This window comes from Streptomyces sp. NPDC028289, assembly GCF_055565975.1.
Window position 1 is genome coordinate 1,063,372 of sequence record NZ_JBVHTI010000003.1, and the last position, 57,671, is coordinate 1,121,042.

A 57,671-nucleotide genomic window follows, 5' to 3' on the forward strand; every position below is an offset into this window, starting at 1 on the left:
CGCCTCCCCGCTGCGCGCGCCAACCCCTGTCAAAGGTAGCGGGGTTCTTGCCCCTGGAGCACCCCGCCTGTTCCCATGGTCGAGGGGTGATGACGCAATGAGCGGACTGCGCGTCGTGCCGGCCTGGCGGCACGGCCAGGAGCGACTGTACGTATGCCTCACGGACGGAAGGAACATCGCCTGGTACGACCGGGAGGCGGGCCGGGTCAACCTGCTCAGCGAGGAGCGGCGGGACGACGTGCTGGAGACTCTCAGGCCGTTCCTGACCGGGCCGGTCACGATCGGCCCGCCACCCGTGCCGACCCCCGCCGAACTGGCCCGGCTGAGCCTGCATCCCGACGACGACCTCGCCCCCAACCGCCCCGGCGAGGCGCTGCTGGTCGCCATCGACCGGGACCCCGGCCCGGCCCACCGCCTGCGCCCCGACCCGCGCCGCCGCGCCCTGACCGCGGAACAGACCGTCGGCGACGCCCTGGACCGCCTGGACGGCGCCGGCTGGCACGCCCTGCACTCCGTCCCGCTGCCCGGCGGCGACCGCCTGCACCACCTGCTGATCGGGCCGGGCGGCCTGTTCTGCGTGCACTCCCTCTACGCCCGGAAGCAGAAGGTTCTGGTCGCCGACCCGATGATCACACTGGGTCGGCGTGACCCCCGGCCGCTCCTGCGCCGCCTGCGGGCGGACGCCGACCGGGCCTCGTACGCCCTCACGGCCGAGGTCCGCCCGGTCCTGGCCCTGACCGAACCGGCGGACGTCACGCTGACCGCCCCGCCGCGCGAGGTCCACATCCTCCGCGACCGGGACCTGGACACCCTCTCCCGCCTGGGCGGCGTCCTCAAGCCGGCGGACGTGGAGGCCCTGCACGCGATGGCGCGGGACCGGAACACGTGGGGGAGGGTGTAGGCCCCTCGGGGGCCCTCAGGGCAGCGTCGCCGCGCGCCCCGCGTCCAGCAGCGGGGCCAGCAGGTCCCCGTGGTCCTGGACGCGCGGCGCGATGTCCCCCGCCCGGAACACCAGCTGGCCCGCCGCCCGGCACTGTTCGACCTCCTCCCACGTGACCGGCGCCGACACCGTCGGCTCCCGCCGCGCCCGCACCGTGTACGGCGTGGCCGTCGTCTTCCGCCCCGCGTTCTGGCTCCAGTCCACGAACACCTTCCCCGGGCGCAGACTCCGCGTCATCCGGTGCACCACCAGCCGCGGCAGCGCCCGCTCCGCGGCCACGGCCAGTTCCTTCGCGTACTCGCTCACCCGCTCGCTGGACGCCCCCCGCACCGCCGCCAGCAGATGCAGCCCCTTCGACCCGGCCGTCTTGGCGTACGCCTCGATCCCGTCCGCCGCCAGCCGCTCCCGCAGCCACAGCGCGACCTCACAGCACTGCACCACCGTCGCCGGCGCACCGGGGTCCAGGTCGAAGACGATCCGGTCGGCCTCGTCCGGCGTCCCCACCAGCCACTGGTGCGTGTGGAACTCGGCGACCAGGTTCGCCGCCCACATCAGACTCGCGAGGTCCTGCACCAGCACCATCCGGGCCGCCCCCTCCGACCGGCGCACCTCGGCGGTCGTGACCCACTCGGGCGTACCCGGCGGCACGTTCTTGGCGAAGAACACCTGCCCGTCGGGGCCGTCCGGGTACCGGAGGAACGAGACCGGCCGGTCCCGCAGGTGCGGCAGCAGGACCCCGGACGCCGTCGCGTAGTAGTGCAGCAGCTCGCCCTTGGTGAACCCGGTCGCCGGATACAGCACCTTGTCCAGGTTGCTGAGCGCGACCCTCCGCCCGTCCACCTCTGTGATCGGCGTCATACGATGACAATCTCATACAAATCCCGGTCATCGGACGGAGGGAAGCCGCACGTGCGATCCATCTGGAACGGCGCGATCTCCTTCGGGCTCGTCAGCATCCCGATCAAGCTGGTGAACGCCACGGAGAGCCACTCGATCTCCTTCCGCCAGGTCCACACCGAGGACAACGGCCGCATCCGCTACCGCAAGTTCTGCGAGCTGGAGGACCGCGAGGTCACCCAGTCGGAGATCGGCAAGGGGTACGAGGACGCCGACGGCACGATCGTCCCGATCACCGACGAGGACCTGTCCCACCTGCCCATTCCCACCGCCCGCACCATCGACATCGTCGCGTTCGTCCCGGCCGACCGGATCGACCCGCTCCAGATGGAGGCGGCGTACTACCTGGCGGCCTCGGGGGCTCCGGCCGCCAAGCCGTACACCCTGCTGCGCGAAGCCCTCAAACGCAGCAACAAGGTGGCCATCGCGAAGTACGCGCTGCGCGGCCGCGAGCGCCTCGGCATGCTCCGGGTGGTCGGCGAGGCCATCGCCATGCACGGCCTGCTCTGGCCGGACGAGGTCCGCGCGCCGGAGGGGGTCGCCCCCGACGCCGACGTCACCGTCCGCGACAAGGAACTCGACCTCGCGGACGCCCTGATGGCCACCCTCGGCGAGGTCGACCTGGAGGACCTGCACGACGAGTACCGGGAGGCGCTGGAGGAGGTCATCGCCGCCAAGGCGGCCGGCGAGACCCCGCCCGAGGCCCCCGAACCGGCGAAGGGCGGCAAGGTCCTCGACCTGATGGCGGCCCTGGAGAAGAGCGTGCGGGCGGCGAAGGAGTCCAGAGGGGAGGGGGCCGAGGAGGCGGAGGTCACCTCGCTGCAGGGCAAGAAGTCCGCGTCCGGGGCGAAGAGCACGACGGCGAGGCGGTCCACGGCGAAGAAGACGGCGGCGAAGAAGACGGCGGAGGGCAAGGCGGCGGAGGGCAAGACGGCGGAGGGCAGGGCGGCGACGAAGAAGGCGGCGGCCACGAAGAAGGCGGCGGCCACGAAGTCCGCGTCCGCCAAGTCCGCGGCCAAGAAGACACCGGCGAAGAAGACGGCTGCCAAGAAGACGGCTTCATCCCGCAGACGCTCCGCATGAAAAAGGGGCAGTCACCGCGCGTCTCCATGGTGCCGCTCAAGAAGAAGCGCCTGCTGGAGCGCCCCGTCAGGGGCGCTGGGGGTACCCCCGGCCGAAAGTGGGGGGAGGAACTGCGCGACCAGCCCCCACCGGCCCGCGTCGGTCGCCGATACGTGCCAAGACCCGCTGGGTGTGCGGCCACGGGCCGTCGCCCGGCCGGTTATCGCCATCCGCAATAGTACATATTCCGGCATTTTCGTAGATATATCGCAAGCCCGGCACCATGCTGGATGACGGGGGGGAGGCCCGCCGCACGGCGGGCAGACAGGTTGTCCCCGCTCGTGAAGGCATTGTCATGCGTGCACTGCATTTCCACCCCCCCGGCCGAACCCACGCCCTGTCACTCACCCAGGTACGCGCCCCCGCGGAGGCCCGCAGGCCCACCGATACGGCGGCAAGGGGCACCTCGGGCCCGCCGGGTGAGACGCGTGCCGCCGGTCCGGTGCCCGGGCTGTCCGCCGCGGAGTGCGGACTGCTGCTGATCAGGCTGACCTTCGGCCTGCTGCTGGCCGGCCACGGTGCGCAGAAGCTGTTCGGCATCTTCGGGGGGCAGGGCCTGGCGGCCACCGGCAGAGGCTTCGACGCCCTCGGCTACCACCCGGGCAAGGTCTTCGCCGTCATCGGCGGTCTCTCCGAACTCTGCGGCGGCCTCGGTCTGGCGGTCGGCCTGCTCACCCCGCTCGCGGCCGCGGCCGTCGTCGGCGTGATGATCAACGCCATGGCGACCGTGAGCGGCGCCCACGGCCTGTGGATCCAGAACGGCGGAGTCGAGTACAGCGTCTCCATCTGTGTCGTCGCCCTCGCCCTCACCGCCATCGGCCCTGGCCGGTTCTCCCTCGACCGGTTCTTCCCCTGGCGCTCGGGCGGCTGGCTCCCGGCCGCCGTCGCGCTCGGCCTGGGCGGCATCGGTGCCGCGATCGCGCTGAGCATCTGACACCCGGGCCCCGGAAATCCGGGCGGCGGGGCCGCTGCCGCCATTCGTGCGGAAGCCCCGCTGCCCGGAGTGGTCCTGCCGCCGCTTCGTGCGCGTGGCACGCCGAGCGGCGGAGTCCCCCCTCCTGCATTCCTCCTACATTCCGGCTGAGCTCGGTTTCCCTGGGAGAGACGTGACCCGGTCCCGCATCCGTTCCTCGCTCGCGCTCCGCGGGGACTCGCCCGGCAAGTGATCCAGCACGCGGGGCTGTCGGCCGGCCTCGAGCAAGGGGCCGCCCAGGAGCAGGCATGTACATGGACAGCGTGCCCCTGGTCCGCCATGCTGTCCTGGCGCTTCGACGGGCCGGCGGCGCAGGCCGCATGGTGTGATGAGGGGGCGGGGACCGGTGGAGCAGTCGCAGGTTGCAGCTGTGCCCCAGGAGCGCGTCCGCTACCGGTTGACGACCAGCCAGCGCCTGCTGCCCGTACTGCCCGGATTCACTGTCGCCCTGACCTCCCAGGTCCCGCTCTTGCTGGACAGGCAATCGTTTGATCCCGTAATCATCCCGGGCTTGGTCATATGGGGTGTTCTGTTGCCCCTGGTGCTGCTCGCCTCGCGCTCGTTCGGCGTCACTCTCACACCGTCGGAGGCCATCGCGCACAACCTTCGCCGCCGGACCATCCGGTGGTCGAACGTCCAGGCCGTCCAGATCGAGTCGCTCCTCGGTAGCCGGACCGTCGTGATCTACGAGGCGGGCGGCCGCCGAACCCGCCTGCGGGCGCCGACGACCGGGTTCCTCAGCTGGGACCGCAGCTTCGAGGAGAAGTTCCACACCATCGGCAGGTGGTGGCTGGACCACCGCGGCCCGGACTGGGTTCCCGTCCCGCCGCCAGGGGTGTGGTGGGGCGGCCCGCCGACGTCCCACGGGAACCCCTACGCCCCTCCCGCGTAGTCGGCAGTGAGTGAGCCTCTTCCAACCTCAGGAGAGGGGTATGCGCAGGTGGCGTCGGTGGGGCGGGCTTCAGGGCTCGTCCGTGAAGTCGGTCAGTCCCGCCATCTGCGCTTGCGATTCCACGTCGGCCAGGCGTTCCGAGAGGGCGGCGTGCAGGAAGCGGTAGGCGTCGCTGCCGAGCACGAGGCGTTCGGGGGCAGGTGACTGCTCGGCGCCGGCGATGATGCGGGCGGCCATCTTCGCGGGGTCGCCGAGCGACGGTCGGCTGCGGTCGCCCGCGCCGCGGGTCATCGCGGCCGGGGTGTTGTCGTAGGCGGGCATCGGGGTAGCGGTCTGCAGGCTGTCGTAGCGGAATTCGGTACGGGCGCCACCCGGCTCCACGATGGTGACCTCGATGCCGAACGGGGCGACCTCCTTGGCCACGGACTCCATGAACCCCTCGATGCCCCACTTGCTGGCGTGGTACAGCGACGCGCCCGGGTTGGTGGCCTGGCCGCCGTAGGTGGACAGCTGGACGAGCCGCCCGCCGCCCTGGGTGCGCAGATGTGGCAGCGCGGCGCGGGTGACCTGGATGGACCCCACCAGGTTCGTGGCCAGGATGTGCGTGATCTGCTCGTCGGTGACCTCCTCGGCCGCGCCGAACAGGCCGTAGCCGGCGTTGTTCACCACGACGTCGATCCGGCCCAGCTCGCCGAACGCCCGGTCCACGACCTGCCGCACGGCCGGGGTGTGCGTGACGTCCAGACGCGCCACCCAGAACCGGTCGCCGTACTTGTCCTGCAGATCCCGCACCGATCCCGCCCGGCGCACCGTGCCGGCGACCCGGTCGCCGCGGTGGAGCAACTGTTCGGTCAGCTGTCGGCCGAATCCGCTGTTGACGCCGGTGATGAACCATGTGTGAGTCATCGCTCCCACTCCTTGTGTCGACTCCTGCCCTCGAGCCTGCGGCGGAACGTTGCCGCGTGGCAGTGCCGAGAAGTTCCTGGGAGAAGCAGGACCACCCACATCCGGGCGGCAGCGGTTACCGTCAGCGGTATGGGCACATCCGAGACGGGCAACATGCTCGGCGAATTCCTCCGGGCCCGAAGGCACCTGGTGCATCCGCAGGACGTCGGCGTACGGACGACCGGCATCCGCCGCGTCCCCGGGTTGCGGCGGGAGGAAGTCGCCATGCTGGCCGGCATCAGCGCGGACTACTACCTGCGCCTGGAACAGGGACGGGACCGCACGCCCTCGACACAGGTGCTCGACGCGCTGGCCGACGCGCTCGGCCTGGACGAGGACGGCGCCGCACACCTTCGACAGCTCGCGCGCCCGAAGTCCCGGCGCCGCACCCGGCCCCGAACCGGAAAGGTGCCGGCCAGCATCCGGCAACTGGTCCAGACCCTCACCGTGCCGGCGTTCGTGCAGAACAAGTACATGGACGTGCTGGCCGCCAATCCGATGGCCGTCGCGCTCTCCCCGCACCTGGCGCCGGGCTCCAACCGGCTGCTCACGTTGTTCACCGATCCCGAATCCCGCCGCCTGCACCCGGACTGGGAAGAAGGCACCGCCGATGTCGTGGCCCAGCTCAGGGCCTTGATCGGCGGCGACACCGACGACCGCCGGCTCGCCGAGCTGGTGGGCGAGCTGTCCCTGAGCAGCGACCGGTTCCGCCGGCTGTGGGCTCGGCACGACATCCGTGGCCGGCGCAGCGCGACGACCCGGCTGAACCATCCACAGGTCGGCGAGTTGACCCTGCACCGCGACAAGCTCGCGGTGACCGGGACCGATGACCTGGTCATGGTCGTCTACCACGCCGAGCCCGGCACGCCCTCCGCCCACGCACTGGCGCTGCTCGGCTCCATGACCACAACAGAGCACCACCGCACGGCTCCGCACAGCGCAGCCGGCAGCCCCCGTCCGACCGGGCCGGCACGCCGCGTCGAGAACGAGCACCGGCCGCACGACTGACGGCCCTGGGCCTGCGTCATCACCTACGCCTTGGCCCGCGCCACCCCCACCGCGTCGGGGCGCGGCGGGCGAGCCCCACCCAGAACACTTTCCAGCCGCGCCCCGGATACCGGGCCGATGCCGTGACGGACCCGTACAACCCGCGAAGCTGCCCTGGACCGGTCCCCCTGATCGGTCGATCGGTCTTCGGATGGCGTGCCTCTCGGCCTGGCGCGCACCCCAGCGTGATCCAATAGGGCATGGCATCGTCCTGGACCGGTGATCGGGTACGCCTGCGCGCTGTCGAGCCCGACGACTGGACGGCGTTCATGCGCTTCGCCGACGACGACGGGCGGCGAGGGAGCCGCCCGGATCTGCCGCGGTCCGCCGAGAGTTACCGTGCCTGGGCGAAGGAGCAGGCCGTTGCCAGGGGCGATGACGACCGCTTCCGGTTGGCGGTCGAAGCGACGGCGACGGGAGAGCTGGTCGGCACGGTCGGCTCGCATCGCACGGGCCGTCGTTCAGGCTGGTTCGAGTGTGACGTCACGATCGGCGCCGACCACCGGCGCAACGGCTACGCGACAGAAGCCTTGGGGCTGCTGCTGCGCTTCATGTTCGCCGAGCGGCGCTATCACAAATGCCTGGCAGCGGTCTTCGCCCACAACGAGGCCTCGCTGGCACTCTTCCGTCGGCTCGGCTTCACCGAGGAGGGGCGCCTGCGGGAGCACGTCTTCCTCGCCGGCCGGCACCGCGACCTCGTCATGATGGGCATCCTCGCCGACGAGTTCGACCAGCGGCACACGACGAGCCGCCCATGAGCCGGCCGCCCATGAGCCGGCCGCCCATGAGCCGGCCGCCCATGAGCCGGCCGCCCAGGAGCCGGCCGCCCATGACCCGGCCGGCCAGGAGGCCTGGCCCCGGAAGCGTGACCGCCCTCAGCCGCGCGAGGAGGCGCGCAGCCGCAGGCCGACGGTTGCGAGACCTTCGAGGGTCCTGACCTGGTAGCTGGGTTCCGGCCCCGGCGGCTCGCTCAGGTGGTAGCTGCGGGCGGTCTGCGCTGTCAGGAGCGTCAGCATCGCCATGGCCAGAGCGGCTCCCTCGCAGCCATGGGGCCCGGTGCCGAAAGAGAGGAAGACCCCGGGTTTCGCCGACGAGCCCGAATCGTCGAGCCAGCGCTCGGGCCGGAACCGGTCCGGCTCGGAGAACTCCCGTGCGTCGCGGTGGGCGGTGTAAGGGCAGACGAGCACGGTGGATCCGGCGTCGATGGTGTAGTCGGCGAGCTGAGTCCGTCGTGGGGCGCGCCGGGTCAGCAGCCAGCTCGGGGGGTACAGCCGGAGCACCTCACTCACCAGTGCCTGGGTGTATCGCAGGCCACCGACGTGGGCGCTGGTCGTCGCGGCCGGGTCCGCGGGCAGCGCGGCGGCTTCGGCCGCGACGCGGGCCGCCGCCTCGGGGTGCCGGGCCAGGTGGAGCAGAATCCATCCGGCCGCCCGGGAAGGGGTCTCGAAGGTGGCGACGGTGATCCCGGGGAGAGTGTCGAGGACGGCCTCTTCCGGCAGCAGGCCGTAGTGGGGGGAGGGCCGGAGCATCTGCCCCAGCATGTCGTCACCGAGCCGCCCCGATGAACGGCGCCGGCGGACGATGGGCCGCAAGGCCTCGGTGAAGGCGACCTGCTGCCGTGTCCGGAACCGACGTGCCGGTGTGGGGATCCAGCGTGGCCACACCCACCGCGAGGGGCGTACGAGTACCTCGCGGGCCAGGAAAAGCTGTGAGGCGTGGGGCAGCAGGGTGGGAGCGTCTTCGGAGAAGACGTAGTTCATGCCGACCTCTGCCAGGACACGCCGGACCCGGGGCAGGATCTCGACGTCCTGGCCCGTGGGCAACTGGTCGGCGAACCGGGCGGTCAGGGGCGCGATCTCACCGATCCGGGCTGCAACCGCCTGCGCCCGCAGTCCGCGCATGCGGGCGGTGTGCGCGTACGCACGCTCCTCGGGCGTCGGTGCTCCGCTCGACCGCTTCAGCGGTGGGAAGAGAGGCGAGGGTGCCTTGGGGAAATCCTGCGCGCGACGCAGGACTGCTTCGCACGGCCCGGCCGCAGCGGCTACGTAGACGCCCGGCTCCAGCTGCCAGACGTCCCCGCACTCTTCAGCGCCACGCCGCGCCAACGCCAGCCGGTCGCGGCTCCAGGCCGCGAAGCTGCCTCCGGGCAACCTCGGCGGCTCACGCGGCGGCTCATTCGCTCGGCCCATGCGATCGTCCCCGGCTCTCGTACCTGTCCAGGCCGATGTCGTCGGCAGCGGGGCTGGGAACTGGCGGGTGCCCGGAGGCGCCCGCCAGCTGTGCGGTGGTCCTAGTCGCCGGCGTACGCATCCCACTCGTGGGAGCCGTACGCACCGTAGTGGCGGGTGAAGGACAGTTTGCCGAGCAGCTTGGCGATCATGGTGCACTCCTCTCAGCTGTCTTCAGCACCAAAAGCCACACATGGAATAGTGTCTCATATCAGGCATCTCGTATGTAGAGCACATTTCCCCCACCGGCCGCATGTGTTCACTCCGCGTCGGAGCCTCCGAGTTGGAAGTGCCAGACGACAGCGACGGGGGATTCGTCCAGGGCGGCGGCCGACGCTTCGGGGCACCAGTGCAGAAGGTCCCAGGACATGTGGGTCGGGAGCGGCTCCGGGGCGGTGCCGGGGACTAGGGAGTGAAGCGGTCGGCGGGGTTCCTCGCAGCGCCGGACCTGGAAGCCGAGGGGGAGAGCCGCCGAGAGGTACGTGCTCAGCGGCCGGTGGTGTTCGGTGAGGAGGGAGGGACGACCGTCCGGACCGGGGCGGCGGGGGAGCGTGGGCCTGAGATAGGACACGATCAGGTGTGGGTCCGAGATCACGAGATGACCGCCTGGGCGCAGCACGCGCGCGAACTCCGCCAGCACGGCCGCCAGGTCGGGGACGTGCGCCAGTGCGAGCGCGCAGACCACCACGTCGACCGCATCGTCGGGAAGCGGCAGTTGGTGCAGGTCGGCCTCGAGGAAGGTGACGTCCGGCAGGCGCTCGCGTGCGTGCGCGAGCATGTCCGCCGAGGCGTCGACGCCGATCACGTGGTGGCCGAGGCGGTGCAGGTAGGCGGTGTGCCGGCCGGTTCCGCAGGCGGCGTCCAGTGCGCTGCCGACCGGCAGGCTGTCCAGGATGCGCCGGACGATGGGCTGCTCGATGTCGATCATCTGGTTGCCGGGGGCGTCGTAGTGCGATGCCCAGGACTGGTAGACCTCGGCCGTGCTGATCGTGCCGGGAGCCGCTGTGACGTTCTCGGCCTGAACAAGGGCGGGGGTGTCCAGGAGCCGGCGGATCTCGGCGATCCGGGCCTCGACGAAAGCCTGGTCGGCGCTTCCCTCCTTGAAGCCGCGCAACAGGGCGGCACCCTCCAGTCCGAGCAGATAGCCGAGGGGGCTCAGATAGGTCATTCCGGGGACAGTACCGATGTGTGCTACGACGGCTCCAGAGGTTTTCGCCGTGCCCGATCCCCCGGGCCCTCTTCGGAATGTCCTGTCTCTCGGACGGCCACGATGCGTCGCGGAGTCGAGTGGCATGAGAGGCGGCGGCGGTCCAGGATTGGCGGCAACTGGAGGCTGCCGTCGGCGTCACCGGGGCCGGGCTCGTAGCGCGAAGGGGCTGTCGTCACAGTGATCGACACGGACGAGCTGACCAGGCGGAACGCCGGGTTCGCCGACGGCGGATCGTTCGCCGGCCTGGGACTCATGCCCAGCGGAAGCCTGACGGTCATCGGATGCGTCGACCCGCGAGTCGACCCGTCCGACGTGCTCGGGCTCAAGCTCGGTGAGGCAGCGGTGATCCGCAACGTGGGAGGCCGGGTCACGCCCGCGACACTCCGGACGCTGGGGATGCTCTCGAAGGTCGTCCAGGCCCGCACGGGCGGCCCTCGCCGGGGCGACGTCCACTATGCGGTCCTGCACCACACCGACTGCGGGATCACGGACCTGGCACCGTTCCCCGACCTGCTGGCCGACTACTTCGAGGTTCCGGCCGAAGACCTGGGCGCCAGGGCGGTCACGGACCCGGTCGCGGCCGTCCGCGTCGACGCCGAGGTCCTCAGGCGGAAGCTTCCGGCCGGAGTCTTCGTCTCAGGGCTCGTGTACGACGTGGCCACCGGGCTCGTCGACGTCGTCGTCCCGCCCGCGCGAGTGGAAGCATGACACCGCGCGGCGCCCGCGCCCCGTCCGCCCGGCGCGCCCGCCAAGGGCCTGAGGCCTGCACCGGGATCTGCTCCCCTGGCCGGTTGCCCGGCAGGTTGTCCGGCCGGTTGTCAGGCTGCTTATCTGGCTGCTTATCTGGCTGCTTGTCCGGCTCCGGCCGCTGGTCCGGCTGCCGGTGCGGCTGCTATGCCGGCTGCACGTCTGGCCGCTTCGCTGGTCGGTCACATCCTCGGGGAGGCGCTTTCTAGCATGTGCGAAGACCACGGGCACTCGGCGGCCGAGCCGGCACGGTCGGCGCCCCGCGTCGCGGAGGGACCGGCTGTCGACCCGGTGACGCTGCCCGAGGTCGACGAGGTCAGGGTCACGACGATGGTCGACAACACCTTCGACGCCCTGCTGGCCTCCGCCGAAGGCGTCACCCGCGCGTCGATGGGGGCCGGGCGGACCGCAGCGCGGCAGTTCGCGGGCGGCGAGACCCTCGCGGGGCTGCGCGCCGAGCACGGCTTCTCCGCCCTGGTCACCGTCCAGAGCGGGAACGCGAGCAGCACGCTGCTGTTCGACACCGGCGCGTCCCCGGACGCGCTGGCGGTGAACGCCGAGCGCCTCGGCATCGACGTTGGCGGCCTACAGGGCGTCGTCCTCAGCCACGGCCACTTCGACCACGCGGGCGGCTTCGACGGCCTGGCCCGGCTGCGCGGGCGCTCCGGCCTGCCGCTGACCGTCCACCCCGCGGTCTGGACCCGCCGACGCCTGCAACTTCCCGCGGACCAAGGCTTGGAGCTGCCCACGCTGTCACGGGGTGCCCTGGAACGCGAAGGGTTCGAGGTGATCGAGCGACGGCAGCCGTCGCTGCTGGCCGGCGGCATCCTGATCACCGGCGAGGTGGACCGCGTCACCGAGTTCGAGCACGGCATGCCGCCGGCCCACCAGGCCTGGGACGGAAACGGCTGGCGACACGACCCCGCCGTCATCGACGACCAGGCACTCGTCATCAACGTGCGCGGCCGGGGGCTGGTCGTCGTCACCGGGTGCGGCCACGCCGGAGTGGTCAACATCGTCCGCCACGCCATGAGACTGACCGGCGTCACCGAACTGCTGGCCCTCATCGGCGGCTTCCACCTGAGCGGCCCCGCCTTCGAGCCGGTCATCGCCCCGACGGTGACCGCCCTCACCGAACTCGCCCCCGCCCTCATCGTCCCCGGCCACTGCACCGGCTGGCGCGCCCAGCACACCCTCGCCGCGGCCCTCCCGGACGCGTGGGTGCAGACCAGCGTCGGGACCACCTACACACTCAGCGCCACCCAGGCGGCGGGTACCTGACTCCGGCGCAACGGGTCCAGCGTGCTGCCGGAGGCACCTCGGACGGCACCCGGGGCGGTGGAGGCCGCCGCCCGAGGCGCGCAGCGAGTGGCCAAGGCCCCCGTCGGCCGTGCGACCGACTGCACGCCTGTCGGCGCAGCTGTGCTTCAGCAGTCGTAGCGGTGGGCGTAGGGGAGTTCGGGGCACTGGCGGCAGAGGAATACGTAGATGCCGCCGAGGTCGCCCATGACCATGTCCAGGTCGTCCTCAGGGGTGACGCTGAGCAGATGTTCCATGCGGTGGCCGCGCTCGCAGGATGGCCAGTCGGGCGGCTGGTTCCAGGCCGGATACCCACCGATGGTCGTACGGCGGACCAGCAAAGCTCTGCGCCACGGACAGGGCCTCCTCGGATCAACAACGCGAACTTGAGGGCAACTTACCTGTGTCGCTCGAGCCGGCCACCAAACGGACACCTGCTCCGAAGCCCCTTCTGCCCTGGTTCTTGTCGGGGATCTCGGTGACCTGCGTTGCCGTGCGAGGAGGCCCGGAGCTTCGACCCGGGGGCTCTTGAAGGGTGCTCATCGGGGTATTCGCTGCCTGGTGAGAATCACGTCCTGGCTGGTGGCCCGGACGGCCCAGGTCTCGAACCCTGCTGAGTACGGTGGGAGTTAGGGAAGAACAGGAGCCCGACCCGGGGACCTGATCATAGGATCCATGCATGCCGAGAGGGGTTGGAAGTTCGACAGGGGCACAAGGTGGGGCGCGCCCGGTTCGCTTGGGGCCCTTGGACGGCAGGTGGGAGCGGCCTGCGGCCGGAGTGGCCGGGAGTCTGTTCGCCGGAGCCGGAGTGGTAGCGGTCTTCATCTCGAAGAATCAGGCTGGCAGCGCCACCTTGGTCGTGATCGGCGCCCTGTTTCTGCTGATGGCTGTTAGTGGCCGCACCATCGAAAGCGTGCGAATCGGCGACTGGGAGTTCACGATGTCGGAATTGCGCAGGCAGGCGGCCGAACAAGCCCATTCCGGGCTTACCGACCAGGCCCAGGCCACGTTGAACATTCTCAAGAAACTCGACCCGGCGGCAGACCGGGACCCAGCGGTTCACGCTGTGGAGATCACTGTCTTCGAGAACCGGGTCATCGACGCTGTCGAGGCCGCACGCTCCGAAGGTGAGCAGGTGGAACGCCACCCCAACAGCGGGCTGGGCGAGCCACTCGCCGTCCTCGTGGCGCAGCCCGATGGCGTCAGAATCGGCGTCTTCGCCGCGTACGCCCTGGACGACTCCGGCCACATTTCGGCGACATCTTCGGACAGCTTCGTACGACGCGCGCGAGAGGTGGACTGCGCCGCCTCCCTTTTCGTCAATGGCACACTCCACCAGGAGGACCTTGCTCGCCTGGTCGAGGGTATTCAGCGGGACGGTGGCCGGCCCGTGGGTGTCGAGAACTGGGTGTCCATCGCGCAATCCGCGCCCCTCCGCCCCGCCATTGACCGTCTGCTCGCCCGGGTCCGCGGTCCGCAGGACGACAGGGTGACGATCCCCGGGCAGTGATCGAGGGACGGTCGGGCAGCACAGTCACCACCTGGCGAGGCCAGTGCAGGGAGCCACGGGGCGGGTCTGCTGCACGGCCGTGTCGCTCCTCAGCTCACCACGATCGCCGTCTTTCCGTATCCTCCGTGCTCCGTTGCCACGCAGTGCCCGCGGCTCGCGCACGACACATTGAACAGATTCATGTCGTCGCTCGACGGGAAGCCGGAGACCGTGGTGCGCGACCAGTGGGTGCCGCTGTCGCGGGTAGCCGTGACGGTCTGGGCGTCGCCGCCCAGGGCGCAGTACGCGCTGGAGGAGACACAACTCGTGTCCCACGCGATCTGCGTGAGCCCGCCACCGTCGACCGTATGCCAGCTCCTGCCGAAGTCCGTGCTGCGCAGGGCTTTGCCCTGGGGGCCGATGCCCGCCGCGTAGCACAAGGAGCGACTCGCGCAGGACACTCCAGTGATCGCGTCCCAGCCGCTGGGGATGCTGCCTGTGGTCGTGGATGCCCAGCCGTCGGTGGTGGAGACGGCGACCCGTGGCAACTGTCGGCCGATCTCCACGTAGGGGCCAAGAGCCACGCATGCCGAGGCCGTCACGCACGCCATCGCGGCGAGGGAGCCGTTGTTGAGCGTCAGATAGTTCCAGGTGCGCCCCTGGTCGGGCGAGCCGTAGACGAGAGTGCCGGAGTAGCGGGTCATCGCCGCCAGCGCGTAGCAGGTGCCGCCCGGCACGCAGGTGACCCAGTAGACCGACCCCAGTGACGAGTAGACCTCCGGCAGCGCGACCTGCGACCACGTCGCCCCGCCGTCCGCCGTGACCGACACCTTGCCGCCCCAGCCGCCCGCCACACAATGCGTGCCGTCGGCGCAGGAGACGCTCATGAAGCCCTCCTGCGCGGTGACGGTTTTGCCTGTCCACGTGTTGCCGCCGTCGGCGGTGCGCAGCACGTAGCCGTGGCTTGAGTTGCCGCCCACGGCGACGCAGCGGGACTCCGTCGGGCAGGACAGGTCGGAGATCCCGTTCGCGGTGGACTGCCAGGCGACGTGCCAGCCCTGGCCGGTGCAGCTCTCGATGCCGCCGAGGTCGAGTTCCACGGTGAACGCCTGGAGCTTCCACTCCTTCACCCACGCGTTGAGATAGGCGTACAGCGTGCCCTGGAGGTACGGGGTGAGGTTCAGGCACAGCCGCGGTGGCCAGTCCGCCGAGGCGTCGCCCTTGAGGCCGCCGCCGATCGACATGCCGACTCCGACCACGTCCAGCTCGCCGACCTGTATCTGCGCACCTGCGTACGCCTTGGCCTCCAGCTCGGCGGAGACGGTTGCCTTCGCTGGGTCGGAGGACTTGCCGTCGAGGCGACGCAGCGAGCCGTCGGGGTTGGACTGGAAGCCGAGCATCCGGTAGCTGTGCTGCTGGAAGGTGAGTGTGCCCTTGGCGCTGACGCTGAACGACGCGTCCGGTGCGATCGCGATGGTGGCGCCCGTGTCGCCGAGCACGAACAGTTTGCGGTGGGTGTTTTGCCAGGCGGCGGGCAGCGAGCAGGTGGCCTCGGCGGAGGCGGACAGGCTGAGGGAGAGAGTCGGCTCGTAGCTGAGCCAGACAGACACGTACGGTTTGCTGACCACGCTGCCCGCGCGGACCTCGACGTGCGCCTGGACGTTCTGCAGCTTCAGGCTGAGGCTGCCGGTGACGCTCACGGACAGGCCGTCGGAGTTGCCGCACTCCAGCACGGAAGCCGACATGGAGCCGAAGTCGACCGTGCTGGTGAGAGAGCTTGCGCTCTGGACCCGCACCCGGCCGGAGGGGGCCGCAGACGAGGAGCCTTGCGAGTCCCCGAGCGGGCCGGAGTACACCGACTGTGCGGTCGACATCACCGACGTGAGAGACGCGGCGGACGGCGTCACCGTGACCGCGGCCGTGCCGTCGGCAGCCGAGGTGTCCACGTTCATGACGGTGCCGGCTAGGCCCGACGGGTGGATCCGTCCTCCCGGCCGGAGCACGAAGCCCTGCCCGGTCGCCGGTACCGCGGCGCCGGCCGTCAGGGTCACGGTCCACGGCTGCTGGCCGGATCCGCTGCCGCCCGGGTCGGCCCCGCCGCCGGTCACCGCGGTGACGCTCGCGTCGTCGGCGACAGCGGTGCCGGTCGCGGGCGTCAGGGTGGCGGTGCTCTGCGGCGCGGGGTTGCGGAACTCGTAGGTGTCGGCGGCCACTGACGGGGAGATCCCGCCAGCGGTCGTCACCTTGACCCGCACAGTCCCCGCCCAGCGGGCGGGGGTGCTCACCCGCAGCGCGGTGCTGGTGGAGTGGGCGAGCACGGTGGCGCGGGACGTGCCGAAGTCGACGCGGCTGACGTACGACAGGCCGGTGCCTTTGATCGTCATGGTCTGGGCGCCTGTCACCGGGCCGGAGCGCGAGGACATGCCGGTGATGCGCGGGGCGGCGACATAGTGAAAGCGCGCCGTGGACGCCTTGCTCGTACCGGACGTCTGGTGCACGGAGATCGTCGCGCTGCCGGCCTTGTGCCGGGGCACGACCGCGGTGATGGCCGTGGGCGAGGCGACATGCACCTTGGTGGCCTTGGTGCCGCCGAACTTCACCCACGAGACATGCGAGAAGTGGGAGCCGTGAATGGTCACGGCGGTCCCGCCGCGAAGCGGGCCAGCCGTCGGCGTCACCGACGTCACGACGGGCCTTGGCGCGGCGGCGGCCACGGCGTTCCCGGCCGGCGCAAGTACGGTGACGACGGACACGAGCGCGAGTAGGAACGTGAGGACGGATCTATGTCCGCGCGAGTATGACGGCGTGCGACGCCCCATTGTTCCTCCCCCGGGCCAGCGGGCGGACGGTGTCGGCCCGAACTGGCCGGGCAAGAGTAACTGTTCGGGCAGATGGGGTGGAAGTACTGCGCAAGGGCGGGGCGTTGGAGTCCTTGGCGCCCTTGTGTGCGCCGGCCTCGGAGCCATGCGAACGAACAGCTTCGGCGCAGGTGGCCCACTCCTGCCCCGCCGGTCGGCGCCTTCCCGGGCGGCGTGGCCTTCTCGCTGGTCATCACCGTCGACGAACGCGCTACGGCCGTCGGCCAGCTGGTGCGCCCGTCCCCGGCGCGGCCGCTTGGCGAGGGACCAGGCCACCGCATCCTGCCGGGCCCCCGTCGCCGACCGAGTGGCCGACGGCGATCACGTCTAGAGATCTTCGACGGCTGAGGTTACGGCGGTTGGAAGTCGAGCCCGGTCTTGGCGATGAGGCCCTCGATGAGGTGGGGTCGGTACTGCATCCGTCTGAGCCGGGTCTTCACCAGTGCGGTGAGCTCGTCGAGGCTGTGTTTGGTGAGGTTGGCCAGGGATCTCTTCAGGTGCGACCAGACGCCCTCGACCGGGTTGAACTCCGGCGCGTATGGCGGCAGCTGGTAGACGGTCAGCCATGGGCGCGCCGCGATCAGCCGTCGCAGGGTGTGGCTGACGTGCGTGTTCAAATTGTCCCAGACCGGGAAGATGGGGCCGCCGAGATGCTGGTGTGCGGCATCGAGCAGGCGGGCGTAGTCGGTCTCGGTGAAGCCCTTGCGTCGGCCTTTGGCGGGGCCGCGGTCAAGGTGGATGCGGTAGATCAGCCGCGGCTGGCGGCCGGCCTTCGTGCAGATCAGTGCCGCCATCGAGACCCGCTTGGTGCCCGCGGCGGTGACCTTCACGACCGGGGTGCGGCCCCGGCGGCCCCAGGTTCGGCCCTTGGGCGGCCTCAGGCCCTGGCCTGCCTCGTCCTCGAAGCAGAGCCAGGCGCCCAGGTCCGCCGCCCTCTCCTCTTTTTATGACGGGCCACTGCTCGTCCTTCCACGCGGCGATCCTCGGCTCGTCCCGCTCGGTGGCCTTGCGGCTCGGGACCTGCACGCTCCAGCCGATGCGGTGCAGCAGCAGGTCCAGCCCGGCCAGGGTGTAATCGACGCCGAACCGGTGGCGCACGATCTCGCCGATGCGGGCCAGCGTCCAGCACTCACTCCAGCCGGAGGCAGCAGGCCCGGCCTCCAACACCGCCTCCAGAGCTCGCAGTTGTCCGGCGCCGAGTTTGCAGCGGGCGCCGCCGGGACCTCTGGACACCAGCGCCTGGCGGCCGCCCGAGACCAGGGCCCGGCGCCAGCGGTTCGCCGACATACGGGTCACCCGGAACCGCCTGGCCACCTCCCGGTCACTGGCCCCCGCCTCGATCAAGTCAGGTGCCGCGAAACGGACTTGATCACGCCGATCGCGCTCGTCGGCCGTCAGTCCTCCGCCATCGGGATACCTCGCACTTCCGGCATAGCGCAGCCGACACCAAACGTCACGACCCCACGTAACCCGCACCGTTAAAGATCTCCTAGCGTGGTCGTCAGGTCGGTCGCCGTCGGGGTGGAACCGGTCTTCGGGGAGGGCTGGACACTTTCGCGCGAAATCCCGGGACGCTTTCGCGTAAGTCACCAAGGGTGCCCCCGCTGGCGATCCGACCGTGACCCAGCTCCGAAGGGACAAGCGGCTCCAAGAGGCTCCCGAACCTCGGCGCCTGCCGGTCACGTTGTGATGGCCCTCGGAGGTGGCGAGGCCGGGATCTGCCCACGGCGTCCAGGCAGGTCGGCGGCGAGAGCCCGGCCGCACCTGCGGCGGCACCGAGGTAAAGCACTGGGAGTGTTCCTGACGAATACGAAGGCGCGGTGTGGGAGGGTCACGGTGGACATGCTCGGGTAACTGGCCGTCCTCGGACTGGAGTGGGCCGGGTCGGCCACGGGCTATCCAGGTGGGCCGTCATCAGATGACGGCCCACCTTGTGGGATCGAACGGCAGATGTTCAGCTCGTTGGGTGGGCGGGGGCATCGCTCGTCGCGGGCCGGGGCGCCTGGCACCCGTGGACGGAGAGCAACCGTCTGATCGAACTCGGCTGCAAGGTCAACGGCGCCGTGGGCTGGAGCCTGGGGTCCGAGCAGGTCTCCCATGGCCTGGGCTGCGCGAGTGAGGAGCGCTTCTACGTGCGCGAGTCCTGGGAGCGCTCCTGAGCCTGCCAGGTCGGGCGGCCCCCCAGGTGGCGCAGTGCTGATGCCGCCGCCCCGGCGCCGCACATGCCGTGCACCCCAGGGCCGGGTGGGGTGGCCGCTGAGCACAGGAACACTCCGGGCAGGCCAGTGGCGTAGGGGTCCAGCGCCGGGCGGGCGCCCAGGAGGAGCTGGGAGACTGTCTTCGCTCCGGTGAGGATGTCGCCGCCGGTGAAGTTGGGGTTGGCCGCTGCGAAGTCGGCGGGGCGGGTGATGTGTCGGCCCACGATGCGTTCGTGTACGCCGGGGGCGAAGCGTTCGAGCTGCCGGAGGATCGCCTCCGTGGCGTCCCCGTCGTAGCCGTGCGGGACATGGGCGTACGTCCAGACGGGGTGGACGTCGCCGACCGACCGGGAGGGGTCGGCAAGGTACTGCTGGCCGACCAGGACGAAGGGCCGCTCGGGCATCCGGCCCTGCGTCACGTCCCGTTCCGTCCGGGCCACTTCGGCGAGCGGGCCGCCGAGGTGCACGGTCCCGGCCCGTTGTGCCCGCTCGTCCCTCCAAGGCACGCCACCCTCGACGGCCAGGTCCACCTTGAAGGCGCCAGGGCCACGGCGGAAGCGCCGGTACGCGCCCGTCACGCGGGCGGGCAGCCTGTCGCCGTAGAGGGCGGCGACCTGACCGGGGTCGAGGTCGAGCAGAGTCACGTCAGCGGGCGGGATCTGCCGCCGGGCGGTGATCCGCACACCGGTCTCGATCGTGCCGCCGGCGGCGAGGAGAGCCGCGGCCATGCTGCGGGCGATGGACTGCGAGCCGCCCTCGGCGACGGCCCACCCGGCGGCGTGGCCGGAGGTGAGGATGCCGAGCCCGATCGCCGAGACGAGCGGGTCCCAGAACGGCCGGAACGCGTGCGCCGCCACCCCGGCCCACAGAGCCTGGGCCTGCGGGGTCCGGAAGAGGCGCGCGAGGACCGCGGGAGGGAGCACGGCCGGGAGGCCGAACCGGGCGAGCAGCAGCGGGTGCGCCGGGATCCGTAGCAGCGGACCCATCACATCGTGCGCGAGGGCGTCCCAGCGCCGTACCAAGGGCTCCAGCAGGGCCCGGTAGCGGCGGCCGTCCTGGCCGAGCCCGGCGGCGGTCTCCGTGACGGAGCGCAGCAGGACCCCGGCCGTCCCGTCGTCCAGCGGGTGCACACAGTCGATCTCCGGCAGTCGCCAGCGCAGCCCGTGGCGTTCGAGGCCGAGGGCCCGGAGCGCGGGCGAGGTGACGGCCATGGGGTGGATGGCCGAACAGTGGTCGTGCAGCAGGCCGGGCAGGATCGCCTCGTGGCTGCGCGTGCCACCGCCGACCTCGTCGGCGGCCTCGAGCAACGTGACGTCCACGCCATCTCGCGCGAGGAGGGCCGCGGCGGCGAGCCCGTTGGGCCCGCCACCGACGACGACCGCGGTCGTCATGACGCCAACACCGTGGGCGGGACGCCGGGCGCCGAGCGCAGTACGTGACGGGACACGGCGCCGCGCACGGGATGGTCCGGGCCATCGGTGGGCCCGTGCTGCCGGGTCACCATGGCGCGCACCGTGACGTGGCCTTGTCCGAGCAGGCCAAGGGCGGCGTCGTGGATCTCATACGCCACAGTCTGCCGGTGGAAGGGCTGCCCTTTCAAATATCACTGACGTCAGCCGTGCTCTTATTCCTCGGCGCTTCCATGCGTCGAGGGCCTTGGTACGTCAGGGCGATCCTTGCCGGTGGCCTGGTCAACCGATCAGGTCCTCACCGAAGGATGGGCGCAGGCTGTGGTGAAGTCCTCTTCGCGGTACCTGGATTGCGCTCCGGTGACGCGCAGAGGTCGGCTCCCTTCCCTGGCCCCACGCAAAGCCTTCATGGTCTTCTCGCGGTGTTCCTTCCGCTCCGCCAGTGATACGACTCTCCTCCGGAGAGAATCGCGGAGCTGCTCATTTACTCAACACGCCGGTGAGGCGTCGGGGGTCGGGTGAGGGCGGTATCGGCCGAGGGGCTGCGGATGTATGAATTTCCTTGCTGCCTGGGCTGACCTGGGAAGTGACGTCACCGTGTCGCCCGTCCCGTCTAAGCAGGAACGACCATTCGGCCTATTAAAAATTTTCTGAGCATTTGTGATCGGCTCGCCAGGTTGGGCGAAAACGCGCGCATGAGTTGCAAGTTGGAGCATGCGCCTGCGTAATATTCCAGGGGCAGAGACAGGCGATTCTGTGTGACCGAGAACCGCCAAATTCGTCTCCATCCCCTCACAGGAGCTGGCCCTTCGATGACGCCCAATTTCCCTGTCGCGCCTCTGCGGCGCACTTTGTCGGTATGGATCGCGGCGGTACTTGCCGTGGTGATCTCCGCTGTCGTAGTCGCTGTGTCGCCGACACAGGCAAGTGCCCTCGCCACGTTTGTAGATCTGGGCAGGGCGGACAGCTTCGCGGTACTGGCCGGTTCGGCAACCACCAACACCGGCCCCTCGGTGATCACCGGGGATGTCGGAGTGTCTCCGGGAACGTCCATCAGCGGATACGGGCCGCCCGCCGTGGTGAACGGGACCCAGCACTCTGCGGACACTGTGGCTCAGGACGCCCAGACCGACCTGATCACGGCGTACGACGATGCTGCCGGGCAGCCCTCCGACGGGGCACTTCCCCCGGACGCCGGTGGCCTGACGCTGGTTCCGGGCGTCTACACAGCCTCCTCCACTCTCGGGCTCACCGGCACCCTCACCCTGGATGCCCAGGGGGACCCCAACGCGGTCTGGGTGTTCCAGATCGGTTCGGGTCTGACGACGGCGTCCAGCAGCAGCGTGTCCCTCATCAACGGCGCTTCGCCGTGCAATGTGTTCTGGAAGGTCGGTAGTTCGGCCACTCTTGGCACCAGCACCGCCTTCGTGGGCAACATCCTGGCCATGACCTCGATCACTGCCACCACGAGCGCGACCATCGAGGGACGGGCGCTGGCCCGTAACGGTGCCGTGACGCTGGACACCAACACGATCACCCGGCCACAGTGCGCGGCCGGCACCACGGGTGGCACCACGACGACCGGGACGACCGCTACCGGCGGGACGACTGGGACGACCGCTACCGGCGGGACGACTGGGACGACCGCTACCGGCGGGACGACTGGGACGACCGCTACCGGCGGGACGACCGGGACGACCGCTACCGGCGGGACGACCGGGACGACCGCTACCGGCGGCACGACCGGGACCACTGGAACCACGACCGGCGGAACTTCGGGCGGAACCACCGGCGGAACGTCCGGTGGGAACGGCCACGGCTGCAAGCCCGAACACAACGAGTACGGCGACAAGCCCGAAAAGCCTGGCCAGGACGACAGCTACGGCTGTGACCCTGCCTAGCATGCGCGACCCACTCCAGCGGGGTGACTGCTCGCAAGCAGCCACCCACGTGCGCGAGTAGGACGGGTGGCGTGCGGCGCGGATCGTCATCGATTCCGCCGCACGCCGCAGGCGGAAGCCAAGGAGAACCAAGTGAGAGAAGTCGGGACGGAAGGACCGGATAGGGCCGTGCGGGGTGGCATTGCGTCAGCAGATGCTGACGAATCGGACCAGGCGGGCGCTAGGCCGACCGCACAGAAGCGGAGCGGGAGACCGACTGCGTTCCAAGCGTCTTCAGAGCCGCCCGTCGTTCTGAAGGCCGGAGTGCAAGTCGCCGTGGTCCTGTGCCTGGCGGCGGCCCTGGTACACGTGCTCCTGGTGTTCCTGCAGGTGGCACCGCCGAATCCCCTCTCCCGGCAGTACAGCCGGCAGGTCAACGCATGGGTCTTCCCGTTGTTCGAGCAGAACTGGCGGCTCTTCGCCCCGGACCCGGAGTCGGTCAACCGGCAGATCTCGGCAAGGACCGCGCACACCACCCCGGACGGCACCGCCCAGGTCAGCGGCTGGTTCGACCTGACCGCCGTCGACACAGCCGCGGTGGAACACGACCCCTTCCCGAGCCACACAGCACAGAACATGCTGCGCCGGGCCTGGATTTCCTACCTCGAAACGCACGGCGGCGACGACCATCCGCGCTCGCAACGCGCTTTGATGATCCAGCAGTACCTGCGCAACATCGCAGCGGATCGCGTCGCCGCACATCGCCACGGCGCATTCGAGTCCATCCAACTGCGGGTGATCACCCTGCCCATCACCGCGCCGCCCGCAGCGGGCGGCCCCGGCACGGCCCCGCCACGGCCCACCGACACCCGTTACCTGCCCTGGTGGAAGGCGGCCCGCCATGCAACAGGCTGAGCAGACATCGGCCCCGGCAACCACGTCGTCGCAGCCCGGACACGGCACCGAACGGGCGAGCGCACAGGCGCCGCAGCACATGCCGGCCCGTGTCGCTGCGCTCCTCACGCTCCTGCTGGAGCAGCCGATCTCCCTGTACGCTGCGGCGGTTCTGCGCATCGGGTACGGGTTCCTCTACTTCGCCTTCCTGCTGCGCGAGTTTCCCCACCGCGACGAGATCTGGGGTCCCGGCTCACCGTGGACGCCGGCACTGGCCAAGCAGCTCTTCGACCAGACCGGCTGGGCCAGCATCCTCACCCTGTCCGACAGCCGGGCCTACTTCGAGGTCTGCTACGCGGCAGCCATCGTCATCTCCGCACTGTTCATGCTGGGCTGGCGGACCAGAGCGGTGTCCGCGCTCTTCGCGGTCGTAGTGACGTCGTTCCACGCCAGGGCGATCTTCATGACGGACGGAGGGGACAACCTCATCCTCCTCATGGCCCTCTACCTCGTCGTCACCGCATGCGGCCGACGCTGGTCTCTCGACGCGCGCAGGGCCCGGCTCCGGGCATCCGTCGGCAAGGCAGTCCGGCTGCCGCGGGACCAGGCATCCGGCGAGCTGCGACGCCACCTCCGCGACGCGCGCCTGACAGTGATCACCGTGCTGCACAACTGCGGCATGCTCGTCATCGCCGCCCAGGTCTGCTTCCTCTACGGATCCGCGGGCCTGTACAAGGTGCAGGGCGCCTCCTGGGGCAACGGCACCGCCCTCCATTACGCCCTGAATCTCAACCTGTTCCAGCCCTGGCCCGCGCTCTCCGCCATGGCGGACGAACACGACGTACTGATCGCCATCACCTGCTACCTGACGGTGCTGTTGCAGGTGGCCTTCCCGTTCGTCCTGTTCGGCAGGCTCAAGTACCCCGTCCTGAGCACGCTGTTGGGCATGCACGTGGGTATCGCGGTGTTCCTGGGCCTGCCGCTCTTCTCCGGCGCGATGATCGTCGCGGACGCGGTGTTCCTTCCGGACCGCTTCTACCGGTACTTGGGACAGCTGTCGCGGCGAGTTGTCCCGTGGGCCGACGTCAGGGAAGCACCGACTCCGACCCCCGCAGAGGCTGCACTGGTACCTCCGCAGTCGGGACATACCCGCTGAGGCCGGCACTTGGTGCCGCCGCACGACCGGAAATCCAACTCGCCGGCCGCTCGGTGCATCACGGCTTCCAGCCCTCGTCAGGACCCGCAGATGCCTTCGGCGTCGCGCTCCCGGGCTGCCGGACCGGGTAGAGCACCGTGGTTGGGTGCCAGGTCCGGCAGCCCCATCCGTCCAGCGCGCAGACCTGCCTTCTGTCCCGGTCTGTTGGCCGGCCGCAAGCCCGGACGGCGGTGCCCTGGCTCAGTGGATGTTGCTGCCTGACCTCGATGGCCCCTGGTCTCTGAGGAGAAACCAGGGGCCATCTGCCATGGCAGTCGGTCACCGCGGCCAAACGCGTTGTGGTCCCGCAGCTTGAGCCGAGGAAAGCAGCCGCGGAACCACAGGACACCGGTGCACGCGTGCCAACCCCAATAACGCCTGTCACCGGCCGAGGTCACGGCACCAGCAACCACCCACGCTGCCCCCAGTGAGAGTGTGGGAGAAGGCGAGGCGGAAGGCGGACCCGAGCCTGGTGGGTCTCATTCGCCCCCCGTCCGGCGCCGTTCAAAGGTGCCGCGACCACTCGCTCCGCCCCAGGTCAGAAAATCCCCGTCTCCCACCGAACCCCGGACGAAGACTTGGAGAGCGTGTTGGGTGCAACTCCCTCGGTGAGGCCGTCAGGGTACTCAGGGGCGGCCTGCCGCGTCGATGTGGGACTTGGTGGCGGCGGTGATGAAGTCGTGTGTGTCGTCCGGGCTGAGGGCTCGGGCCTGGAGGTGGTCGTACATCGCGGCGTACTGCTGTACGGCAGACTGTCTTTCCAGGTAGAGGTCGCTGGTGAAGCGTTCCAGGTACACCACCCCTGTCTGCGGGCCGTCGGCGAACCGCAGGATGGAGAACTGTCCTGAGAGGCCCGGGTGGGCGCCCACCGTGTAGGGGAGGACTTGCACGGTGATGTGCGGCTCGGCGCCGAGTGCGTTCAAATGCTCCAGCTGCTCGCGCATGACGTCGGGACCGCCGACGACACGGCGCAGTGCCGATTCCTCCAGGACGACCCGCAGACGCAGTGGTGAGGTGGGGTCGTAGATCCTGTGCTGACGGCGCAGCAGCACCTTGAGGCGCCGGGCGGCCTGTTCGGCAGTGATCGGGGGAATCGTTTCCTCGATGACGGCACTGGCGTAGGCAGGGGTCTGCAGCAGGCTGGGAATCACCATGGGCTCGTAGGCATGGATCGAGGCGGCGTCCGTTTCGAGGCCGATATGGACGCCGTGGGGGTGCTCGCCGTAGGCGCTCCACCATCCCCGCTGTCCCGACTCCTGGGCCATGTGCATCAGGGAGTCGACGACCTGCTGGTCCGTCACCCCGTAGATGGCGCAAAGGTCGCGTACATCGCGCGGGCTGATGGCACGGCGGCCGTTCTCCACATGGCTGATCTTGGGCTGGGAGACCATGAGCCGCTCAGCCACTTCCGTGCTCTTCAGCCCACTGTCATGGCGAAGCCGGCGCAGTTCGGCCCCCAGACGGCGTCTCCTCACGGTGGGACTGATGATCACCGTCATGCGCGGGATACCTCCGGATCCACGTCGTTGTCAGATCCGAAGGCTGGCATGGGACACGACTTGTCGATCATGTGCCATGCCGTCGTGTGCGCGGACCGGTGAAACGGACTGTGACGTTGTCATTTTCCTTTCCTGTACCGACATGCGGGCTCTTCGTGCCGCTGCGTCCCGGGGGGCGTGCGCGAGGCCGTCCGGGGGTGGCGCCCTGCGAGGCGCGGTGATCTGCGAGCAGCCGTTCCTGCGGGCGGCGGGCGAGGTCTCGGTTCTTGTGGTGCGGGTGGACCACGGTTCCGGTGATGGCGAGGACATGCCCGGATGTCGTGAGCTGCTCGATGTTCTGAGGGAGTGTCGGCTCGGGTCCCTGCCATCAGGAACCGTCCCGGCGTGCAGCAGACCCGAAGGCGCACACGAGCAGCGTGGAGGTCTGGGCGACCAGCATCGCGAGCCCTGGCCGCCGGATGCCGCCCATGAGAGGCCGCAAGAAGAAGTCCGGACGGTTGTGGTGCTCCTCACCGGCGGCCGTCTCGGAGGATTCGACCTACAGGTCGGCCAGGTCTTCCTTGAGGCTCTCCGTCTGCCGGCGGTTGAGTCGGCGCAGCCGCACCGTGTCTGCGTCCAGGCGATCGGCTCGTGGCCGCCGGGTTCCCGTGGTTGCCCGGCCCCGGATCGCACGCTCACCGCGTACGCGCCGGGGCGGGGTCTGCGGATTCGACGACGCGTACCGCAGGGCCGGCCGGGCTTGTGAGGAGGTCGTCCGGCAGGCCGGAGAGCAGGAAGTCGTTGCCGGTGAGGGCGAGCATGCGAGCCAGCACCGGTGGCGGGTGGTGCAACCGAAAGGATCCACCGGCCACGGCGGTGGCCCGCGACGCGTGGAGGAAGACGTTGAGGCCGCGGCAAGCCTCCTCGACGTCGCCGGCACGTAGGTGGGCGTCGGCGAGCACCATGGTTGCGAAGAAGTCGCTCCGGACGAACTGCCGCTCATGGCGTTCTCGGCGTGGGCGACAGCCTGCTGGGCGCTGTTGACGTCACGGAAGCAGTGGGCGGCCTCTGCGGCAAGCTCGGCCTCGTCGAAATAGCTGATCCACTCGGGCTCGTCGTCGTTGTTCCGACTCTCCAGTGCCTTCGTAGCCGCGCTCAAGGCGGCCTCACAAGCCCGAACGTCCCCGGTCCGGGCAAGCGCGCGTGCCTCCATGGCGTGGAACTGGGCGCGAAGCGTGGGTGTGGCCACGGGAGAGATACCCATGAGAGCAGCACGGGCGAGCGTCGCGCCCTGCGTGTATCGGCCGAGGAACGTCGCCTTACGTTTCGCCTCTCCGCCGTCGGTCTGCCGCTCGGCCGGGACCGGCGCCCCAGCGCCGCAGCCCGGACGAAGCGGCAGACCGAAACGCTCGGCGGCTGGCTGGGACGTTCGTAGCTGAGCTGTATGAGGGGACTCAGCTTGGGAAGCCGCGGGCTTGTAGGGGTTATTAGAACGCTGACCTGAGCGAACGGCTGGGCTGCGGTCTCTTCGGGCTGGGCTGAATTCACCCCTCTGTCCGCGCCCGATCTGGTGCGGCTGTGCTCCGCCTGCGTTGTGAGCGTTTTCCCGTACCTCACAGAGCGTCGGATCGGTCCGGTGTTTCGGCGACCGAGAATACTCCAAATCGGGGATCTTATCAGGTATTCGCAGGGCCGTGTGAGCTAGTCCCTGGCATTGGGGAGAGGCTCCGAGAAGTCTTTCGCAGCAATCGCGACCCATTCGGGTTGCGAGCTGTCCAGAGGGATTTCTTGCCTAAGTGAAGCCCCGAGAAGGTAGCCGAATAGCAGTTTCTTTTCGGAGTATTCAAGATTAAAGCGCCTGCAGACGTAGGCGTACGTGCCTGCGATGCGCTCCCAAGCTCTAATCTCGCCTTCCCTGGCCTCCTTCAGGTCTCTCTGGAAATCAGCAGCCATCTCTTCCCATGTTTGAGGGAAAACCTCAATCAAGGTTTCCTGAATAAGTCGAAGTCGGCGCAGTTGCGGCTGAGTCAAGGGCTCCCGCAGTGTGGGCCACTGCTGGAGGCTACCGACTGGATACGATTCGACCTTGCTCTCAAGATGCTTCTGAGCCTCGGCTCGCCGTTTAATCTCGCTAAACGTATCCGGGCGAGCGACGCGGACGATCTCTAGTGCAACATGAAGGGTGGGTAATCCGGCGGAAACTAGCGCGACTTTGTCGGCCAAGTGGGGGCTATAATTTATAATATCGTCGCGGGTAATGTTATGCCAAACTGGTAGAATTCTCTTTGCCTTCCCTGTCTCCAGGGTGACTAGGCTCCGAAACTCGTACTCCGGCCATGGTTTCTTCAGGAAGTTGGGACTCAGAACCACAACACCGTATTTGGCGTCAATTAGCCCCCTGTCGATTGACGAAGAAAGACTGTCGCCCACCGATAGGCTGAACTCGTCGTACCAAACGTCTAGGCCAAGCGATTTCAGATGGCTAGCCAGGGGGCGGACGAACTCATCCTTGTCCTCAGACGCATGGGAGATGAAAAGATCATGCTTCATGCTCGAGCCTCTCTCGGATGACGAACTCAGACCTTATCGTCATCATGACACATGCGCGTCAAGGGTGAGACTGGTTCGGCCGAGTACGGCGGCTTGCAGCGCGGACGGTGTGGTGTTCAGGGGAGGTCTGTCTTCTTTCGCCTTTGGCCACTGTGGAGCGGCATCGGACGGACCGGAGACGGCGCAGCTCTGCCTATGTGCGGTGCCTCGATGCGGTCCGTCTGAACCTCAGCCGACGACAGTCGGTCACGGTGGTGGGCCAGCTGACCGATCAGGCGGCGCGTATGCCTCGCTTCACCCTCACCGGCCTCGACCACGCTGCTGGTGCCGTTGACCAGGAGCAACCTTCGACGGCCGGCCCGTGACGCCAGTGCCCGAGTCCTCAGCTTGGGAACTCGGGTTTCTTGGCGACGGTTGCTGTGCTGACCTGCGGCGCAACGGTGTAGGTGCCTAATGCCCGCAGCTTGCGTTCCCCGGTGTTCCCCGTGGCTCCCGGCACGACCTGGCAGGGTTCTGGCACGTCTGCCGGGGTGCCAGCCACAGGGACAAGGGCGTTGTCAGTGGCGGCTGTTAGCTTCCGTGGCAGAGATGAGCCGGTTCGATGTTCTCGGTGAAGAACACGGCGGCCAAGGGGGGTGGCCGGATAGGGGTCCCCAAACCACTGGGTCCCGGGATGCCGAATGGCTCCGCACCCACCCCCCTCACGACCTTCTGATCCGTAGCTCTAGCCGGATCGGCCAGAGGCGGTCATACCGGCCGCTACGAGGCCCTGGACGGACGCTACCGGACGCGGGCGATTGCTGGGGTTGCGATACCTGGCTGCTGTACCGCAGGATCCCGGCGGGGGTGTCCATGGAACGGCATGTGCTGGAATCGCTGTTGGCCGGTGACGATGAGGCGTCCGTGAGGGGTCTGGCCACCCTCCGCAGCGGGGCCACCTACTGGGTGGCAGACCGGGCACAACCCGCAGGACAGCATGCCGGAGTCTTCAAGCACCGACTTCAGCGCATGCGGATGTACGGACTCGAACCTCTTGGGCTGGAACGAGCAGTACAGTTCGTCCGCGAACATGGCAGGCCTGTGCGCACAGGGCTGATTGATTCTGCCGATCGGACATGGACCACCCTGCTCTTCCTCACCGAGGACGGCAGCGCACTAGTGGCCTGCGCCGGCTGGCTGCTGCCGCTTGTCAGAAAGCCACCGCTTTAGGAGCGAGGTGAGGTGGTCACAAGCCTGACCTGCGGATTCCGTACTTGGGCAGAGTCCGGCCGACTCACCTCTGGAGACCCCGGTTCCCCGTGAGTCCCCATCCGTTATGGCACGGGAGTGGCACGGCCACGGGACCGTGCCATGGTCGGAGCGCACGTGGCCCGGCGTCCTGGGCGGAGGCGGTTGGAGGTCGAGGCCGGCCCGATTAGCAGCCCGAGGCGTGCCGACCCTAGAACGGCGGCCCGAAAGAGGTGGCGGGGAGATCCGAAGCCAGCCGCAGAGCCTTCCGTACGTCTCGCTGGTACTTGTATGAAGGTTGGTTCCAGGCGTTGTCACAACGGGCCCAGTAACTGTTGTCCGAATGTGCCGCCACGGCCTTGCGCCACAGCTCGGCGCTCTTTCGAAGTTCCCCGACGTAGGCGGTGACCTTGGGCCTGGCGCCTGCAGACCAGGCGGCGGCTTTGAGGCCGTCTGCCTCATGGTCCAGCGTGGCCGCCATCTTCGCAGACCAGGCACGATCGGCGGCCACGCTGCCCCGGTGCGGATAGGTCTTGAAGACGCGCGCGGAGGTCAGCTCCAGCTTGAGGAAGGCAAGCTGGTCTGTTGTCAAGCTGGCCTCTTGGACTCGTACGCTGCCTGTGGTCTGACCGTCCGTGTCGGCCGTAAAGCAGGTGGCCGTCCTGTTACCCGACTGCTGGATCTCACGGGTCGGGTAGTAGTAGTTGACGCCCGTCGTGTGGGGCAAGGACCAGTCGTCCATGACGTAGTCGGTCAGCCGATCCCTGCACTGGTTGTATGACTGTTTCGCGAGGACGTCGTCGGCGCCAGTGGACCCGGTGAGTGCGAGCGTGGCGAACACTTCGCCGTCGTGTGGCTGGGAGCACGGCACAGGTGCCGCGGTGTAGACCTCTCCGTGCTGTGAGCTATTGAAGCAGTCGCCCACCGCGAGACTTATGGCCGACCGATCGCCTGCGCCGGACATTCGCTTGTCCGGATTTCCGTCGGCGTTACTGGAGATTCTTCCGATGATCAGACCCATCGCCAGCGCGGCCCCACCGAGCACTAGCACACCCGAGATCGCCAGGCGGCGACCCTTTTGGTTGCGCTTGGAGCCGGGCTCAGACGGCTTGGGCAGCGATATGGCGGACATGGATCTCCGGTCGACCTTGGCAGACACGTGTGCGGAGCCGGATCTTTGCACACGACCAGTTTTCCGTCACCCCCGTGCACCTTGCGCGAGTTGAGCACCTTCCTCAGCTCAACACTCTCCCCAGCTCCCATCCCGTACGCCGTCGACCCACACACCGTGGAGCGGGCGTGGTTCATGGCGTCCAGGTGGAGCGCGCCACTGTACGAACGACTGTGAGGATTCACCGCGGCGCTGCTTGGCAGGCCTGACCCACCGAACGATTGACGCTTCGAGCTGTCCTCTCCAGGAATCGTCGGCCGGCTGGGCGGCGCTTTGCACGCGGCCGGTCGGGCGCCTGTGACCTCATAGGAGCCCGGCCAAAGGTCCCACCACAGTCTTGTCCAGCCGCCCGACCGGCCCGTGCGATCCCTCGCGTATCGCACGGAAGGACAGCACGACACAGCATGGCAGGCCAGATCGTGGTGGTCGGCGGCGTGGACACCCACACCGACTTCCACCAGGCCGCGGTGATCGACTCCATCGGCCGGCACGTTGCCACCGCACTGTTCCCCACGAGTCCCGATGGCTACCGGCGCCTGTTGGAGTGGATGCGCTCGCACGGTGATGTGCTCGCCGTCGGGGTCGAAGGCACTGGCGCCTACGGCTCCGAACTCGCCCGCTTCCTCTTGGCGAACGAGGTCACCGTCGTCGACGTTGACCGCCCCGACCGCAAGGCCCGGCGGGCCAACGGCAAGTCCGACCCCGTCGATGCCTACGCGGCCGCGACCGCCGTCCTGTCCGGCCGCGCCAACGGCCGGCCGAAAACCCGCGACGGCATCGTGGAGGCCATCCGATCCCTGCGGGTCGTCCGGCGTTCGGCCATCAAGGCCCGCACCCAGACGATCAACCAGATCCGTACGCTCATCGTCTCGGCCCCTGCCGAGGTACGTGAACGCCTACGTGGCCTGCCCACTTACCAGCTGATCTCGCAGCTTTCCCGCTCCCGCCCCGGCACCGATCTCGCCGACCCGAGCTGTGCGGTCAAAACCGCCCTGCGGCGACTGGCTCGCCGCCACCAAAACCTCACCGAGGAGATAGCCGAGGCTGACGCGGAACTCCAACCCCTGGTCACGCAGGCGGCGCCGGGGCTATTGGAACTGATCGGTGTCGGCACCGAGACGGCCGCCCAGCTCCTGATCACCGCCGGCGACAACCCCGACCGTCTGAAATCCGAAGCCTCCTTCGCTCACCTCTGCGGCGCAGCCCCAATCTCCGCAAGCTCCGGCCGGACCAACCGCCACCGCCTCAACCGCGGCGGTGACCGCCAGGCCAACCATGCCCTCCACACGATCGCCCTCGTGCGCATGCGCTACGACGCTCGCACACGGCTCTACGTCGCACGCCGCACAGCCGAAGGCATGTCAAAGAAGGACATCTTCCGCTGCCTCAAACGCTTCATCGCGCGCGAGGTCTACAAGCACCTGACCAGCACGAACACCTCACAGGCAGAACTCCTACAGACTGCTTGACGATCTAAGGAGCTTCCTGGACGCCATGGGCCGCGTCTGCTCGGCTCTGCCTGGGTCGATGGTGTGCGGGATGGGAGCCCCCCAGCATCCGCCACGATGGACCCGCGGTCCGCGATGGCGCCCCCTCCATCCCGGTGCCGGCCGATCCCCCGCCGGAGGCATTGTCTTGACCGTGGGCCGCTCTATGCGGTGATCGACTCATGGCCTCCGGTCCTATCCACACGTGGGCGCGCGTCGGCGCAGCGCGGGCGGAGCGGGCCGAAGGCAGGAGCGGCGCCCGGCGCGGAGCCGGGAGTGCGCCCGGCGGAGCGGAGCGCAGCCGGGCTTGATGACGTGGAGAAGGTATGAGCCAACTGCGCCTAAGGGCTGTCCCGTAATCCCCGGCGGGCGCACGACGACAGCTACGGCACCTCGCAGCGTTGTCGGGCTCGCCCGAATACGCCCAGTATGAGGACGACCCTCCGCCTTGCGATGCACCGCATCTGACGCCGCGCGCTGATCCACCAGGGATTACGGGACAGCCCTTAGACGCGCGTCTAGACGTGCGCTGCGGCTACAGCCTGAACGACAGTTCCAACTCGTCGCCCGGTAGGTGGAACTCCTCAAGGGCCAAGGGCTTGTCCGCCATCTTGAGCGTCACGCGCAGGACATGGAGAAGCGGCACCCCGTCCGCGAGTCGGAGGGCCTGGGCCTGATCCGGGAGAGGCATGCGCGTGCGGACGTACTCCGTGAAGTGGAGTTCGTGGCCCAGGTCGGTGAGGGCGGCGTAGAGCTCCGGCGCCGGCGGTGGGGCCTCCTCCTCGTACTTGGTGTCGATGAGGACCGAGAACGGCACGTACGTCCGGTGGAGTTGGCGGAGGTGGCCGTTGTCTGCCGTCTGTAGGGCGTCGTACGTGAACATCGGCTCGCCCGGCGGGATGCGGAGCAGGTCCGCCAGGGCCAACGGGGCGTCGGTCCGGGTGGCTACCGGCGGCTCGGCGTCGGTCCAGCGGATTCCGTCGGCCTCGATGTAGCGGCCGTCCGAGGCTCGGCGTACGCCGCGCGGGCGGGTGAGGCCGGGGCGGCTGTGGGGGGAGCGGGCGAAGGTGCCGCGGCCCAAGATTGGTACAAGCTGGACGGCACCTCGGCGGCGGGCGACACGTACAGGCGCCGCCGTCGAGCCCTGAACACTGCCCTTGAACACGCGATGGTCGCGGGCGACCTCTCGGAGAACCCGCTTCAGCGCGCCCGCCGGAAGCACGTCGGCGCCAATGACGTGGTAGACCGGCGCGTCCTCGTGAACGCCCTACAGGCCCGTCAGTTGCTCGCGGCAGTCTCTCCTACGTCGGATCGTGGAATCGCTGCCGCGGGAGGCGTCTGGTGGCCTTCTACGCCGTCCTGTACTACGCGGGCCTGCGTCCGGCTGAGGCGGTAGGACTGAGGCGGTCTGACTGCCATCTCCCGGACACAGGATGGGGCACGCTAACGCTCCGGGAGACGCGTCCCGTCTCCGGGAAGCAGTGGACCGATTCCGGGGAACGTCACGACCGCCGCGGGCTGAAAGCAAGGGAGGCCAAAAGCGACCGTCCGGTGCCTATCCCGCCTGTCCTGGTGGCGATCCTGCGGGCACACCTGGACGCGTTCGGCGCGGCCAAGGAAGGGCGCGTGTTCGGAAACGAGCGTGGGGGCGTGGTCGGCTCATCCACCTACTGGCGAGTGTGGGAGGAAGCGCGGGAGTACGCGCTGCCGCCCGAGCGAGTCGACTCGCCGTTGGCAGGGCGCCCGTACGACCTACGGCACGCTTGCATCACGCGGTGGCTCAACGCGGGAGTCCCGATCGCCGAGGTAGCCCGGCGAGTCGGCAATTCTCCCGAGGTGATCCATCGCCGTTACCACGGCTGCATCGATGGCCACGAGGAAGCGGCCAACGCGAAGATCACAAAGGCGCTGGAAGAAGACGGCGATGCGGCCTAGTGCTATGACTGCATGGGTTAGCCGGGTTGCCGGTCGCGTCGAGGCGGCGGTCGGTACCGTCACAACCAGTCAGCAGTGGGGTTTGGCGTGATCAACGAACACGGCAATGCAGGTTTCGACGTCACCAATCGCACGCCGGCGGCGGTAGAATTCGCGCTCGGCCGCCTCGTCGTCCGATACTTCGAAGCTCCGAAGACACTCGGCGTGAGCTCTTTCCGCCAGATCTCGGATCTCCGAGATCCTAGGAGTAAGCGGCTCGGGCGCTTCGAGAAATAGCGTCACGCCAGCCCGGTGCAGTGCTTGATGCGCTTCGTTGAATTCTCTCGTCACCTCAGGGGCCACTGCCTCGACTCTCCCGGTTGCCTGCGCCAACTCCCAGTGGACGATCGCAGCATGGACGAAGCCGTGGCCAGCCATGAGGAAAGCCACTACCGCTTCTCTGCGCATCTGAATCTTCCACTGCACCCACTGTTCCTCTCCCTGCCGCTCAGCTTGCTGAATCGCGGCCTCGGCCTGCATACGCATACCCGCTCGACCAAGCCACGCAGCCGCTATCGCAGCCCCCCCCGCCGAACACGCCACCGATGCCCGCGCCATAAAGCGCGGCCAGTCCTTGGTCCACGGAATTCCCACCCCGAGTTCTTGAGAAGAACGTTGATGGTGTCAGATCTCCAACTGTCCACGCTAGGGACTCAGCACACGGACAGGCTCGGCCACCGCGCCTCCAGGGGCCGGTTCAGACGTCACCGCACATCCAACCGTCACGACCGCCAACCCGGCGAACCGATGCGGTCACAGCACTAGCCGTGGAGGGGTGGGCGACCGTCATTTGTCTTGAGTGGCCTTGTACTGCTCGTACTGAGTCCAGGCGCGTTCCAGGGTCTCTACGGCGGCCGAAATGGCGCCGCGCTCTTCAAGGTAGGTGCGCTGGCCCGGCAGGCCCTTGCGTGAGGGCCAGTCGGGATCGCGCGAGACGTCTCGGGCGAGATCGCCGATGGCGTTGTCTTGATCGGCGTGGCTCTTCAACCAGGCAGTGAAGCTCTTCGGCGTGGGCATGTTCGCATCCTTCCGCCGTCGCGTCCCGTCCACACATGGGTGTATCGGAGGCGTGTCGCGTGTATCGCAGATAGTGCGTGAACAGTGAGAAACAACGAGAGAGGGCGGGAGTCAGTGAGACTGACTCCCGCCCTCATCTATAGGCATCCGCCCTGGTCAGATCGCACTTTCAAGTTTCTGACCGGCGAGTGCCCCCGGCAGGATTCGAACCTGCGCACACGGCTCCGGAGGGGGCTTCGAGTCTCGACATCCGTGCTGCTCAAGCACCTCTGGTCGACCGCATCGTCGTTTCTCGTCCACGGATGGTCCAGAAGCCGCTACAACTAGGCGGAGGGGGACGGGCGACGGCGGCCGATCGGGAGTGCCGCGGGACTGGGGCGTGTAGTGCCGTGCATGTAGCCGCCCCAGGCGCCTTCAAGCAGCCCTTCTTCGGAGCCGTCCCCTTCGCTTCCTCTGGCGCTCTACTGAGTAAAAGGGGAGTGGCTTAACTGTGAAGATATTGTAAGATCCACGCACTGTCGGAGGGGGGGACCCTTGATGGTGGTGCTGCGGGATGTTCTCTTGGTGGGGGCTGGGGCGGTGGCAAGAGGCAAGACGTCGCTCCGTGGCGTGTCCACGCTCGTCGGCGACAGGTGGCAGACGCTGCCTGAGTGGGCGGCATGGTTCTCGGAGATCGGGTACTGGGCGGCAGGCCTGCGCGACGGAGGCTCAAACACGGTAGTGGCGCTGTCCGTTCCGACGCGTGATTACATCGCAGTGTTGCTGGCTTACGGTGTGGTGAACCGGGCATCCCAGGAAGACGTGTTTCCTGCGGACTTGGAGCAGAACTTCGACCAGGCCCAAGACCTGCCCCTCGGCTCCTGTGTCCGAGTCATTCCCATCAAGGGTCCCGGGCAGGGACGGCGCGTGTACACGGGAGTGTTCGGCGGGGCGATTCAGAACCATCATGGGCGGGTCTACGAACTCGCGGGCAGCAAGAGTCCTGGTCGGCGTCCTGGACCGATTTCGTGGTTTCCAGCAGACGACTACCGGCTCCAAGTACTCCGCTGGCCGGACCTGCCAGAGGATTACACGGGCAGGAACCGCTTCAGCGAAGAGCTTGAAATACCCGTCGGCGCTGAGAAGCTGTTGGCCGGACAGGTGACCGACTTCTACGGACGCTGCTCGCTGCACAGCGTCGTGATAGGGGTAAGGAACACGGTCCTGGCTGAAGCCCAGGTCGTCGTCGGGGCACCCGGAGGACCGGCGCTGCCCCTGCAGGACCTCCTGCGTCTGCGCGCAGTCCGCTCGCCTGGATCCCACTATCGCAGTGTGGTGCTGTCGAGCCGGGGCGATCCGGAGGAGTACCGCGACGTAGTGCGATCCTGCCGGCCGACTGTAGCCGTGCTCGACGGTGCGGCAACGGTTCGGCGGTGGCTTGGAGCAAGTCTCGCGGGCGTAACGGTGGCCGTTGTCGAGCGCACAAGCCCGTCAGCGCTGGCAGCTGCGGACGGGCTCTACGAAAACCGATGGCGCAGCGTGGCCAACGTCGACGTGCCCAGAGACCTCGGCAGCCGTATTCCTCCGGGAGTTGAACTGCTGGCATGGAAGGGCAGGGGGGCGGCACGATGAGTCTGTGGGAGGTAGACAAGGTCTACCAGCACGCAGGTTGCACTATCGAGGAGCAGCCTGTGCACCACTCGGGAGTGCACTCGTTCATGCGGGCAGCTTCGCAATTCCTGCGTGCAATAGGGGAGCTGGAAAGCTCGGACCTGTGGAGGCAGGCCTGCGTCGAGATCCGGCGTGTCAGGTGGCTCCTCGGTACCGTGCCGGTGCCCCTCAATAGCTTGCAGCTCAGGCTTCAGGAGACGGCGCACAGTTTGGCAGGCATTAGCGCTCGTTTGCGGCAGGCTGCGGATGCCGACCTGGTGCACCAGCTGTCCGCCGTCGCGCAGGCTCTGACGCGCCTGGGGTCGGACATCTCTAATCCGCTTGCGGCCGGGGTTATGACTTTCCTGTCGTCTGGCCGCAAGGGCAAGTCGCTTGTGGCGGTGACCAACCGCTTCTACCAGGACACCGTTGTCCGCGCATTTGGCGCGATCCACTACCCAATGGAGATTGGCCTGGTTAGTGACCTGTTGGGGGCTGAGGTGTACGACTCGGCCGTGGTCGTAGGACCGGTCGGCTGGCTTCCGCCGGGTGTGCTGAATGCTCCCCGGGCAGCGCGGCTCGGACTGGTCCACTATGACTTCTACCGTGAGCCGCTGGACGTACAGCCGCTATTCGACGAGGGGCCTGTACTGCGCGGCATCATGCCAACGCGCGTACGCCGCCGCGCCACGAGGACAGTCGGAACACCGTCCGAGCTCACGAGTGCTACGACGCCTGAGACGGCAGAACCCCTGTTGACGGATCTTGATGTCGCTTCCCTGACGCAGGATGCTGTCGCGGGACTTCCCATTGAAGTTCTGCGGGAAGGCGCTTCAGGCGGTCACGAGAGGGTGGAGGCCCGTGCGGCTCTGCTCGCCGACGGCTCGTATGTCCTGCTGCCAGTGGAATCCAGCGTTCACAAGATCCTGTTGGTTGAGCCGGATCCAGATGATGAGCCCTCTGTCGAGGCCGTCGACGGGGCCTCGATTTCGGTCGGCGACTACGTCGTACTTCGCGGTAGCTCCTACTATCAGAGCCTGGTCGAGCGGGCCGATGTCGTCCTGGGCGACGACGCACCTATGCTGCGGGCGCTACAGCGGGGGTGGAAAACGCAGCTGGGTGATCGTATTGCCCATCACCCAGATGGTCGTCGGGGGGTTGCGAAGGACTTGATGGCGCGCGGCGCGGTGACAACCAACCTGGACTACTGGACGAGCCCTTGGTGCATCAGAACCCGACGTAGAGATGACTTCGCTGTCGTCATGGCCTACCTGGGCCGCAGAGGGGAAGCGCAGGACGTCTGGGCTGCTCTCGGCCGAATCGACCAGGCGCACCGCAGCGCCGGGCGGGGCTACGCCGAGGCCGTGCAGCGTGCTGTCTCCGGGGATCTGTGGCAGCAGCTCTGGGCGGACTGCTGGTGCGAGATCCCCCTGGACGACACGGACTCGGGCGCGCGGGTGGCTCTGGTCGACGCCGTTCTCCCCGGACAGCTGCGCGTTCCCCCGCATTATCTCTGTCGGCTCCGCACTTCGGAGGTGCCCTGATGGCGCGCATGATCCCGTCGTCCTTCGATCCGGAAACCACCCCAAGTCCCGGAGAGAAAGAGGTATTCCAGCGGCTGCGCGATGACCCTGGCACGGAAGGTTGGGTGGTGCTGCATTCGCTGGGGATCGCCAACCACCCGCGGCAGATCCAGGGCGAGGCTGATTTCGTCATCATCGTGCCCGGGAAGGGAATCCTAGTCCTAGAGGTGAAGGCTCATTTGCAGGTCAGGCGCCTCCCGAGTGGTGAGTGGCGGCTGGGCAGCCAGCAACCAACCCTGAGGAGCCCGTTCCAACAGGCCGATGAGGCCATGCATGCGGTCAAGGAGAAGCTCATAGGCCACGGCGGTGGGCTGGGAGCCGTACCTATGACCTCCGCGGTGCTGTTCACGCACAGCCGGTTTGCGGTGTCAGGCCCCATGGAGTGGCACTCATGGCAGGCGATAGACACAGTAGCTCTGCACAGCCGCCCCATTTCCGCTCTGATCGCCGGGGTCCTGGACGCCCACCGCGCGCACCTCACCTCGACTCCCACAGCAGGCTGGTTCAACCCGACATCCACCGCTCCAGATTCCGGCCAGACCGACAGAATCCTGGAAGCGCTGCGGCCTTCATTCGAATTTGCTGAGCCACCCAAGCTGCGGCGGCAGCGGATGGAGCGGGAGACACAGATCTTCACAAAGCAGCAGTACGAGGTGCTCGACATGATCGCCGCTAACAGGCGGTGCCTGGTCCGCGGAGCTGCAGGGACGGGCAAGACGTTCGTGGCGGTGGAGGCGGCACGGCGGTTCGCGGGAAGTGGTCTCCGAGTCCTGCTGTGCTGTTTTAACCGGCAGCTGGGCCAATGGCTCAAAGAAGAGACCGCCGAGGTGGACGGGATCACGGCAGCTCACCTTCACTCTTACATGGTGGGATTGGTGCCCTCTACGCGTCCCGCGGCCAAGGGCGACGACACGTTCTTCACCGAGGGGCTGCCTGATCTCGCCCTGGAAGCACTGCTGGAGCGCGACGGCCCGCCGTTCGATGTGCTGGTGATCGACGAGGCACAGGATCTGATGCGCGAGTCCTATCTCAACGTCCTCGACTCCTCCTTGCGCGGTGGTCTGTCAAGTGGCCAGTGGCTGGCGTTCGGAGATTTCACGCGCCAGGCACTATACGACTCCGACGGCGAGGGAATGGAAGCCCTCTACGGACGGACGGCGGGCGAGCCGGCAGTATTCATACTCCGTCACAACTGCCGGAGCGTCCCCGACATCACGTTCTACGTGGAAGCGACGTCCGACCTCGACCCGGGCTACGCCGGAACACTGCGGCCCTCCAACGACCGTACCGCGGAGCACCTGTGGTGGACGGATAGTGAGGAACAGCAACGGCTGCTGGCAGACAGGCTCACCCAGCTCACTCGCGAAGGGTTCCGGCCCGAGGACATCGTCGTCCTGTCTCCGATGCGCAATGACCAGAGCGCAGCTGGTACCTGCCGAGATCCCCGCTGGCGGAGTCGGCTCGTGCCCTTCGGCTCCATGCGGGCGGGAGTGGTGCGATACGGGACAGTGCACGCATTCAAGGGCCTGGACTCTCCCGCGGTCATCCTTACCGATATCACCTCTTTCGGGTCGGCACGTGAACAGACGCTGTTTTACGTGGGTGCCTCCCGCGCCAGAGACGAACTCACGGTGCTGATGTCCCAGGACGCACGCCCCGGCTTCCGTAAGCAGGTCTTCAAGGAGAAGGCAGAATGACCATTAGCGACCACCTCGGCTCGCGTGAGGACGTTATCGACGCCCTGAGGGCCGAGTTGCTCGGTCCGGCGCCCGCCGGCAAGCCTCTCGACCGGGACTCGTTCGACAAACGGGAGGAAGCCCGCGGCCCGTGGGTCGATGAGGAGTCTGGAGAGGAGGTCCTCGACCGGGATCCACTGATCCGTTACGGCGTCGGCGTCCTGTACCCCGCTGAGAACGCGACTCAGCCCGCGGACGAGGACCACACGGTAGTCGCCGGTCTCGGGGATGGCGAGCTTGACGGAAAGGTTGTCGAGGGCCTGCAGGAAGCTGCACAGCGCACAGGCGGGCCGCCCGAGGACGACGACTTCGACCTCGCCGGCGCGAATGACCGACGTCCCAGCACCATGGGCCTGTCATTCATGCTTGCGGGCGGCAGCAGTGCAGCTCTGCGCATCGTTTTCACAGGAGGCCGCTACCGGCGCCAGAACGTGCGTGTGGCGGGCGATGCCCGGCGGTGGTGGGTACGCAACCCCGTTATCGCTGTCTGGGAACTGCCCGCAGGCGAGATCGCCACGCCCGGCCGGGTCCTGCGGAAGCCGCAGCCAGATGCTGACGCCTCGCGCAACATTGACGGGCTTGACCTGGAACTGATCGTCAACGTGCGCAGCCACCAGGACGGCAGGTTGATCACAGTCGCCCTCGTCAACCGGTCGGCCCCCGGAACCCAGCCACTCGACGCCGTGAGCCTGTTCCAGGCCGAGATGACCGTCGAACCGCAGGACGGCTGGCTCGCCCCCTACCCGGAGGCGGCCGAAGCCGAGAACCACCCGGACGACGCCTCGTTCAGTCTGCTCTACCGGGAATCACGGACCTTTGCCGTAGGTCACGGCTGTGCCGCGGACTGGGACGATCCCAGAGGGGGCCGGGCTACCTGGGCCAAGGCGGACCCGCTGCCCTGGTACGAGGCACCCAGCATCACACCTGATATCCGGCAGAACGGCAGCCCGCTCACTGTCTCTATGGAGCAGCTGGCTGAAGACGGCCTTGGCGGTCCTGAGCGTCTAGAGCAGGTTGTAGGCGCATACGCCGAGTGGATCGAGGGGCTCGAAGAGAAGGCTGCCAGCCTCGACGAGCGGTACCGGCCGACCGCTGCTCAGCACATCGAAGGCTGCCGCAAGGCCCTGGTCCGGATGAGGCAAGGGCTGGAAATGGTCCGTGACGCTCGGAGCGATGTGGGCCGTGCTTTTCGGATGGCAAACCGTGCCATGCTGCGCCAGCAGCTGCGCTCCGGGGCTCCCCTGCGTGCGACACGGTCCGCCAACGGGCGATTCGAGGTCGAGGGAGCTCAGCCGGACGAGGACGCGGCGCGCCGCAACCGCAAGGGAAACTGGCGTGCCTTCCAGATTGCCTTTCTTCTCGCCGCAATCCCCTCAAGCGCCGAGCCGTTTCACGATGACCGTGAGGCCGTTGATCTCATCTACTTCCCAACCGGCGGTGGCAAAACTGAGGCATACCTCGGGCTGTCCGCATTCTCCATGCTGCTTCGGCGCCTGCGTGATCCCGGCGACGCGAGTGTCACTGTTCTCATGCGCTACACCCTGCGTCTGCTGACCGCCCAGCAGTTCCTACGCGCGGCCGCACTGATCTGCGCCCTTGAGGAGCTGCGCGCAGCAGAGCCGGACCTCGGTGGTCCCTTCTCCATCGGAATCTGGGTCGGCGGCGAGACCACCCCCAACTCACGTGCGGATGCGAAGACTGCACTCGGCAAGCTCCACCGTGGAGAGCAGGACAACCCGTTCCTGCTGCTGCGCTGCCCCTGGTGCGCGGCTCAGATGGGCCCCGTCCCAAGCCAGGAGGAAGACTCCGCGCCCAGGCAAAGCCGCCGGAAGACTGGCCGACGCAGTGGGGTGGCGGTCCGCACGCCTGTAGCTGGCTACTCGGAGTACCGCGGAACCGTGCGCTTCATCTGCCCAGACAACGAGTGCCGCTTTTCCACGGAGGATTCGCCGCTCCCCGTCTACGTGGTCGACGACGACCTCTACGAGCAGCGGCCCACACTTGTGATCGGGACCGTGGACAAGTTCGCCTTGATCGCCTGGCGGCCCAAGGCCCAGGCACTTTTCGGCTTCGGCAAGGATGGATCCCGGGCCTACTCGCCCCCTTCGCTGATCATCCAGGACGAGCTGCACCTCATCGCCGGCCCGCTCGGCTCTCTCACGGGCCTCTACGAGGGCGTCATTGAGGAGCTGTGCACCGACCGGCGTGACGGCGCGCCCGTCCTTCCCAAGATCGTCGCCTCCACCGCTACGATCCGTCGGCATGAGGAGCAAGTCAAAGCCCTCTACGGCCGCGAGCGAGTCCACCTCTTCCCCCCGCACGGCATTGATGCCTCCGACTCCTTCTTCGCGGTCTACGACCGTGATCAGGACACCGGAACACTCAAGCCCGGGCGGCGCTATATCGGCGTCCACGCCCCAGCCCTCGGCTCGATGCAGACCACTCAGGTCCGCACATTCACCGCGCTGCTTCAGGCTGCCAAGGACCTCCCCGAGGACCTCCGCGACCCCTGGTGGACGCTGCTTGCCTTCTTCAACAGCCTCCGCGAGCTCGGCAACTCGCTGTCACTCATGCAGTCTGACATCCCCGACTACCTCCGGACCGTCAACAATCGCTCAGCCAACGACCGCACCGGGATGCGCTACCTCAACTGGGTTGAGGAGATGACAAGTCGGCTCCGGCAGGATCAGGTCCCCGAAGCCATCCAGAAGCTTGAGCGGCAGCTCACAAGTGATCAGCGGGCCGTAGACACCTGCCTGGCCTCCAGCCTTATTGAGGTCGGCATAGACATCCCCCGCCTCTCACTCATGGTCGTCGTCGGCCAGCCAAAGAGCACCTCCCAGTACATTCAGGTCACCGGTCGCGTCGGACGCCGCATCCCCGGCTTGGTCGTCACCCTGTACGGAGCCGGCAAGCCTCGCGATCGCAGCCACTTCGAGCGCTTCCGCAGCTACCACGAGCGCCTGTATGCGCAAGTCGAACCCACCAGCTCCACTCCATTCGCCCCGCCCGCCTTGGACAGGGCCTTGCGCGCAGTTGCGGTCGCCTACATCCGGCAGACCAGCCCAGAGAAGCTTGACTCCTGGCCGTTCCCCGCCGAGGGCTGGGCAGCGGCAAAGGAACTCCTCCTCGACCGGGTGCGGCTCTGCGATCCGGACGAAGCTGGCAGGACAGCCGGCATCCTGGACAGGATGCGCAAGGAGTGGGAGGCATGGCAGCCCGGGCAGTGGGGCGACTTTGGCCCCACAGGCAGTGACCAGCTCCTGCGGCCCCTCGGCCAGTATGCGGACGAGAAGGCGCAGAGCATGACCTGGGCGATCCCTTCCTCCATGCGGGGCGTAGACGCCGAATGCCAGATCGAGGTCACCTCGCAGTACGCCATCCAGGAAGGACAGTCATGATCCGCGGCAAGGTTCGGCGCTCCCAGCTGGTCGCCCCGTTTGGGCCCGGGGCCATGCATGTGCTGTCTGATGGCACATCGGTGATCACGGCAGGCCTTGATCACTGGTTCCCCCACGGAGCCGACCGCAACCAGGAGGAATTCCGCATCCATGAGTGGCGCCTGGAGCAGCACCTCGGTGTCGACGCGCTCTACTCCCCCCCGGACTACCGCACCCGTTCGGAAGACCAGGTCAACACAGGCCTCACCGTTCCAGTTCTCCGGTTTCCTACCTGGGGCTTCTGCCCGCGTTGCCGTACGCTGGTCAAAGACCGGCTCCACCGGGAGAACCGTCCGGTGTGCAAGGAACATGAGACATCAGGCCGGAAGCCCTTCCTCGCCCAGGTCCCCTTCGTCGCGATCTGCGAGCGAGGACACCTCCAGGACTTCCCCTGGTCCGAGTGGACGCATAAGACGGCGTCACCCGTCTGCCGAGGACACCGCCTCTCGCTGCGATCATCTGGCGGCGGCACCCTGGCTTCTCAGCGGGTCTCTTGCACATGCGGCGCCACCCGCAACCTCGAAGGCATCACATCAACAAGGAGTAGCGCCGACAGCGGACCATCTACAGTTCTCTCGAATGGACTCGAGCCGGGCGGGCCGGAATACTTGTGCCGCGGCGGCGCACCCTGGCTGGGCATCGACCGAGAAGGGGAGCCCTGCGGGAGTCCTCTCCGCGGCAGTCTGCGCGGCGCCGCAAACGTCTACTACTCCCTTTTGAAGAGCTCCATATTCGTGCCACAGACGGCCGCGTCAACCGTCGATCCCAAGGTCCTTTCCGTGCTTCAGGACGGGGTGATTGTGCAGGCGCAGCAAAGGGCAGCAGTGCTCCTCGAAGATGGAGACCTATTGCCCGCGAGAATGCTTCGAAAAGCAGCCCAGGGCCACGCCTTCCTCCTTGAGAGCTTCAGTGACCAGGAGATTGACCGCGGCTTGGCCGCCTTGCGTCAGGCGGAGTCCATTGCTGCGGGGACCGAGCAGCCTGCCTCTGACCAGGACCCCGCCCCATTCCGCGCCACCGAGTACCAGACACTGCGGGGCCCCATCGAATCCGAAGAGTTGGTAGTGCGGGAACCCGAGGGCCAGTACGCCTCAAGTGCGGCAGCTGCGTTTGCGCGCGTACGGCTCGTCGAGAAGCTCCGAGAAACTCGAGTGCTATGGGGCTTCAACCGAGTCTTTGCAGAGTCCCCCTACGACGGTGCATCCCGCAAGGCACTGCTGCGCCGCACCGTCGCTCGCCCGGGCAGTAACTGGCTTCCCGCGTACGCTGTCAGCGGCGAGGGCATCTACCTGGAACTCGACACGGCGATGCTAGGTTCATGGGAGGAGCGTCCGGCAGTCCTACAGCAGGCGCAACTACTCACTCAGCGTTTTTCGAACCTTGCTGAGCAGCGTGGCCTGAAGCAGCGCGAGCTGTCACCGCGCTTCATTCTTCTGCACACTCTTGCGCACTTGCTCATTAACCAGCTCACCTATGAATGCGGCTACAGCTCGGCGTCCCTCCGGGAGCGCCTTTACGAGAGCTCCGGGCCGGACGGCATGGCCGGCATACTCATCTACACCGCTGCTGGGGACTCCGAGGGCACGCTCGGCGGCCTCGTCCGCATGGGGGAGCCAGGCCGCTTGGAAGGAGTGCTGGAGAATGCTCTGGCTCACGCCGCATGGTGCTCCTCAGACCCGGTATGCATCGAGAGCAAGGGGCAAGGGCCCGGGTCCTGCAACCTCGCCGCCTGCCACGGCTGCGCGTTGCTTCCCGAGACTGCCTGCGAGGAGTACAACCGCTTTCTGGACCGTGCCCTGGTGATCGGTGGACTCGGGAAGAGCGAGCTCGGATTCTTCGCCACATGATGAGAGCAGGCCGGTGGTGTGCGTGAGCGTCTCAGTCACGCACACCATCTTCGTCTGGCACTGCGACGCCTGCGGTTGGACGGCGCGACTAGGGCGCGGTCAGGGCGTGAAGATTGCATACCTTGAGTACTGGACGCCAAGATTCCGCTGACATTGTGATCTTTTAGCGCTATTGACTGCTATTGATCACCGAATGATTACTTTCCGATCATTGCTTGACTCGACTTGGAGATCACTCCATGATCCTGCGTGTCAGGCGCTCCGAAGTGCGCGCTTCGGTTGCAGGGAAGCAGGGGGAACACTGGGAGCATGGACTCCCTCGTGCCCTCGTCTCCTGCCGTCACAAACCGCATGAGCCGACAGCCTCGCCGTGACACACCCCAGGAGCTGGCCGTTCGACAGATCCTTCATCGGGCTGGGTTGCGCTATCGCATCCATCTCCCTGTGCCGGGCATGCCTCGGCGAAGCATTGATATCGCCTTTACCAAACTAAAGGTCGCTGTCTTCCTTGATGGATGTTTCTGGCACAGCTGTCCCAACCATGCGACCAACCCAAAAGCAAACGCGGCTTGGTGGCGAGCGAAGCTGGACCGTAATATCATGCGAGATCGGGAGACCACCGAGCACTTGAGCGCATCGGGTTGGGTTGTATTGCGTTTCTGGGAACATGAGGTACCGACCGCAGTCGCTGAGCGGGTTCACGATGTGGTGATGACCCGGAGGCGGCCTGTCGGAGGGTGATCCCCGAAGCAAACTGGGGAGCTTTGCGGAGTTTCCCAGCGGACGGTCTACCGGCGGCGTGCGCTGGGTAGGGGCCGACTGCTTTCGAGCCTCCAATGGGGAACTTCTAGTTTGGTGAAGTGCATTCCAGACCTGGCTGCCGCAGTTGGAGGCCGCCGCGTGAGGTTTCTCAAGGTAAAGGTCTCGGGCGTCCGAAGTGGGATACTCAAACACCGTCCTACGGACTCCGTTGGTCCGTAGCTGGCCACTCCTTTCCGGAGGGCCCGTGCGTCCCAGCTATATTGGCTGGTCAGAGAGCCGGGCCCGTGCTCAGGGGGCAAGCTCGTCCCCAAATGGTCCGCTGAGCCACCGCTATCATCTCGGCCAGCCGGGCGAGGCAGTCGTTTAGGACTGCGACATCAAGTGCGTTCCGTTTGTGGACTGGCGCGGCGAGCGCGTCTTCGCTGGGTGAAACATGGCGAGGCCTCGGTCAGCTCCCGCTCCCGTCGTAGGCCACCTGCACTCGTATGGTCCCCTTGGCCGTGTGCAGGAAGGCGTCGCCCTGTCCGGCTAGAGCTTCGGCTCCGGTCTCGTCCAGAATGATGCGGCTGTCGGTCGCGGTCTTGACCCGAAGGGCGAGTTGGGCGGGGAAGTTGGAGCGGATGGTCGTCGAGATGACGTCGGCGCTCGGACGCTGCGTGGCTGCGATGACGTGGATGCCCGCAGCGCGGGCCTTCTGCGTCAGGCGCTTCAGCAGCGCTTCGATTTGCTTCTTCTCTTCGGGATCGCTAGTGAGGTCGGCGTACTCGTCCAGGACGATGACGATCCAGGGCTTTCGGTCTGCCTTGTCGACCTTGGCGTTGTACTCGACGAGCTTGCGTGTGCGGATCGCTTTCATGTCCTTGTAGCGCACGGCCATCTCTTGGACGGTTTCCTCGAGAATCTCGATGGCGTCGGCGGCGTCCATACCGATCATGCCATCAAGGTGAGGGTCGTCCTCAAAGTCGACAAGCTCGGTGCCCTTGGGATCGACGAGGCGGAGTCGCAGGGTGCTCTTGTCGTACCGGGCCAAGCCCTTGATGATCGTGTCCAGGGCGACGGACTTTCCTGATCCGGTAGTGCCGGCCACCAGCAAGTGCGGTGAGTCCGCGGAGGACAGGTCGATGGTGACCGGGTTGCCTTCGATGTCGGCGCCCAGCGGAGCGATGAGGCTCGCGGGATCGGCCGGGCATCGCTGCCACAGCGCCTTGGCGTCGACCCCGTACTTCTCGTCGTCGATCTTGGGGATCTCGAAGAGAACGGAGCCGCGGTCGCTGCGGGTGCGAATGCTGTACCCCGAGGGCAGTGCGAGGGCCAGGAAGATCTCGTCGCGTCGGTTGGTCAGCTTGTCCACGGTGACCCCAGGATTGGGGATGAAGCGGAAGATGTAGAAGCCAGGTCCTTCCTGCCATTTGTTGACCTCAGGGGCGGTGACCGCGACCCTGTGACGGGCGAAGACGTCGACGACCTTGTTGTATCGAAGCCTCAGCTCCTCCTCGGGGAGCCCACCGCGGCGAGCCCTCAGAGGGGCAGGATCTACCTCCGCGGCAGGGTGACGCGCAACTACCTGTTTCGGCACGGTTGTCGCAGCAGTCGCTCCGACAACCTCGACAGGTGCCGTCGGCCCTTCCGGAGTTGGCAGTTCGGTAGAAATGCCTGCTGAGGAGGTCTTGACGAAAATGTCGGGGACCTTCACGGTCCCACTGAGGACCCCAGCGGCAACAAGGGGGTCGGCATTGGTGGGGTCCTGATTGGCACGCAGAGCGCCGATGAGGTTCAGCAGTTCCTGCTTGTTCAGCCTCACCAGGGTGTGCTTGCCGAGGCTTCCGACCGCGGGTGCCGGCTGATCGTCCTCGGCTGAGATGGCCACCGCAACGCCGGTGACTTGACCGAGCTGGACATCCTCGGAACGTAGGGCGTCAAGGACCTTCGCCTCCACCTGACGGTGGTCGTCATTACCGATCAAGGTGCGAGCTGGAAGGTCTGCGGCCTGCAGGGCGTTTTCACTGGTCTGAGCGATCGCGGCGGCAAGCTCATCCAGCCAGAAGGGACGGTCGTGGCGAGCCTCGCCGTCCGAACGGAAGGCATCCTCACACAGGTCGGTGGTGCGGTTGAGCTGTTCCTCAGCCGAACCGACGTCGAAGGTCTGGCGAAACTTGGACTCGGCGACCAGGACATCCAGGCGAACCGTGCCGTCGTCCTGGGCGGTCAGCACGAAACGGCCCAGATCGGCACGGGTTTTGTGTCCGCGACCGAACCAGCGGTGGTGCTCGTCGAAGCTGATCCAGGTGACCAGGCTCGTGCCCTGCCGAGAGACGGGAAACTGCTGGTCGATGACAAATCGCGTCGCGACCAGGCCTACGACTTCGTTGACCGTGGTGCCGATACCGAGGGAGCGCAGCACGGCGCCAGGGGCCACGTTGCGGCCGACCTCGTAGATTCGCTTAGCGGTGCCTTCGGAGTCCTGCGGGGTGACGACGCCGATCTGCTCCAGGCGGCGCCGCAGTCGCTGGACGACGAATTGCCGACCGGTCTGCGAGCTGACGATGAGGGTGTAGGACTCGTTCTTGCCGACGCTGGGCTTGACGAGGATGACGTCAGGGCGGTTGCGCAGGGCATCGATCTGCTCACGACCGATGAAGCTGTCGAGGGTGACGACCCAATGGGCCACGCGGTGCAAAGTGGCGAACAAGTTTTGGTGCTGGTCGAACTGCACCTGCATCTCGAAGTAGTCGATGCCGTCGACACTCTCCCGGGAGACCGGGGAACGGCGGTCGTAGCGCACGCACAAGGTTGACCAGGACTCAAGAGTCTCGTCTGCGGTCTCGGGCAACAGCGCTCTCACGACGTTCTCGCTGGTCTGAGCCAGGTTGTGTGAAGCTGGGTGCTTCCAGGGGTTGAAGGAGCCCGACAAGGACTCTTTCTTGGTGCTCTCCTTGATGCTGGTCTGGGTGCCGAACAGCGCCGGAGCCAGGGCGAGGTCGATAGTGTCTTCCAACCCTGACAGGTCTGCTTCCTGATCGGGCTCCCATGCCTGCAAGATGAGTTGGACGTCGGGCAGGAAGGTGTCCTCAGACATCTCCGCACCGGAGAAGTGCAAGTCGAAACCATGGATGATCTCGTGATGGGTGGCCTGGGGAGCCAGCACGACCAGATCAACCTTCAGACGAGGGTTCTTGGCCCGTACCTGCTTGGCCACGCGCATCGGCAGGACAGGGTCGCCGTTGCGGTCCAGAAGCAGTACGCGTAGGCCGTCAAGCTTGTGGGGGTAGGTTGTCAGGTAGTCGGTGATGACGCGGACCATCTCGTCGATCGCCGTCTCGTCGACGCTGGAGAGCCATTCCTTGGACTCGTTGCCGTTGAGGCGGACCGGGGCGTACTCCTCGTGCCCGGCCGATTCGCGCATCGGGATGGCGATCGTGCCGCCGGGCCCGACGAGGACCGCCGGTGTCCCATGTGGGGAGATACGGTCGATGGCGTCGAAAAAGAGATCCTCGTTCTCCTGGTTGAGACTCAGGCCTCCCTCCTTGTTCAGGGCAGTCTCGATGCTGTCGGCTGCTTCCGCGTAGTTCTTTGCCAGCCAGCGCAGCTTCAGCGGGTGGGTGGCCAGCATCATCATGCGGTGATCGGCCAGACCGACGACATCGGTCAGGACGACGGCCTCAAGGTCTGCGTTCGGAGCATTGTCGGGAACCAGGGTGGCGCGAGCTTCGCGGAGTATGCTCTCCCACTCGCGTACGTAATCGTTGATTTTCCCGGCGTCAAGCCCGTCGGAGAACCGCTCGAAGTGCTCCAGCTTGAGGCGCTCGAGCTGACCCGCGAAATGTGATGCAGGGACAGGGACAGGCTCGTCGACCTGCCACTGCCGGGGGTCATTGAACTTCTCGAGGAAGGTGTCGAAGGTCAGATTGCTGGCATGGCCAGGGGGGTTTCGCCAGCCGTGGATGAGGGCCGCCAGTGCGATCTGACCGGGGATGCCCAGGGGGTCCCAGCGAAAACGTCGCTGGGCGGCGCCGTCCATCTCGACCACGATGCGCAGCGGGGCCCACTCGGTGTTCGGGTCAAACGGCTCGTCCTCCTCGGGCAGGGGCGGCTTGGTCAGGTCCAGCAGGCAGTCCTTGACCTCCAAAGTCAGGCGAAGGCCGGTGGAGTCCTGGACATCACGCAGGGTGCGTGCGTACAGGAAAGCGAACAGCCAGCGGCTCCACCGCCCTGCTTCCTGGTTGCCTTCAAGCCCGACGACGACGGAGCCTTCGTCTTCGTCGGAGAAGTAGGTCAGCTCGCGCAGCAGGGCACGCAGTGGGTCCTGGACGAACTGAGAGTCCGGGAAGGCAAGCTTCTCGACTTTGCGGCGCGACCGCTTCGACAGCAGGTCGGCCAACGGCTCGGCCCCGCCAATGGGAGCCTCGTCAAGGAATCGCTGTGCGGCTTCCTGGTCTCCGCGGTCGAGCGCATCTTCGATCACCATAGCGTCGAACTCGTCGACCCGACCTGCATCGATCCTCTCGATCTCCTGCCGGACCTGCTGGCCTAGACCGATCTTCTTGGACTTCTGCTCGAAGACCTCAAGCCAGAGGGTCAGGTCCTGCTCGCGGCGCAGTTGACGAGAATCCTGCGGGGTAGAGCCACTGCGATTGAGGTTGAGTACGAGGCCGCGCATACGCGCTTTGGCAGTCTCGGAGTCCGCACCGATGTGGTCCAGGGATTCCTCGCTGAACTCGGTCGTGATGATGCGGTCTATCAGGTCGTCCTCGGTGATCTCCTTGCCTGTGGGTTGCTTGAAGGCACTGACCGAAACGTTCTTCTTGATCCGAGCCGGCAGCGCGGCGGGCTTGATGAAGAGTCCTCGGTCCGGGAAGAGGTCAAGAGCGGGCAGGGCTGCAGAGATCTCGGGGTAGACCACGTCAGCGGTGTGGACCTGAGTTGCTGCGACCTTCTGCGCGGTCTCGACCAGGAAGGCCGCCCAGCGGTGCAAGGACCGGGGCTCCTCATCGGTGACGGCACGCCAGATCTCTGGCAGAAAGTCGACCATCAGGGCCGGAACGGTGCCGGTGCCACCCACCTCCCGCCATGCTTCTGCCATGAATCTGTCGAATCCGCGCTCGCCGGAGGCGTCGTGGTAGTCGCCCAGGATTGTGGCATCGTCGAGGGCGTTCATGGCCGCCAGCCCCTGTGCGTCCGGAGACTGCCCCCACTCGAAGAGCAAGACCGCCTTACCTTGCCCCGAATTTCGCCACTTGGTCAGCTGATCCTGTGGTTCCAGCAGGTATTCAACAGGTACGCCTTCGATTGGCTCTGAGGTGCCGACCTTGACGACAACCTGACGATCCGGCGATTCCAACAGCCTCTGGGCTGTGCGACGGAGTGCCTCGGCCACGGTCGGCCGGTCGAACCCGCTGACTCGCAGGACGGCACGGGCTCCGTTAATCTCAGCGACCTTGCGGAGTGCTTCATCGGCGACGAACCGACCGAGTGCTCGGATGCTGCTGTCGGTCACCGGGGCTCCCCTCGAACCATGCTGGTTGCATCTGAATATTGAGTGAGCAGACCGATAGCGGCCAGCTTCTCCCGGAACGCCTTGCCGTTGTGGTCAAGGACCGATGGGTCGACCTCGTAGGCCAATGGGCTCGCAGCTGCGACCTTGTTCTCCACCACGAGCCCGTACTCTTCGTACAGCAGTGCGCAGAACTGGTCGAACTCCATCTCCGTGCCCTGCGGGACGGCGGCAGCTACCAGACCCTCGAGCATCGGGGGCTTCATGGTGAAGTGTCGGCGCCCGACCGTCGCGTTCAGGGCTCCCACAGCGGCGAGGGTCTCGCTGAAGAACGCTCGGGGCGAGTGGACCGCGTTGCCGGCTTCCTTGGTGAATCTTTCGTAGCGGCGCTTCCTGACCTCGTCGCCTTCGGCTTCGATTTCGTCGATCATTTCCCGAGCCTGGACGTTGATTGCGTTGACGATGTCATTGCGGAAGCCGGTGAGGTTCTTCTGCGACTCCCTGCGCAGCGGGGTTGCCTCGTTGCCGAAGTCCAACAGGATCGACTCGCGATTGGTAGCACCGAGCTTCGTGCGTGCGAGGTGCAGCTGGTGGCGTGCCAAGCAGTAGGGGACCCAGTGCATGAGACTCTCGGTGCGCTTTGCCCGCGGGACCGTCGCGATCCGAGTGACGATGTTGCGGGTCCCTTCCCTCAGCAGATCAGGCCACGGGCTGAGATCTTCGTGCAACTTGACTTCTGCGTCTGAGCCCTCCACGGGCGTTTCGTCGTAGTCGAAGTCGTGCGCGCTGAGGGCCTTGGCAAGGTTGCCCAGTGGGGTGCCGCTGTCCTGCACGAGGTCGCTCAGGCCCTGTCGGGTCGCTTCCTTGCGGTCAGGATCAGGGTCGGTGCGCAGGACTTTGTAGGCCCAGCTCCCACCATCGCGGAAGAGGTAGCGCTCGATACTCGGAGCGTTAATGCCGGCAGCGACCTTGCTGGCCTGCTTGCGCTTCTTGGCGCTCTTCTTGGGGGAGGCGTCGATTTGCTTGATTCGTCGTTCGACTGCGTCGTAGTGGATGAGCTCACCGACGAACGGATAGATGTGCGCGCCGAACCAACTGGGCTGGCTACGACGTCCTGGGATCTCAACCAACAGGGACGAGAACAGGGCGTGGAGCGTTTCCATCGTCTCGGGAGAGTCCAGCTCGACGGCCTTGCCGAGTTCCTCGTCGCCCTCGACGATGCGGGCCTTGGTCGCGATCCGCCTGGCCAGGTCGTGCGAGGTCCTCTTGTAAGCCGTGTCGGCTCCGTTGTCCAGGAGGCATGGGAACTTCTCCGGGTCTTCCTCATGCGCCACGTAGACGCCGCGGGCGATCGCGAGCATCTCAAGCGGGACGTAGAAACCACGGCCCTGCTGTTCGAGATTCACCCCGAAGAGGCGAAGGACGACCTCGGCCTTGGAACGATCAGCCATTACGCACGCACCGACCTGATCTTGTCGCCGACGTCGATCATGAGCTTCCTCATGACGTTGCCCACCAGTACCTGGATCTCGTCCTCCTTGTTCGACGAGTCAGCCAACTCTGCCAGGGATCCGCTCAGGCCGCGGATTTCTGCCTCGTGCTGGACCTCGCTACGCAGGCCCGCGGCCCACCGCGTCAGCAACTCGAAGCGCAGAAGGTCCGCCTCCACCGAGACTGCGTCCTGATCAGGCGCGACGGCCGGGATACGAATGTAGATGGCTCGGTTGAGCCACTCGACGGCGTTCTGCATCTCGGGGGCTGCGCCCGCGCCAGCTTCCCTTTGCCACTGGGTGACCTGGTCGACGACCTCAACGCCCTTGCTGGGCACTCGCCGGGAGATAACGGCCGCGCGGGCACGGTGGGTGAAGAAGGCGGGGTCAAGTATGAAGAAGTCAGGGTTGCTCCCCGCCCGATGGATGCCCTGGACGGCCTCCAGGCCCTTGAGGAAGCGGTCTCGCACGCTGGTGTCTGCCGGGTCTCGGTTCTCGTCCTGGACACGGACGAAGTCGTCGCCGGCCTGCAGGCCCATGCGAGCGAATCGGTCCGTGTCGTCGTCGCTGTTGAAGAAGTCAGCTCGTCGCAGGAACGTGTACAAGTCCCGCAACTGTTCGGCGTGCTTCTGGACGTCCCGATTCGTACGGACCTTCTGCAGGTAGCTACTGGTGTCCGCGGGAGGGAAGTCGCCAGCCGTGTCTGGGTCCAGTCGGTCGTCGACCTGGCGACGGGAGACCTTGCCCGGGTCCAGCTTTCGTAGCGCGAAGAAGGCAGGAACCAGATGGCGCTGTTGCTGGGTCAGCCGGTCACCGAAGAGCGCCTGGTGGTACAAGTGGGGAGCCTGCCACAACCTGTTCGAGTGCGACCGCTGGTACTTGGCATGGACGTTCTCGCAGGACAGGCCGCCAGTGAGCATGTAGCTGGTCACCGACAGCGCCTGACGGGTCGTGACTACGGCCCCGGTGCGCTCGGCCGCGGCGAACACGTCCCGGATCGCGTCCCGGCGCTGAGGTCCGCGGGTGGGATCGCTTAGCTCGTTGCGGTTGGCCAGGATTGGGCAGACCTTCCGTGCATCACAGGTCTCGCAGGGCTTCCAGCGCCCCCATTGGGTCGTCGTCCACTGCTTCAGGACCCAGGGGATGAGCCCGCCGTTGGGGCCGTCAGCGGCTACAGACTGGTAGTTGAGGTTGATAACAGTGACTGTGCCATCGGGGTCGCTGACCTGCCCCCGGATTATGCCCTCCGTGAGGGTCTTCACCAGAATCTTGGCGCGCCCGGTGCCGCCTTTGCCCATGTTGTCATCTTCGGCGACACATTTACGTAGTTGGCCCTCGTTTGCGCAGATGATCGCGATGCCCTCGTCCGGAGGGTCAAGAAGTTCCACGAGTTTGTGAGCGCCCGCCTGTGGGCTGAGCTCGCTGAGATCGCTGAGGATGTACAGCGGGCGCCCGGCACGGGTCTGGCCTATAGAGCGGCGGGCGTCTCCGGCCCCGGACAGCTCGAGGAAAACTGCCTTCCGGACCTCGGGTGTGATCGGTTCGGCATCGACCCGCAGCTCGGCCAGAAGGCTGGCGCACAGGCTCGTCTTGCCATGCCCGGCGTCCCCGGTGAGGACGATGGTCTTCGTGGTTGGCCGTTCAATGGCGTCCAGCAGGTATTTCAGCGTCACGACAGGGAACAGCGACTGCGTCCAGTCTGCCTGCAGCTCGTAGATCATCTCAGAGGTGTCGGCGTCGAACGGCTGGTAACGACGTATGCGTTGGACGTGTTTGTTGACCTCTAGCGGCATGCTGCTGTCCTTCGTCGACCGGGCCGGGAGCGCTGCTAAATTTTAGCCACCAGCGCTTCTGACGGTAGATCAAATGACCTGTCTCAGACCTAGGTACGTTTGGTTCGCCAGCGCATGACTGTGTCGGGGACTTTGGGGATCCGTGATGACCGCGCCTGGTGCTGCGGTGCTCGATGGTGACTGCGAGTCGCGTTGAGGAAGCGCGGGCCGTCGACCATGTCGACGCCGTGGTAGCAGCAGTGTCGCAGCTGATGGCGGTTGACGAGCTGGCTTAAGGTGCTCGTGATGCTGACAGGTGAGGCGTAGAACCGTCGTGATCGGCACGTCAGGCGGCACTTAGGTGTCGGTCTACCGCGCGGGCTCACCCTTGATCGAGTACGATGACCGCTCGTTCCGCCGGTTCTACAAGCAAGCGCAGAGGGGGCACACGTGGGTGAGCGGCACCCCTTGCGGGCCAAGCGGCGGCCGAAGTTTGAGGAGGGTGTCGGCTCCTTGAGAGTCGTGGATCTCTTCGCCGGCTGCGGTGGCCTCACCCTCGGTATTGCCCAGGCAGCCCGCAAGCATGACGTCTCGCTTGATGTTCGTCTCGCGGTTGACTTTGAGGTAGCTCCCACGCAGGTGTTCAAAGCTAACTTTCCCAAGGCCAATGTCCAACAGGGAGCCGTCGAGTCCTACTTCGACGGCGACCTTGGAGCCCCGTTGACCGCTCAGGAGGCCGAGACACTCTCGATGGTGGGTGAGGTGGAGCTCCTGATCGGCGGGCCGCCCTGTCAGGGGCACAGTAACCTCAACAACCACACCCGCCGCGATGATCCCAAGAACCGGCTGTACCTGCGTATGGCTCGCGCCGCAGAGGTTCTGCGCCCCAGTGTAGTTGTCATCGAGAACGTGCTGGCCGTTGTTAATGACAAGCAGCAGGTGGTCTCCCGTGCCATCGTTCACCTCAAGAAGCTTGGATACGAGGTCGCCACCAGCCGTATCGACCTACTCAAGCTCGGGGTCGCCCAGACACGCAAGCGGCACATACTGCTGGCCGTCCGCGAAGACGCGCTGCCTTTCGGTTTCTCGGCTGCTGACCTGCTGCAGATCGAAGACCACAATGCCACACACCATGACCTGCGTTGGGCGATAGGCGATCTGCTCGACGTTCGACCGAAGTCATTCTTCGATGAAGCTGCCGTGCCCAATGCGGATAACCAGCGGCGTATGAAGTATCTCTTCGAGAACGACGAGCACAATCTGCCGAACGAAGAGCGCCCCAAGTGCCACCAGGGCAAGCACAATTACACCTCAATGTATGGCCGCTTGTGGTGGGACCGTCCGTCTCAGACCATTACCAGCGGCTTCGCAACGATGGGCCGCGGACGGTTTGTCCATCCTGGTGTCCCCCGATGTCTGACAGCCCACGAGGCCGCGCGCATCCAGGGCTTCCCGGACTATTTCAGGTTCGTCGACGAGAGGGCTAAGTCGCGCTACGAGCTTACGCACACCGAGGTTCAGGTCATCATCGGCAACGCCGTACCTCCGCCTCTGACTGAGGCGCTGACCTCGAAGCTCTTCGACGCTGAGGTTTTGCAGGTGAAGGACGACGCTCCCCAGTTGCTCGAGGACGACTTCGCTGCCCCTGCCGTCGACCTCGCCTGCTGAGCCCGCAACGGGCTGACTCCATCCGAGGGCACTAGAAGTAGGCGAATTGCCCGCTGACGGCCTAGTAGTTCCCTCACCAGGTTGGCGCGGCCTCTCCCGTCGTACGCTGTGCGAGCGTGGCCGAATCGTGCGTTGGCTGACAGGGAGCGTCGGCCAGGGAGGTGGACGCCCGCTTCAGGAGAGAGGCGGGTGGATCGTGCCGCTGAGCTGGTGCTTCGATACCTGGTCAGGCGGCCGAGACCCTGACCTGCAAGGCACCCTCCTTGACCGTTGCTGGCCCCTGAATCTGGCACGACAGTGGCACGAACCTCAGCCGATGACAGTCAGCCACGATGGCGGTTGCGCCGACCGACCACGCGCGCGTATGCCTCGCTGCACCCCCGCCGGCCTCAGCCACGCTACCGGCTTGTGTCGTCGACCGGAGCAAGATCTGACGGCGGATCCGTGACAACGATGTGCGAGCCCTCAGCTTGAGCAACGGCGATCATTTGAGGGCCCATTCGGGTGCTGCCTGAACGCTCGGCTAAGACGCAGTCTCATTTGGCGAGTCTGCGGTAGCAGATGAGGCTGCAGGCGATGGCGGTGAATGCCAGGAAGTGGTCGGCCTTGCGTTCGTAGCGGCGATGTAGGCGGCGGCAGCCGCCCAGCCAGGACATGGTGCGCTCGATCGTCCAGCGGTGCCGGCCCAGCCGGGTGGAGGACTCGATGCCCTTGCGAGCGATGCGGTGCCGGATGCCTCGCTTGCGGAGCCATCGGCGCAGGTGGTCGTAGTCGTAGCCCTTGTCCGCGTGCAGCTTGGCGGGCCGTCGCCTGCGCGGGCCGCGGCGGGAGCGGATCGGCGGGATGCCGCGCACGAGCGGCTCGAGTGCCTGGCTGTCGTGCAGGTTCGCGCCGGAGATCCCGATCGAGAGGGGTAAACCGGTCCGCTCGGTGATCAAGTGGATCTTCGAGCCTTTCTTTCCCCTGTCTACAAGATTCGGACCTGTCAGATCCCCCCTTTCAAGGCCCGCATGTTCACCGAGTCGATCGCGCAGCGCGACCAGTCCAGGTCTCCGCGCGAGCCCAGTTCGTCGAGGATGACGCGGTGGAGCTTCGCCCAGACCCGGGCGGCAGTCCACTCGGTGAA

39 protein-coding genes and 2 pseudogenes (1 of these 41 running past the window's edge) are annotated in these 57,671 nt (G+C 67.0%); 21 read left to right on the top strand and 20 right to left on the bottom strand.

Annotated features, from left to right (window positions below):
* The first annotated feature begins 97 nt into the window (after positions 1–97).
* Positions 98–901 carry a nuclease-related domain-containing protein gene (locus tag ACZ4UV_RS18970; RefSeq protein ID WP_467839083.1) on the top strand — a complete coding sequence of 268 codons (804 nt, stop codon included), beginning with the start codon at positions 98–100 and terminating at the stop codon, positions 899–901.
* Between the two features lie 15 nt (positions 902–916).
* On the opposite strand, the gene ligD is transcribed toward ACZ4UV_RS18970, so the two are convergent.
* A complete protein-coding gene (ligD, locus tag ACZ4UV_RS18975) occupies positions 917–1,798 on the bottom strand; it encodes a non-homologous end-joining DNA ligase (RefSeq protein ID WP_451019419.1) in 882 nt (293 codons plus the stop codon).
* Between the two features lie 51 nt (positions 1,799–1,849).
* Here ligD and ku point away from each other — a divergent pair, with 51 nt between their 5' ends.
* The 3 genes from ku (at position 1,850) to ACZ4UV_RS18990 (ending at position 4,824) form a co-directional block, all read left to right on the top strand.
* Positions 1,850–2,920, top strand: a complete 1,071-nt coding sequence (gene ku / locus ACZ4UV_RS18980) for a non-homologous end joining protein Ku (RefSeq protein WP_467839086.1) — start codon at positions 1,850–1,852, stop codon at positions 2,918–2,920.
* Positions 2,921–3,410: 490 nt separating this feature from the next.
* On the top strand, positions 3,411–3,893 hold the full coding sequence (locus tag ACZ4UV_RS18985; RefSeq protein ID WP_451019427.1) for a DoxX family protein: 483 nt from the start codon (positions 3,411–3,413) through the stop codon (positions 3,891–3,893).
* A 571-nt stretch (positions 3,894–4,464) separates the two neighbouring features.
* Complete coding sequence (locus ACZ4UV_RS18990) at positions 4,465–4,824, top strand: hypothetical protein (protein ID WP_451019417.1); 360 nt, start codon at positions 4,465–4,467, stop codon at positions 4,822–4,824.
* Between the two features lie 69 nt (positions 4,825–4,893).
* Here ACZ4UV_RS18990 and ACZ4UV_RS18995 read toward each other — a convergent pair whose 3' ends face one another.
* Positions 4,894–5,730: an SDR family oxidoreductase gene (locus ACZ4UV_RS18995; protein ID WP_451019416.1), complete on the bottom strand. Its 837-nt coding sequence runs from the start codon at positions 5,728–5,730 to the stop codon at positions 4,894–4,896.
* A gap of 129 nt (positions 5,731–5,859) precedes the next feature.
* Between ACZ4UV_RS18995 and ACZ4UV_RS19000 the strand changes: the two genes are divergently transcribed.
* Positions 5,860–6,777, top strand: a complete 918-nt coding sequence (locus ACZ4UV_RS19000; RefSeq protein WP_451019415.1) for a helix-turn-helix domain-containing protein — start codon at positions 5,860–5,862, stop codon at positions 6,775–6,777.
* 239 nt (positions 6,778–7,016) lie between these two features.
* Positions 7,017–7,574, top strand: a complete 558-nt coding sequence (locus ACZ4UV_RS19005) for a GNAT family N-acetyltransferase (protein WP_451019414.1) — start codon at positions 7,017–7,019, stop codon at positions 7,572–7,574.
* 117 nt (positions 7,575–7,691) lie between these two features.
* Here ACZ4UV_RS19005 and ACZ4UV_RS19010 read toward each other — a convergent pair whose 3' ends face one another.
* Entirely contained in the window at positions 7,692–8,717 is a 1,026-nt protein-coding gene (locus ACZ4UV_RS19010; protein WP_467839091.1) for a cytochrome P450, read from the bottom strand.
* A gap of 586 nt (positions 8,718–9,303) precedes the next feature.
* A complete protein-coding gene (locus tag ACZ4UV_RS19015; protein ID WP_451019412.1) occupies positions 9,304–10,212 on the bottom strand; it encodes a class I SAM-dependent methyltransferase in 909 nt (302 codons plus the stop codon).
* A gap of 219 nt (positions 10,213–10,431) precedes the next feature.
* Between ACZ4UV_RS19015 and ACZ4UV_RS19020 the strand changes: the two genes are divergently transcribed.
* A complete protein-coding gene (locus tag ACZ4UV_RS19020; RefSeq protein WP_467839095.1) occupies positions 10,432–10,962 on the top strand; it encodes a carbonic anhydrase in 531 nt (176 codons plus the stop codon).
* A 249-nt stretch (positions 10,963–11,211) separates the two neighbouring features.
* Positions 11,212–12,282, top strand: coding sequence for an MBL fold metallo-hydrolase (locus ACZ4UV_RS19025; RefSeq protein ID WP_467839098.1), 1,071 nt, complete (start codon positions 11,212–11,214; stop codon positions 12,280–12,282).
* A gap of 146 nt (positions 12,283–12,428) precedes the next feature.
* Here ACZ4UV_RS19025 and ACZ4UV_RS19030 read toward each other — a convergent pair whose 3' ends face one another.
* Entirely contained in the window at positions 12,429–12,557 is a 129-nt protein-coding gene (locus tag ACZ4UV_RS19030; RefSeq protein WP_451021573.1) for a hypothetical protein, read from the bottom strand.
* Positions 12,558–13,108: 551 nt separating this feature from the next.
* Between ACZ4UV_RS19030 and ACZ4UV_RS19035 the strand changes: the two genes are divergently transcribed.
* Complete coding sequence (locus ACZ4UV_RS19035; RefSeq protein WP_467839101.1) at positions 13,109–13,810, top strand: hypothetical protein; 702 nt, start codon at positions 13,109–13,111, stop codon at positions 13,808–13,810.
* 89 nt (positions 13,811–13,899) lie between these two features.
* Here ACZ4UV_RS19035 and ACZ4UV_RS19040 read toward each other — a convergent pair whose 3' ends face one another.
* The 4 genes and pseudogenes from ACZ4UV_RS19040 to ACZ4UV_RS19055 form a co-directional block, all read right to left on the bottom strand.
* Entirely contained in the window at positions 13,900–16,755 is a 2,856-nt protein-coding gene (locus tag ACZ4UV_RS19040; RefSeq protein ID WP_467839414.1) for an IPT/TIG domain-containing protein, read from the bottom strand.
* 242 nt (positions 16,756–16,997) lie between these two features.
* A pseudogene (locus tag ACZ4UV_RS19045) lies at positions 16,998–18,087 on the bottom strand (IS630 family transposase).
* A gap of 688 nt (positions 18,088–18,775) precedes the next feature.
* Positions 18,776–20,236: a phytoene desaturase family protein gene (locus ACZ4UV_RS19050; protein ID WP_467839104.1), complete on the bottom strand. Its 1,461-nt coding sequence runs from the start codon at positions 20,234–20,236 to the stop codon at positions 18,776–18,778.
* A complete protein-coding gene (locus ACZ4UV_RS19055; RefSeq protein ID WP_467839107.1) occupies positions 20,233–20,445 on the bottom strand; it encodes a DUF3556 domain-containing protein in 213 nt (70 codons plus the stop codon). Before ACZ4UV_RS19055 ends, ACZ4UV_RS19050 begins: the two co-directional genes overlap by 4 nt.
* A gap of 567 nt (positions 20,446–21,012) precedes the next feature.
* On the opposite strand from ACZ4UV_RS19055, the gene ACZ4UV_RS19060 reads away from it, so the two are divergent.
* The 3 genes from ACZ4UV_RS19060 to ACZ4UV_RS19070 all read left to right on the top strand — a co-directional run bounded on the left by ACZ4UV_RS19060 (position 21,013) and on the right by ACZ4UV_RS19070 (position 24,184).
* On the top strand, positions 21,013–22,155 hold the full coding sequence (locus ACZ4UV_RS19060; RefSeq protein WP_467839110.1) for an ice-binding family protein: 1,143 nt from the start codon (positions 21,013–21,015) through the stop codon (positions 22,153–22,155).
* Positions 22,156–22,458: 303 nt separating this feature from the next.
* Positions 22,459–23,049, top strand: a complete 591-nt coding sequence (locus ACZ4UV_RS19065; protein WP_467839113.1) for a DUF5819 family protein — start codon at positions 22,459–22,461, stop codon at positions 23,047–23,049.
* A 79-nt stretch (positions 23,050–23,128) separates the two neighbouring features.
* Positions 23,129–24,184, top strand: coding sequence for an HTTM domain-containing protein (locus ACZ4UV_RS19070; RefSeq protein WP_467839416.1), 1,056 nt, complete (start codon positions 23,129–23,131; stop codon positions 24,182–24,184).
* Between the two features lie 665 nt (positions 24,185–24,849).
* Here the strand turns inward: ACZ4UV_RS19070 and ACZ4UV_RS19075 are convergent.
* From ACZ4UV_RS19075 to ACZ4UV_RS19090, 4 genes and pseudogenes are all read right to left on the bottom strand, one after another.
* The gene (locus ACZ4UV_RS19075) at positions 24,850–25,722 is read right to left on the bottom strand and encodes a helix-turn-helix domain-containing protein (protein ID WP_467839116.1); all 873 of its coding nucleotides are present in this window, start codon (positions 25,720–25,722) and stop codon (positions 24,850–24,852) included.
* 890 nt (positions 25,723–26,612) lie between these two features.
* Positions 26,613–27,022: pseudogene (locus tag ACZ4UV_RS19080) on the bottom strand (hypothetical protein); the annotation flags it as partial.
* Positions 27,023–27,402: 380 nt separating this feature from the next.
* Complete coding sequence (locus ACZ4UV_RS19085; RefSeq protein WP_467839119.1) at positions 27,403–28,251, bottom strand: toll/interleukin-1 receptor domain-containing protein; 849 nt, start codon at positions 28,249–28,251, stop codon at positions 27,403–27,405.
* A 1,438-nt stretch (positions 28,252–29,689) separates the two neighbouring features.
* Complete coding sequence (locus ACZ4UV_RS19090) at positions 29,690–30,610, bottom strand: septum formation family protein (RefSeq protein WP_467839122.1); 921 nt, start codon at positions 30,608–30,610, stop codon at positions 29,690–29,692.
* A 443-nt stretch (positions 30,611–31,053) separates the two neighbouring features.
* On the opposite strand from ACZ4UV_RS19090, the gene ACZ4UV_RS19095 reads away from it, so the two are divergent.
* On the top strand, positions 31,054–32,118 hold the full coding sequence (locus ACZ4UV_RS19095; protein WP_467839125.1) for an IS110 family RNA-guided transposase: 1,065 nt from the start codon (positions 31,054–31,056) through the stop codon (positions 32,116–32,118).
* Positions 32,119–32,671: 553 nt separating this feature from the next.
* On the opposite strand, the gene ACZ4UV_RS19100 is transcribed toward ACZ4UV_RS19095, so the two are convergent.
* Positions 32,672–33,217, bottom strand: coding sequence for a UTRA domain-containing protein (locus ACZ4UV_RS19100; protein ID WP_467839128.1), 546 nt, complete (start codon positions 33,215–33,217; stop codon positions 32,672–32,674).
* A gap of 491 nt (positions 33,218–33,708) precedes the next feature.
* On the opposite strand from ACZ4UV_RS19100, the gene ACZ4UV_RS19105 reads away from it, so the two are divergent.
* A complete protein-coding gene (locus ACZ4UV_RS19105) occupies positions 33,709–34,071 on the top strand; it encodes a hypothetical protein (protein WP_467839131.1) in 363 nt (120 codons plus the stop codon).
* Positions 34,072–34,140: 69 nt separating this feature from the next.
* On the opposite strand, the gene ACZ4UV_RS19110 is transcribed toward ACZ4UV_RS19105, so the two are convergent.
* Positions 34,141–34,590, bottom strand: coding sequence for a hypothetical protein (locus tag ACZ4UV_RS19110; protein WP_467839133.1), 450 nt, complete (start codon positions 34,588–34,590; stop codon positions 34,141–34,143).
* 306 nt (positions 34,591–34,896) lie between these two features.
* Positions 34,897–35,127, bottom strand: coding sequence for a YozE family protein (locus tag ACZ4UV_RS19115; protein ID WP_467839136.1), 231 nt, complete (start codon positions 35,125–35,127; stop codon positions 34,897–34,899).
* 537 nt (positions 35,128–35,664) lie between these two features.
* Between ACZ4UV_RS19115 and ACZ4UV_RS19120 the strand changes: the two genes are divergently transcribed.
* From ACZ4UV_RS19120 to ACZ4UV_RS19145, 6 genes are all read left to right on the top strand, one after another.
* A complete protein-coding gene (locus tag ACZ4UV_RS19120; protein ID WP_467839139.1) occupies positions 35,665–36,738 on the top strand; it encodes a hypothetical protein in 1,074 nt (357 codons plus the stop codon).
* On the top strand, positions 36,711–38,300 hold the full coding sequence (locus ACZ4UV_RS19125; RefSeq protein ID WP_467839142.1) for a hypothetical protein: 1,590 nt from the start codon (positions 36,711–36,713) through the stop codon (positions 38,298–38,300). Before ACZ4UV_RS19120 ends, ACZ4UV_RS19125 begins: the two co-directional genes overlap by 28 nt.
* Positions 38,300–40,036, top strand: coding sequence for a nuclease-related domain-containing DEAD/DEAH box helicase (locus ACZ4UV_RS19130; protein ID WP_467839145.1), 1,737 nt, complete (start codon positions 38,300–38,302; stop codon positions 40,034–40,036). The genes ACZ4UV_RS19125 and ACZ4UV_RS19130 overlap by 1 nt, the downstream gene beginning before the upstream one ends.
* On the top strand, positions 40,033–43,476 hold the full coding sequence (locus tag ACZ4UV_RS19135) for a helicase-related protein (RefSeq protein WP_467839148.1): 3,444 nt from the start codon (positions 40,033–40,035) through the stop codon (positions 43,474–43,476). The genes ACZ4UV_RS19130 and ACZ4UV_RS19135 overlap by 4 nt, the downstream gene beginning before the upstream one ends.
* Entirely contained in the window at positions 43,473–45,362 is a 1,890-nt protein-coding gene (gene drmB, locus ACZ4UV_RS19140; protein ID WP_467839150.1) for a DrmB family protein, read from the top strand. The genes ACZ4UV_RS19135 and drmB overlap by 4 nt, the downstream gene beginning before the upstream one ends.
* Positions 45,363–45,671: 309 nt before the next feature.
* Positions 45,672–46,103, top strand: a complete 432-nt coding sequence (locus ACZ4UV_RS19145; RefSeq protein WP_467839153.1) for a very short patch repair endonuclease — start codon at positions 45,672–45,674, stop codon at positions 46,101–46,103.
* 469 nt (positions 46,104–46,572) lie between these two features.
* Here ACZ4UV_RS19145 and ACZ4UV_RS19150 read toward each other — a convergent pair whose 3' ends face one another.
* From ACZ4UV_RS19150 to ACZ4UV_RS19160, 3 genes are read right to left on the bottom strand one after another with little or no spacing between them, the layout of a single operon-like run.
* Complete coding sequence (locus ACZ4UV_RS19150) at positions 46,573–51,618, bottom strand: FtsK/SpoIIIE domain-containing protein (protein WP_467839155.1); 5,046 nt, start codon at positions 51,616–51,618, stop codon at positions 46,573–46,575.
* Complete coding sequence (locus ACZ4UV_RS19155; protein WP_467839158.1) at positions 51,615–53,066, bottom strand: hypothetical protein; 1,452 nt, start codon at positions 53,064–53,066, stop codon at positions 51,615–51,617. Before ACZ4UV_RS19155 ends, ACZ4UV_RS19150 begins: the two co-directional genes overlap by 4 nt.
* Entirely contained in the window at positions 53,066–54,898 is a 1,833-nt protein-coding gene (locus ACZ4UV_RS19160) for a hypothetical protein (protein ID WP_467839161.1), read from the bottom strand. Before ACZ4UV_RS19160 ends, ACZ4UV_RS19155 begins: the two co-directional genes overlap by 1 nt.
* A 501-nt stretch (positions 54,899–55,399) precedes the next feature.
* Between ACZ4UV_RS19160 and ACZ4UV_RS19165 the strand changes: the two genes are divergently transcribed.
* Positions 55,400–56,545, top strand: coding sequence for a DNA cytosine methyltransferase (locus ACZ4UV_RS19165; RefSeq protein WP_467839164.1), 1,146 nt, complete (start codon positions 55,400–55,402; stop codon positions 56,543–56,545).
* A gap of 536 nt (positions 56,546–57,081) precedes the next feature.
* On the opposite strand, the gene ACZ4UV_RS19170 is transcribed toward ACZ4UV_RS19165, so the two are convergent.
* Positions 57,082–57,671 (bottom strand): IS5 family transposase gene (locus ACZ4UV_RS19170; protein WP_467839167.1). Its coding sequence is split into 2 segments (ribosomal slippage): positions 57,082–57,540 and positions 57,543–57,671, totalling 795 coding nucleotides (it continues 207 nt past the right edge of the window); the frame shifts between segments, so codons are not numbered across the junction.

Bases quoted from the DNA above. Each gene is read 5' to 3' on its own strand.
- ACZ4UV_RS18970 (WP_467839083.1), top strand. From the start codon at position 98: ATGAGCGGACTGCGCGTCGTGCCGGCCTGGCGGCACGGCCAGGAGCGA.
- ligD (WP_451019419.1), bottom strand. From the start codon at position 1,798: ATGACGCCGATCACAGAGGTGGACGGGCGGAGGGTCGCGCTCAGCAAC.
- ACZ4UV_RS18995 (WP_451019416.1), bottom strand. From the start codon at position 5,730: ATGACTCACACATGGTTCATCACCGGCGTCAACAGCGGATTCGGCCGA.
- ACZ4UV_RS19000 (WP_451019415.1), top strand. From the start codon at position 5,860: ATGGGCACATCCGAGACGGGCAACATGCTCGGCGAATTCCTCCGGGCC.
- ACZ4UV_RS19005 (WP_451019414.1), top strand. From the start codon at position 7,017: ATGGCATCGTCCTGGACCGGTGATCGGGTACGCCTGCGCGCTGTCGAG.
- ACZ4UV_RS19010 (WP_467839091.1), bottom strand. From the start codon at position 8,717: ATGCGCGGACTGCGGGCGCAGGCGGTTGCAGCCCGGATCGGTGAGATC.
- ACZ4UV_RS19015 (WP_451019412.1), bottom strand. From the start codon at position 10,212: ATGACCTATCTGAGCCCCCTCGGCTATCTGCTCGGACTGGAGGGTGCC.
- ACZ4UV_RS19025 (WP_467839098.1), top strand. From the start codon at position 11,212: ATGTGCGAAGACCACGGGCACTCGGCGGCCGAGCCGGCACGGTCGGCG.
- ACZ4UV_RS19030 (WP_451021573.1), bottom strand. From the start codon at position 12,557: ATGGAACATCTGCTCAGCGTCACCCCTGAGGACGACCTGGACATGGTC.
- ACZ4UV_RS19040 (WP_467839414.1), bottom strand. From the start codon at position 16,755: ATGGCTCCGAGGCCGGCGCACACAAGGGCGCCAAGGACTCCAACGCCC.
- ACZ4UV_RS19050 (WP_467839104.1), bottom strand. From the start codon at position 20,236: ATGACGACCGCGGTCGTCGTCGGTGGCGGGCCCAACGGGCTCGCCGCC.
- ACZ4UV_RS19070 (WP_467839416.1), top strand. From the start codon at position 23,129: ATGCCGGCCCGTGTCGCTGCGCTCCTCACGCTCCTGCTGGAGCAGCCG.
- ACZ4UV_RS19075 (WP_467839116.1), bottom strand. From the start codon at position 25,722: ATGACGGTGATCATCAGTCCCACCGTGAGGAGACGCCGTCTGGGGGCC.
- ACZ4UV_RS19085 (WP_467839119.1), bottom strand. From the start codon at position 28,251: ATGAAGCATGATCTTTTCATCTCCCATGCGTCTGAGGACAAGGATGAG.
- ACZ4UV_RS19090 (WP_467839122.1), bottom strand. From the start codon at position 30,610: ATGTCCGCCATATCGCTGCCCAAGCCGTCTGAGCCCGGCTCCAAGCGC.
- ACZ4UV_RS19095 (WP_467839125.1), top strand. From the start codon at position 31,054: ATGGCAGGCCAGATCGTGGTGGTCGGCGGCGTGGACACCCACACCGAC.
- ACZ4UV_RS19110 (WP_467839133.1), bottom strand. From the start codon at position 34,590: ATGCAGGCCGAGGCCGCGATTCAGCAAGCTGAGCGGCAGGGAGAGGAA.
- ACZ4UV_RS19115 (WP_467839136.1), bottom strand. From the start codon at position 35,127: ATGCCCACGCCGAAGAGCTTCACTGCCTGGTTGAAGAGCCACGCCGAT.
- ACZ4UV_RS19120 (WP_467839139.1), top strand. From the start codon at position 35,665: ATGGTGGTGCTGCGGGATGTTCTCTTGGTGGGGGCTGGGGCGGTGGCA.
- ACZ4UV_RS19125 (WP_467839142.1), top strand. From the start codon at position 36,711: ATGGAAGGGCAGGGGGGCGGCACGATGAGTCTGTGGGAGGTAGACAAG.
- ACZ4UV_RS19130 (WP_467839145.1), top strand. From the start codon at position 38,300: ATGGCGCGCATGATCCCGTCGTCCTTCGATCCGGAAACCACCCCAAGT.
- ACZ4UV_RS19135 (WP_467839148.1), top strand. From the start codon at position 40,033: ATGACCATTAGCGACCACCTCGGCTCGCGTGAGGACGTTATCGACGCC.
- drmB (WP_467839150.1), top strand. From the start codon at position 43,473: ATGATCCGCGGCAAGGTTCGGCGCTCCCAGCTGGTCGCCCCGTTTGGG.
- ACZ4UV_RS19145 (WP_467839153.1), top strand. From the start codon at position 45,672: ATGGACTCCCTCGTGCCCTCGTCTCCTGCCGTCACAAACCGCATGAGC.
- ACZ4UV_RS19155 (WP_467839158.1), bottom strand. From the start codon at position 53,066: ATGGCTGATCGTTCCAAGGCCGAGGTCGTCCTTCGCCTCTTCGGGGTG.
- ACZ4UV_RS19160 (WP_467839161.1), bottom strand. From the start codon at position 54,898: ATGCCGCTAGAGGTCAACAAACACGTCCAACGCATACGTCGTTACCAG.